This window comes from Streptomyces sp. NPDC050448 (assembly GCF_040655295.1).
Lineage (GTDB): Bacteria > Actinomycetota > Actinomycetes > Streptomycetales > Streptomycetaceae > Streptomyces.
Genome location: NZ_JBFAJR010000042.1, coordinates 1 through 55,736, shown reverse-complemented (window position 1 = coordinate 55,736; position 55,736 = coordinate 1). Strand labels below are relative to the sequence as shown.

52 protein-coding genes and 5 pseudogenes are annotated in these 55,736 nt (G+C 70.8%); 37 read left to right on the top strand and 20 right to left on the bottom strand.

All coding sequences use genetic code 11. The features are described from left to right. Positions 1 to 107: 107 nt before the first annotated feature. From AB0I68_RS33540 to AB0I68_RS33530, 3 genes are all read right to left on the bottom strand, one after another. The gene (locus AB0I68_RS33540) at positions 108 to 908 is read right to left on the bottom strand and encodes a hypothetical protein (protein WP_363181173.1); all 801 of its coding nucleotides are present in this window, start codon (positions 906 to 908) and stop codon (positions 108 to 110) included. Positions 909 to 1,051: 143 nt separating this feature from the next. After that, a complete protein-coding gene (locus AB0I68_RS33535; protein WP_363181157.1) occupies positions 1,052 to 1,384 on the bottom strand; it encodes a hypothetical protein in 333 nt (110 codons plus the stop codon). Between the two features lie 772 nt (positions 1,385 to 2,156). Then, positions 2,157 to 2,711 (bottom strand): hypothetical protein, encoded by a 555-nt coding sequence (locus tag AB0I68_RS33530; RefSeq protein WP_363181156.1) that lies wholly within the window; start codon positions 2,709 to 2,711, stop codon positions 2,157 to 2,159. 1,039 nt (positions 2,712 to 3,750) lie between these two features. Between AB0I68_RS33530 and AB0I68_RS33525 the strand changes: the two genes are divergently transcribed. The 4 genes from AB0I68_RS33525 (at position 3,751) to AB0I68_RS33510 (ending at position 7,102) form a co-directional block, all read left to right on the top strand. Continuing rightward, the gene (locus tag AB0I68_RS33525; RefSeq protein WP_363181155.1) at positions 3,751 to 4,902 is read left to right on the top strand and encodes an oxygenase MpaB family protein; all 1,152 of its coding nucleotides are present in this window, start codon (positions 3,751 to 3,753) and stop codon (positions 4,900 to 4,902) included. Positions 4,903 to 5,146: 244 nt separating this feature from the next. Then, a complete protein-coding gene (locus AB0I68_RS33520) occupies positions 5,147 to 5,647 on the top strand; it encodes a VOC family protein (RefSeq protein WP_363181154.1) in 501 nt (166 codons plus the stop codon). Between the two features lie 220 nt (positions 5,648 to 5,867). Beyond that, entirely contained in the window at positions 5,868 to 6,524 is a 657-nt protein-coding gene (locus AB0I68_RS33515; RefSeq protein ID WP_363181153.1) for a class I SAM-dependent methyltransferase, read from the top strand. A gap of 137 nt (positions 6,525 to 6,661) precedes the next feature. Continuing rightward, on the top strand, positions 6,662 to 7,102 hold the full coding sequence (locus tag AB0I68_RS33510; RefSeq protein ID WP_363181152.1) for a hypothetical protein: 441 nt from the start codon (positions 6,662 to 6,664) through the stop codon (positions 7,100 to 7,102). Between the two features lie 72 nt (positions 7,103 to 7,174). On the opposite strand, the gene AB0I68_RS33505 is transcribed toward AB0I68_RS33510, so the two are convergent. Next, entirely contained in the window at positions 7,175 to 7,687 is a 513-nt protein-coding gene (locus AB0I68_RS33505) for a PadR family transcriptional regulator (RefSeq protein WP_363181151.1), read from the bottom strand. A 90-nt stretch (positions 7,688 to 7,777) separates the two neighbouring features. Between AB0I68_RS33505 and AB0I68_RS33500 the strand changes: the two genes are divergently transcribed. Together AB0I68_RS33500 and AB0I68_RS33495 are read left to right on the top strand one after the other, a co-directional pair. Continuing rightward, positions 7,778 to 8,332 (top strand): hypothetical protein, encoded by a 555-nt coding sequence (locus tag AB0I68_RS33500; RefSeq protein ID WP_363181150.1) that lies wholly within the window; start codon positions 7,778 to 7,780, stop codon positions 8,330 to 8,332. 82 nt (positions 8,333 to 8,414) lie between these two features. Further along, a complete protein-coding gene (locus tag AB0I68_RS33495) occupies positions 8,415 to 8,591 on the top strand; it encodes a hypothetical protein (RefSeq protein ID WP_363181149.1) in 177 nt (58 codons plus the stop codon). A 48-nt stretch (positions 8,592 to 8,639) separates the two neighbouring features. Here AB0I68_RS33495 and AB0I68_RS33490 read toward each other — a convergent pair whose 3' ends face one another. Continuing rightward, positions 8,640 to 9,566 carry a hypothetical protein gene (locus AB0I68_RS33490; protein WP_363181148.1) on the bottom strand — a complete coding sequence of 309 codons (927 nt, stop codon included), beginning with the start codon at positions 9,564 to 9,566 and terminating at the stop codon, positions 8,640 to 8,642. A gap of 407 nt (positions 9,567 to 9,973) precedes the next feature. On the opposite strand from AB0I68_RS33490, the gene AB0I68_RS33485 reads away from it, so the two are divergent. The 7 genes and pseudogenes from AB0I68_RS33485 (at position 9,974) to AB0I68_RS33455 (ending at position 18,867) form a co-directional block, all read left to right on the top strand. Further along, positions 9,974 to 11,230 carry an FAD-dependent oxidoreductase gene (locus tag AB0I68_RS33485; RefSeq protein WP_363181147.1) on the top strand — a complete coding sequence of 419 codons (1,257 nt, stop codon included), beginning with the start codon at positions 9,974 to 9,976 and terminating at the stop codon, positions 11,228 to 11,230. 242 nt (positions 11,231 to 11,472) lie between these two features. Beyond that, entirely contained in the window at positions 11,473 to 12,693 is a 1,221-nt protein-coding gene (locus tag AB0I68_RS33480) for a cytochrome P450 (RefSeq protein WP_363181146.1), read from the top strand. After that, positions 12,693 to 12,881: pseudogene (locus AB0I68_RS33475) on the top strand (serine hydrolase domain-containing protein); the annotation flags it as partial. The gene AB0I68_RS33480 and the pseudogene AB0I68_RS33475, both read left to right, overlap by 1 nt. 141 nt (positions 12,882 to 13,022) lie before the next feature. Beyond that, positions 13,023 to 13,190: a hypothetical protein gene (locus AB0I68_RS33470; RefSeq protein WP_363181174.1), complete on the top strand. Its 168-nt coding sequence runs from the start codon at positions 13,023 to 13,025 to the stop codon at positions 13,188 to 13,190. A 273-nt stretch (positions 13,191 to 13,463) separates the two neighbouring features. Further along, positions 13,464 to 15,350, top strand: coding sequence for an ATP-binding cassette domain-containing protein (locus AB0I68_RS33465; RefSeq protein ID WP_363181144.1), 1,887 nt, complete (start codon positions 13,464 to 13,466; stop codon positions 15,348 to 15,350). A 413-nt stretch (positions 15,351 to 15,763) separates the two neighbouring features. Continuing rightward, entirely contained in the window at positions 15,764 to 17,032 is a 1,269-nt protein-coding gene (locus tag AB0I68_RS33460; protein WP_363181143.1) for a DUF3533 domain-containing protein, read from the top strand. A gap of 854 nt (positions 17,033 to 17,886) precedes the next feature. After that, a complete protein-coding gene (locus AB0I68_RS33455) occupies positions 17,887 to 18,867 on the top strand; it encodes a hypothetical protein (protein WP_363181142.1) in 981 nt (326 codons plus the stop codon). Between the two features lie 148 nt (positions 18,868 to 19,015). On the opposite strand, the gene AB0I68_RS33450 is transcribed toward AB0I68_RS33455, so the two are convergent. Further along, complete coding sequence (locus tag AB0I68_RS33450) at positions 19,016 to 19,831, bottom strand: class I SAM-dependent methyltransferase (RefSeq protein WP_363181141.1); 816 nt, start codon at positions 19,829 to 19,831, stop codon at positions 19,016 to 19,018. 203 nt (positions 19,832 to 20,034) lie between these two features. Then, positions 20,035 to 20,877 (bottom strand): methyltransferase domain-containing protein, encoded by an 843-nt coding sequence (locus AB0I68_RS33445; RefSeq protein WP_363181140.1) that lies wholly within the window; start codon positions 20,875 to 20,877, stop codon positions 20,035 to 20,037. Positions 20,878 to 21,008: 131 nt separating this feature from the next. On the opposite strand from AB0I68_RS33445, the gene AB0I68_RS33440 reads away from it, so the two are divergent. The 3 genes from AB0I68_RS33440 (at position 21,009) to AB0I68_RS33430 (ending at position 24,876) form a co-directional block, all read left to right on the top strand. Beyond that, positions 21,009 to 21,620 carry a TetR family transcriptional regulator gene (locus tag AB0I68_RS33440; RefSeq protein ID WP_363181139.1) on the top strand — a complete coding sequence of 204 codons (612 nt, stop codon included), beginning with the start codon at positions 21,009 to 21,011 and terminating at the stop codon, positions 21,618 to 21,620. Positions 21,621 to 21,736: 116 nt separating this feature from the next. After that, positions 21,737 to 23,557 carry an ABC transporter ATP-binding protein gene (locus tag AB0I68_RS33435; RefSeq protein ID WP_363181138.1) on the top strand — a complete coding sequence of 607 codons (1,821 nt, stop codon included), beginning with the start codon at positions 21,737 to 21,739 and terminating at the stop codon, positions 23,555 to 23,557. A 248-nt stretch (positions 23,558 to 23,805) separates the two neighbouring features. Next, positions 23,806 to 24,876 (top strand): DUF5954 family protein, encoded by a 1,071-nt coding sequence (locus AB0I68_RS33430; RefSeq protein WP_363181137.1) that lies wholly within the window; start codon positions 23,806 to 23,808, stop codon positions 24,874 to 24,876. Positions 24,877 to 25,081: 205 nt separating this feature from the next. On the opposite strand, the gene AB0I68_RS33425 is transcribed toward AB0I68_RS33430, so the two are convergent. The 3 genes from AB0I68_RS33425 to AB0I68_RS33415 all read right to left on the bottom strand — a co-directional run bounded on the left by AB0I68_RS33425 (position 25,082) and on the right by AB0I68_RS33415 (position 28,855). Continuing rightward, positions 25,082 to 25,879 (bottom strand): hypothetical protein, encoded by a 798-nt coding sequence (locus AB0I68_RS33425; protein WP_363181136.1) that lies wholly within the window; start codon positions 25,877 to 25,879, stop codon positions 25,082 to 25,084. A gap of 262 nt (positions 25,880 to 26,141) precedes the next feature. Continuing rightward, complete coding sequence (gene dacB, locus AB0I68_RS33420; protein ID WP_363181135.1) at positions 26,142 to 27,785, bottom strand: D-alanyl-D-alanine carboxypeptidase/D-alanyl-D-alanine-endopeptidase; 1,644 nt, start codon at positions 27,783 to 27,785, stop codon at positions 26,142 to 26,144. 335 nt (positions 27,786 to 28,120) lie between these two features. Further along, positions 28,121 to 28,855 carry an SDR family oxidoreductase gene (locus tag AB0I68_RS33415; RefSeq protein ID WP_363181134.1) on the bottom strand — a complete coding sequence of 245 codons (735 nt, stop codon included), beginning with the start codon at positions 28,853 to 28,855 and terminating at the stop codon, positions 28,121 to 28,123. A 131-nt stretch (positions 28,856 to 28,986) separates the two neighbouring features. Here AB0I68_RS33415 and AB0I68_RS33410 point away from each other — a divergent pair, with 131 nt between their 5' ends. After that, positions 28,987 to 29,577, top strand: a complete 591-nt coding sequence (locus AB0I68_RS33410) for a helix-turn-helix domain-containing protein (RefSeq protein WP_363181133.1) — start codon at positions 28,987 to 28,989, stop codon at positions 29,575 to 29,577. A 500-nt stretch (positions 29,578 to 30,077) separates the two neighbouring features. Beyond that, positions 30,078 to 30,503: a hypothetical protein gene (locus AB0I68_RS33405; protein WP_363181131.1), complete on the top strand. Its 426-nt coding sequence runs from the start codon at positions 30,078 to 30,080 to the stop codon at positions 30,501 to 30,503. A gap of 158 nt (positions 30,504 to 30,661) precedes the next feature. On the opposite strand, the gene AB0I68_RS33400 is transcribed toward AB0I68_RS33405, so the two are convergent. Both AB0I68_RS33400 and AB0I68_RS33395 read right to left on the bottom strand, forming a co-directional pair. Then, positions 30,662 to 31,045 (bottom strand): hypothetical protein, encoded by a 384-nt coding sequence (locus AB0I68_RS33400; protein ID WP_363181130.1) that lies wholly within the window; start codon positions 31,043 to 31,045, stop codon positions 30,662 to 30,664. A gap of 222 nt (positions 31,046 to 31,267) precedes the next feature. Next, on the bottom strand, positions 31,268 to 32,329 hold the full coding sequence (locus AB0I68_RS33395; RefSeq protein WP_363181129.1) for a YncE family protein: 1,062 nt from the start codon (positions 32,327 to 32,329) through the stop codon (positions 31,268 to 31,270). Positions 32,330 to 32,470: 141 nt separating this feature from the next. Here AB0I68_RS33395 and AB0I68_RS33390 point away from each other — a divergent pair, with 141 nt between their 5' ends. From AB0I68_RS33390 to AB0I68_RS33380, 3 genes are all read left to right on the top strand, one after another. After that, positions 32,471 to 33,409, top strand: coding sequence for a LysR family transcriptional regulator (locus tag AB0I68_RS33390; RefSeq protein WP_363181171.1), 939 nt, complete (start codon positions 32,471 to 32,473; stop codon positions 33,407 to 33,409). A 105-nt stretch (positions 33,410 to 33,514) separates the two neighbouring features. Further along, positions 33,515 to 33,871 (top strand): hypothetical protein, encoded by a 357-nt coding sequence (locus AB0I68_RS33385; RefSeq protein WP_363181128.1) that lies wholly within the window; start codon positions 33,515 to 33,517, stop codon positions 33,869 to 33,871. 252 nt (positions 33,872 to 34,123) lie between these two features. Further along, positions 34,124 to 34,297 carry a hypothetical protein gene (locus AB0I68_RS33380; protein WP_363181127.1) on the top strand — a complete coding sequence of 58 codons (174 nt, stop codon included), beginning with the start codon at positions 34,124 to 34,126 and terminating at the stop codon, positions 34,295 to 34,297. Positions 34,298 to 34,396: 99 nt separating this feature from the next. Here AB0I68_RS33380 and AB0I68_RS33375 read toward each other — a convergent pair whose 3' ends face one another. The 3 genes from AB0I68_RS33375 to AB0I68_RS33365 are packed head-to-tail and all read right to left on the bottom strand — an operon-like array spanning position 34,397 to position 36,074. After that, positions 34,397 to 35,377, bottom strand: coding sequence for an NAD(P)-dependent alcohol dehydrogenase (locus tag AB0I68_RS33375; RefSeq protein ID WP_363181126.1), 981 nt, complete (start codon positions 35,375 to 35,377; stop codon positions 34,397 to 34,399). Further along, positions 35,374 to 35,592 (bottom strand): helix-turn-helix transcriptional regulator, encoded by a 219-nt coding sequence (locus AB0I68_RS33370; protein WP_363181170.1) that lies wholly within the window; start codon positions 35,590 to 35,592, stop codon positions 35,374 to 35,376. The genes AB0I68_RS33375 and AB0I68_RS33370 overlap by 4 nt, the downstream gene beginning before the upstream one ends. A 53-nt stretch (positions 35,593 to 35,645) precedes the next feature. Further along, on the bottom strand, positions 35,646 to 36,074 hold the full coding sequence (locus AB0I68_RS33365) for a hypothetical protein (protein ID WP_363181125.1): 429 nt from the start codon (positions 36,072 to 36,074) through the stop codon (positions 35,646 to 35,648). 351 nt (positions 36,075 to 36,425) lie between these two features. Between AB0I68_RS33365 and AB0I68_RS33360 the strand changes: the two genes are divergently transcribed. Both AB0I68_RS33360 and AB0I68_RS33355 read left to right on the top strand, forming a co-directional pair. Beyond that, on the top strand, positions 36,426 to 36,776 hold the full coding sequence (locus tag AB0I68_RS33360; protein ID WP_363181169.1) for a hypothetical protein: 351 nt from the start codon (positions 36,426 to 36,428) through the stop codon (positions 36,774 to 36,776). 119 nt (positions 36,777 to 36,895) lie between these two features. Further along, positions 36,896 to 37,096, top strand: a pseudogene (locus AB0I68_RS33355) (2-polyprenyl-6-methoxyphenol hydroxylase); the annotation flags it as partial. A 111-nt stretch (positions 37,097 to 37,207) separates the two neighbouring features. On the opposite strand, the gene AB0I68_RS33350 reads toward AB0I68_RS33355, so the two are convergent. Next, a complete protein-coding gene (locus AB0I68_RS33350) occupies positions 37,208 to 38,908 on the bottom strand; it encodes a serine/threonine-protein kinase (RefSeq protein ID WP_363181124.1) in 1,701 nt (566 codons plus the stop codon). 182 nt (positions 38,909 to 39,090) lie between these two features. Between AB0I68_RS33350 and AB0I68_RS33345 the strand changes: the two genes are divergently transcribed. Together AB0I68_RS33345 and AB0I68_RS33340 are read left to right on the top strand one after the other, a co-directional pair. Continuing rightward, a complete protein-coding gene (locus tag AB0I68_RS33345; RefSeq protein ID WP_363181123.1) occupies positions 39,091 to 39,459 on the top strand; it encodes an SMI1/KNR4 family protein in 369 nt (122 codons plus the stop codon). A 22-nt stretch (positions 39,460 to 39,481) separates the two neighbouring features. Beyond that, the gene (locus AB0I68_RS33340; RefSeq protein WP_363181122.1) at positions 39,482 to 39,763 is read left to right on the top strand and encodes a hypothetical protein; all 282 of its coding nucleotides are present in this window, start codon (positions 39,482 to 39,484) and stop codon (positions 39,761 to 39,763) included. A 29-nt stretch (positions 39,764 to 39,792) separates the two neighbouring features. Here AB0I68_RS33340 and AB0I68_RS33335 read toward each other — a convergent pair whose 3' ends face one another. Then, positions 39,793 to 40,158 carry a hypothetical protein gene (locus AB0I68_RS33335; RefSeq protein WP_363181121.1) on the bottom strand — a complete coding sequence of 122 codons (366 nt, stop codon included), beginning with the start codon at positions 40,156 to 40,158 and terminating at the stop codon, positions 39,793 to 39,795. Between the two features lie 189 nt (positions 40,159 to 40,347). Here AB0I68_RS33335 and AB0I68_RS33330 point away from each other — a divergent pair, with 189 nt between their 5' ends. From AB0I68_RS33330 to AB0I68_RS33315, 4 genes are all read left to right on the top strand, one after another. After that, entirely contained in the window at positions 40,348 to 41,145 is a 798-nt protein-coding gene (locus tag AB0I68_RS33330) for a YwqG family protein (RefSeq protein ID WP_363181120.1), read from the top strand. A 212-nt stretch (positions 41,146 to 41,357) separates the two neighbouring features. After that, the gene (locus AB0I68_RS33325; RefSeq protein ID WP_363181119.1) at positions 41,358 to 42,302 is read left to right on the top strand and encodes a GDSL-type esterase/lipase family protein; all 945 of its coding nucleotides are present in this window, start codon (positions 41,358 to 41,360) and stop codon (positions 42,300 to 42,302) included. A gap of 195 nt (positions 42,303 to 42,497) precedes the next feature. Next, positions 42,498 to 43,703 carry an MAB_1171c family putative transporter gene (locus AB0I68_RS33320; protein WP_363181118.1) on the top strand — a complete coding sequence of 402 codons (1,206 nt, stop codon included), beginning with the start codon at positions 42,498 to 42,500 and terminating at the stop codon, positions 43,701 to 43,703. Then, on the top strand, positions 43,700 to 45,163 hold the full coding sequence (locus AB0I68_RS33315; protein ID WP_363181117.1) for a pyridine nucleotide-disulfide oxidoreductase: 1,464 nt from the start codon (positions 43,700 to 43,702) through the stop codon (positions 45,161 to 45,163). The genes AB0I68_RS33320 and AB0I68_RS33315 overlap by 4 nt, the downstream gene beginning before the upstream one ends. Positions 45,164 to 45,561: 398 nt before the next feature. On the opposite strand, the gene AB0I68_RS33310 is transcribed toward AB0I68_RS33315, so the two are convergent. After that, positions 45,562 to 45,972: a Fur family transcriptional regulator gene (locus AB0I68_RS33310; RefSeq protein WP_363181116.1), complete on the bottom strand. Its 411-nt coding sequence runs from the start codon at positions 45,970 to 45,972 to the stop codon at positions 45,562 to 45,564. A 458-nt stretch (positions 45,973 to 46,430) separates the two neighbouring features. On the opposite strand from AB0I68_RS33310, the gene katG reads away from it, so the two are divergent. The 3 genes from katG to AB0I68_RS33295 all read left to right on the top strand — a co-directional run bounded on the left by katG (position 46,431) and on the right by AB0I68_RS33295 (position 50,052). Continuing rightward, complete coding sequence (katG, locus tag AB0I68_RS33305; protein ID WP_363181115.1) at positions 46,431 to 48,662, top strand: catalase/peroxidase HPI; 2,232 nt, start codon at positions 46,431 to 46,433, stop codon at positions 48,660 to 48,662. A gap of 99 nt (positions 48,663 to 48,761) precedes the next feature. Beyond that, on the top strand, positions 48,762 to 49,004 hold the full coding sequence (locus tag AB0I68_RS33300; protein WP_363181113.1) for a MerR family transcriptional regulator: 243 nt from the start codon (positions 48,762 to 48,764) through the stop codon (positions 49,002 to 49,004). Positions 49,005 to 49,110: 106 nt separating this feature from the next. Next, positions 49,111 to 50,052 (top strand): DUF5996 family protein, encoded by a 942-nt coding sequence (locus tag AB0I68_RS33295; protein WP_363181112.1) that lies wholly within the window; start codon positions 49,111 to 49,113, stop codon positions 50,050 to 50,052. A 62-nt stretch (positions 50,053 to 50,114) separates the two neighbouring features. Here AB0I68_RS33295 and AB0I68_RS33290 read toward each other — a convergent pair whose 3' ends face one another. Next, the gene (locus AB0I68_RS33290) at positions 50,115 to 50,474 is read right to left on the bottom strand and encodes a UBP-type zinc finger domain-containing protein (RefSeq protein ID WP_363181111.1); all 360 of its coding nucleotides are present in this window, start codon (positions 50,472 to 50,474) and stop codon (positions 50,115 to 50,117) included. 342 nt (positions 50,475 to 50,816) lie between these two features. Between AB0I68_RS33290 and AB0I68_RS33285 the strand changes: the two are divergent. Both AB0I68_RS33285 and AB0I68_RS33280 read left to right on the top strand, forming a co-directional pair. Then, positions 50,817 to 50,942, top strand: a pseudogene (locus AB0I68_RS33285) (hypothetical protein); the annotation flags it as partial. Positions 50,943 to 51,257: 315 nt separating this feature from the next. Further along, positions 51,258 to 51,473 (top strand): annotated as a pseudogene (locus AB0I68_RS33280) (DUF4246 family protein); the annotation flags it as partial. A 179-nt stretch (positions 51,474 to 51,652) separates the two neighbouring features. On the opposite strand, the pseudogene AB0I68_RS33275 reads toward AB0I68_RS33280, so the two are convergent. Then, a pseudogene (locus AB0I68_RS33275) lies at positions 51,653 to 51,897 on the bottom strand (IS5/IS1182 family transposase); the annotation flags it as partial. 365 nt (positions 51,898 to 52,262) lie between these two features. On the opposite strand from AB0I68_RS33275, the gene AB0I68_RS33270 reads away from it, so the two are divergent. The 3 genes from AB0I68_RS33270 (at position 52,263) to AB0I68_RS33260 (ending at position 55,613) form a co-directional block, all read left to right on the top strand. Next, positions 52,263 to 53,852 (top strand): metallophosphoesterase family protein, encoded by a 1,590-nt coding sequence (locus tag AB0I68_RS33270; RefSeq protein ID WP_363181110.1) that lies wholly within the window; start codon positions 52,263 to 52,265, stop codon positions 53,850 to 53,852. A 363-nt stretch (positions 53,853 to 54,215) separates the two neighbouring features. Next, entirely contained in the window at positions 54,216 to 54,575 is a 360-nt protein-coding gene (locus tag AB0I68_RS33265) for a hypothetical protein (protein ID WP_363181109.1), read from the top strand. A gap of 732 nt (positions 54,576 to 55,307) precedes the next feature. Further along, positions 55,308 to 55,613, top strand: a complete 306-nt coding sequence (locus tag AB0I68_RS33260) for a peptidoglycan-binding domain-containing protein (RefSeq protein WP_363181168.1) — start codon at positions 55,308 to 55,310, stop codon at positions 55,611 to 55,613. The last annotated feature ends 123 nt before the right edge of the window (positions 55,614 to 55,736 follow it).

Genomic DNA, 55,736 nt, shown 5'->3' with positions numbered 1-55,736 from the left:
TGCGGTGGCCAGGGAGCCGGTGGAGGCGGCGGGCGGGCGGCTGGGCCTGCGCTCCCTCGCACCGGCCACGGTCACCCTGCCGATTCCCCCGGACCGGCCCGTAGGGCTCAGCCGGTCTGTCCTGCGGGGCGGTCTTCCGCAGGGGTGTCGGCGCGGCTCACGTGCAGGTAGCCGACGAGTGCGGCGATCGGGACCAGCAGTGCGAGGCTGACCGGGCCGGTCCCCCACCCCAGGCCGCCGCGCCCTGTGGGGACGCCCATCCAGTCCGCGAACGAGGCACCGAGCGGGCGGGTGAGGACGTACGCGGCCCAGAAGGCGGCCACGGCGTTCAGGCCGAGGAAGCGGCGGCACAGGACCGGCAGCGCGATCACGGCCGCGAAGAGGAGGCCCGAGGGCAGGTATCCGAGATGGAACGTCCCCGCCGTGAGGTCGCCGGCCGCGGTGCCCAGGGCGAAGGTGGCGAGGACCGTCGCCCAGTAGAAGAACTCCCGGCGGGTGGTACGGATGCTGTGGATGGACAGCGTCCGCTCGGACGCGTACCAGAGGGTCAGGACGGCGGCCAGGGCAAGGCTGAAGGCCACGGCCGACACCGTGTAGGGGACGCCGGCGATGACGTGGACCACGTCTGCGGCCATCGTGCCGAACACGCTGACCATGACGATCGCCGACCAGTACGTCCAGGGCCGGTAGCGCGTGGACCGGAACTGGAGGAGTAGGAGGACCGTCAAGCCTCCGAGCCCGAGGCAGCCGGCCGGAACCGGGCCCAGCGTGCGCGCCAGGAAGTCGGACGCGGTCTCCCCCATGCCGGTGGTGAGGACCTTCACGGTCCAGAACCATGCAGTGACCTCGGGAACCTTCGAATGCCCCGCCCCCGGCCGGGCGCGGTGTGACACCCTCCGGTCTGGCATCTCCACGGTTGCCCTGCTCTGCGCCTCGGTCATCGACGTCCACCCTCCCGGCGCCAACTGACGCACCGTGCCGTTGATGCTGGTGTGCGGGCAGGGGTCGGCAACCGGGTGTCCCGGAGCGGGCCGGCCACCCGAACCAATGTCTACGCGACTGTAGACGATGGGGTCGAGCCCCCTGCTGCCCGGGGCGGGCCTACGGCGTGCTGGGCCGCCGGCTTCTGGAGCAGGCTGTACGCGAGGACGGGCAGGAGTACGTGTGGCCGGTCGGGCAGGACCGTCGTGACGAGTACGGCGCCTGCGCTGCCGTTGTCCATTCCGCAGGCCAGGGTCACGCCGGTACGGGCCCGGGCGTCCGGGCCGAGCAGGTGTCCGGCTATCCGGCCGGACAGGAACGGCAGGGCGCGCACCGAGGCAGCGGCCACCGCCGCGATCGGCAGCAGGGCAGTGGGGTGCGGCCAGGAACTGGCCCACCCCACTGCCGGTGTTGAGGTACGTCAAGGCCAGCGAGGCGAGGAGGGCAGCGGACGGGGCGGCCTGCAACAACGGGACCAGGGCCCCGCCGGGCAGGACGAGTGACACAGCAGCCCGGCCGCACAGGGCACCAGCACTCCCGTGAGGGCGAAACCCTGTCCGGCGGAACGAGCCACTCCGGCTGCCGGACCGAGCATCGTGGGCTGATCGCCCTCACCCCGCGCGGTCCGTACGGTCGTCGGTGTCGGGCGTCCACGACAGCGCCATCGCGAGACCCGGAATGATCAGCAGCGGGGGCGGTGGCGGTGCCCTCCATGATCCGGGGGCTCCCAACTGCCGTGGATCGCCGGGAATTCGCGGAAGGGGTCTCGTTCCTTCACCGGCATGCACATTCAGCAGCTCGTGCGCGTCCTGGCCTTGGAGCGCTCCAACGAGCTTTTCGCCGCCGCCGCGGCGGCCCCGCATACCTCCACGCCTCCGGTCAGCCGGTCAGCCGGTCAGCGTGACGAACAAAGGAGGCCGCCGACCTTGTCGGGCAGGCCGCCAACGGCGTCGTTGAAGGAGTGAACCCGCCGGCCGGCCGTCGCGGGCGCGCATGCTCGGTGCCCGCCACTGGCGCGGCATGGCCGCCCAGCCGTGCGCCTCCTGCTCCACGCCCCGTCCCTGCCCGACCCGGTTGCGCAGCGTCGCGTACGTGACCGCACACTCGGGCAGCACCGCGATCGGGTTCAGCGTGCTGCCCCCGCCGGCCTGGGAAGGCTGGTCGCGTGGCGGCCTCTACCGGTTACGCCGGGGGCCGCCGCGGTGCGGGCGTCGGCGAGCCACGGCTTCGGGAGATGCCTCGGGGGACGAAAAGCCGCCGGCCACAGCCACACGCACCGGGACGGGTGAGGCGGGGGCCGGCGAGGCAGGGGCCGATGCCGCGGAGGCGCGGGGAGCCGTCGACTGCTCGGCACGGCCGAGGACGGCAGTGTGGGCGATGAGCGGCGCGCAGGCCTGGCAGATCTCGGCGAGGGTCCAGACTTGTCCCACAGCGGGATTGTGGATGAGGACGAGCAGCGGGGCACCGATGCAGGAGGCTCTGGCGTCCTCGTGGAATCCGCATTCGGCGGCCCGGCAGGCACACGCCGCGTTGGGGCGGACGGTGGCGAGCCGGGCGTGCGCGCGGGCATGCTCGGCGGCGAACCGCCGCATGGCCGCGGTGTCCTTGGACCGGGGCGGCATGCGGCACGCCTCGGTGCTACAGGTGACGGAGACGGTGTGGTCGCCGTGGCCGGTCAGGCGGACCGTCCAGGTCCGCCCCGGGACACGGGATCCGGGAATCAGGGTCAAGGAGAGCCGTCCGTTCACATATGCGGTGGTGTGTCCGCTGCTCGACAGTCTCACGTGTGGCCAAAATGAATGTCACGCGGCCTCGATCTGACGGAGGCGCGTGGTGGCGGCCGGGTCTCGAGGTGAATGTCGCGTCGAACGAGAAGACACGCGGCCGAACACGGCCTACGGTCTTTTTCGCACGTGACCGGTGGTCTGTCAACGCAGCGTCGCCGTCACGCGTGGAGGCGCGGAGCATCGGCGGTGCCCCATCGCGCCTCGCGCGATCGACAGCGCGCCGAGCTCGCCCGTGCGGAGTCCAGGTGAAAGCAGCCCCCGACCCACCGAACCACGTCCAGGTCGTCAAGGTCGTGGATCAGGATCCTCGCCTCCGCGGCGACCAACAGCACGTCCTCCGTTGCCACAAGGCGCACTGCCTCCGCGCTCTTCCCGGGGTCGAGGCCGACGTTCAGCGGCCGCCGGGAGGGCCCGCACCCCGACCACCTGTAGGTACGAATGCGGCATGCGATGCTCCTTACAGGCATCGGCCGGTCGACGGCAGCCGTCAGGCCCGGGTCGCTGGGGCTCCGGCGATACGACGACCACGCGGTCGGCCTGCCGACGGCATTGCGTCACCACGGCGAGTCCGGCGTCCTCGCTCTCATCGGCCCCTGGGTATCCGGGAAATCACGCTGTTCGGCGAGGTCCGCGCCGCTCCACCGGATGACGCCATGCGGCCGAAGACTCGGCAGAAGACCGGAAACTTCGGACGGGCCATCAGTCCCCTCGGAGGTCGAGCGTCTCTGCGCCATCCGTGATCATCTGGCCAGTCCAGCCCTCACCCGGCGCATCATTTCCACAGGTCAGAGCCATTTGGTCGATGCAGGCCGTTCGGGTGAGAGAGAAACGATCCCCACGGCTCACGGGTTCCGGCGCACCCTGGCAGGCCGCAACGATCCTGACTGCCCGGTCGCAGGTGGCCGGGCCGCCGCCATCGTGCCGGCCGACTCGGTGCGCTGTGGCGGCGAACCGCTATCGAACCTGTGATGGGACTTCAACCGTGGGACTTTCGACAGCCACGATCGCCGCAGAGCTGGAAGCCGCCAGCAAGGTCGGTGACCCGAAGGCCGACCAACTCGTCTCCGACATGATCGACAACAAGGAAATCGACGGCGTCAACGCTCTTTTCCGTACGATCGGCGCGCTCAAGCCCGGCCAGGACCTGTCCGAGCTGCCGCCGCTGCTGGCGGAGTTCCTCAAGGAGGCCGCGGCGCCGCCGGACTGGTCGGAGGCGGACGTCAGGGCTGCGGAGAGCTTCTTCGCCCACCACCACGGCGAAGTGTCCATGCTCCAGGGCACCGTCGGCCTGATCGGCACCTATCTCTCCCCGACGGGGGCGTTCACGCTCCGCTCCACCGGCCGCCTCGGGGGTGTCGAAGGCCCGGGCCGGCGCCTGTCGCAGTCCTCCCGGCTGTTCATCGACATGGGCAACAAGAACGCGATGCGGGACGGCACCCTCGCCGCGAACGTCACCAAGGTCCGGCTCGTCCACGCCTCCGTGCGCCAGCTCCACAAGAAGAGCGGGGAGTGGGACTACGCCAAGTGGGGCGAACCGGTCTCCCAGAAGTACACCACCGGCGCCGCCTGCGTCTTCTCCACCCAGATCCTCCAGGCCATGGACCGCCTGGGCTTCGACGTCTCCAAGGACGACGCGCGCGGCTTCATGTGCGCCTGGCACTACGTCAACCACTACCTCGGCACGGCCGACAAGTGGCTCCTGCCCAAGGACCCCGATGCGGTCGAGCAGATGTGGAACCAGGTACGCGACAACGAATGGAAGAAGACCGACGACGGCGTCTTCATGACCAAGCAGGCCGTCGACTTCTACAAGAAGTTCTACCCGCCGGGCGCCCACGACGCGTTCATCGCGATGGTCCGCCACGCCCTCAGCGACAAGTACGCCGACATGGCCGGCCTGCCCAAGAGCGTCCTGGGTGCGGTGGCCGGTCCCCTGTCCGCCGGCCACGGCCTGGTCAGCGGCGTCGGCGGCGGCCTGCTCGGCGGCGCCGCCGAGAAGACCGTCGGCGTCAATCCGTACAAGGACATCGTCGGAATCGCCTCCAAGGCGTTCAACGAGGTCCAGAAGTTCGCCCTCACCCACGACCAGGACGACCAGCCCCAGATGCACGGGGAACTCCACGACAACCGCTGACCTGACCACTGGCCACAGGCCACAGGAGGCCACGGCCGATCTGCTCGCGCTGCCCGGACGTGTGGCGGCGGACGGGTGAGGAGATCGGCTGGACCGGCCAGTGGTACGCGATCTCCCGAACGCACCGGCTGCGCGGCCGCCGGCCCTCGCACGCAGGACCGGGACCAGTAGTTCGAATTTGAACGTTATGCTGTAGCCCACCCACATCGGGCCAGACCCTTCGAGCCACCGGGAGCGCTGCCGCATGTCCGTCCGCCGCCTGAACCACGCCGTGCTCTGGATCCGCGACGTCGAGCGCTCCGTCGCGTTCTACACCGACGTCTTCGGATTCCAGGTCGACCACCTGGCCTCCGGTCGCGCCGCCTTCCTGAGCGCCCCCGGCAGCCTCAACGACCACGACCTCGGACTGTTCGCGATCGGCGCCGACGCGCCCGGTCCCGAGCAGGGCCGAGTAGGCCTCTACCACCTGGCCTGGGAGGTCGGCACGCTCGGCGAGCTGGCGGAGCTGGGCCGCAAGCTCACCGAGCGCGGTGCGCTGGTCGGCGCGAGCGACCACCTGGTCTCCAAGTCCTTCTATGCCAAGGACCCGGACGGCAACGAGTTCGAGGTGATGTGGCGCGTCCCCCGCGAGGACTGGCCCGCCGAGGGCTCCGACCAGCGCCCGGGTGCGCTCGACCTGCCGGCCGCGATAGCGCGCTGGGGCGCGGATCTCGCGACGGGTTCGGCGGCAGGCTCCGCCAGCTGAGGAACACGGCGGTCAGACCGAGTCGGGCTCGAAGTCCCAGAAGGGGCGATCCCGCCGACGGCGGCCGGGTGAGTACGTGTGGCCGGAGCCGTGCGCGGCGGAGAGCCCGGACCGTGCGTCCCCGTCGGCCTTTGCCGGTCCAGGGACGGGTGTCTCCCCCCGCCGGGCCCCGCGCATCGGCCGCGGTGCTTTGTCAGTGGCGGCTGGCATGATCAGTGCCATGTCTGATGCCGCCCGTGCCATTGCCGAGTACTGGGACGCCGCAGCGGCCGCGTTCGACGACGAGCCGGATCACGGCCTGCGTCAGGAGCACACCCGTGCCGCGTGGGCCCGGCTCCTGGAGTCCTGGATGCCGGCCGGGCCGGCCGATGTTCTCGATGTCGGCTGCGGTACCGGTTCGTTGTCCCTGCTGCTGGCAGCGTCCGGGCACCGGGTCACAGGTGTGGATCTGGCGCCCCGGATGGTGGAGCAGGCCAAGGCCAAGCTCACGGCTGCGGGCTTTGCGGGCCGATTTCTCGTCGGCGACGCCGCCGTTCCACCGACCGGGCAGGAACGGTACGACGTCCTTCTCTCCCGGCACTTGCTGTGGACCCTGCCCGACCCCGAGGCCGCGCTCCGCGCATGGATCGCACGCCTGCGCCCAGGAGGCCGGCTGGTGCTGGTCGAGGGGCGGTGGCGCGAAGCGGGCCAGAACGGCGTGCCGTATGTCACCGGAGCCGATTCCCTGCCCTGGCACGGCGGTATCACCGCCGAGGATCTGGCCGCGGCCGTCCGTCCCCTCGTATCCGGCCTCCACATCGAACCCCTCAGCGGCGACCCCGAGCTGTGGGGCGGCCCCGTCACCGACGAGAGGTACGCGCTGATCGCCCGGACCTGACCGGGGCAGCCCCAGCAGACTGGGCTGAATGATCGATGCGCGGGCGGCCGCCCCACAAGGCGGAGAGCAGGGCCCGCTCGGGGCTGCCGGTCTGATATCCCGTTGCTCCGGCGGACGCGCCCGGCCATCATCGACAGATGTTCGACCTGCTGCCGGGGACGGGGCTCGCCCTGCCGCGACGCGCCGGCGTCCTGCGGTTCGGCATGTCCGAGCGGGAGTCCCAGTGGGCCGTCGCGACACTGGCGGATGTGCGCGAGACCTGGGTATGCCAATCAGGCTGGGCCTTCACGGCCCGCTATGAGGGCGTGGACCTGCTCGCCTACGGCGATTGCACGGACCGCCTCGGCCGCACCGACCACGACAGGCACGGCCTGGCAGCCGTCCACCTCCGCCGGTACGAGTCAAGGCCGACCGGGCCGTCCGCCGTGTCGGTGGTCTTCCGCGACGTCGACCTGTTCGGGTACCCGGCCGCCGAGGTACTGGCCGCTCTGGAACCCGGCCCCCACCCCGGTGTGAGCCTGCCGCCGGCCCCATCCCCGACCGGCTACCTGCCGGAAGTACGGCTCTCGACCAGGTAACGGGCGTTGGGCCACGCGTGCGGATCATGAACGCGTTCGCCGCTCCCGGGTGCCGTCGACGGTCCGTCTCCGCTAGCGGATCTGGCCCGCCGCCCACTCGGCCCATTCGCGGCGCATCTCGTTGAAGCGGATGCCGTACTCCAGGGCGATACGGCCGTGGACGGACAGCGTGTCGTCGCCCCAGTCGACGGAGGCATCGAGGGCGCGCAGTTCCGCAGTTCCCTGCTCGGACAGCTCCTTCAGCTCGATGAGATAGCCGCGCGCCTCCTCGGGCGTCAGTACGCCGAGGAAGAACACCCTCAGCAGGATGTCACTGCGGGTGTTGCGCTGCGGCTTGGTCTCGGTCAGCCAGTGCCGCAGCTCCGTGAGGCCCTCGTCGGTGAGGGAGTACTCCTTGCGGCCGCGCGGGCCCTCGGCCGCGACGCTGATCAGTCCGGCGTCGGCGAGGCGGGACAGCTCCGTGTAGATCTGGCTCTGCGTCGCGGGCCAGACGGTGGCCAGCGCCGTATCGAAGCTCTTGAGCATGTCGTAACCGCTTGCCGGGCGCTCGGACAGCAGGCCGAGGAGTGCATGTCGAAGACTCATACCAGCACCCTACCCTCCACTCTTGACATGTCGAGACACGACATTCTACTTTTGACATGTCAGAACAGAAACGTTGAGGGGGATCTCCCGATGTCGTACGCACGCACCTTCCTTCCCTGGATCGTCTTCGCAGTGCTTCCGTCCGCCCAGTGGCAGTGGGCCGCGCCGGCCGGCCTGGTGGCGGCGATCGCGGTGATCGTCCAGCAGCGCCGGGCGGGGGCCGGATTCGATGCGCTGATCATCGAGACGGGGTCGGCAGTCTTCTTCGCGGCCCTGACTGCGCTCGCCTTCGCCGACCCGGACACCCCGCTGCACGACTACTCGGCGGCCCTGTCTTCGGCCACGCTGGCGCTCGTGGCCGGCGTCTCGCTGTTCATCGGCAAGCCGTTCACCCTCGGGATCGCCAAGCGCACCACGCCCCGCGAGGTCTGGGGTCTGAAGCCTTTCGTGCGGACCAACGTCGTCATCACCGCCGTGTGGACTGCGGCCTTCGCCGTGACGGCCGGCGTGCTCGCCCTCCTCGCCCACGCGGGCAACGGCCATTCGACGCCCGCCACACTCGTCCAGCTCGCCGGGTTCGCCCTCCCGATGGTGTTCACCGTCCGCTACGTCGCCTCCGTGCAGGCGAGGGTCGCCGCCCGGTGAGCTCAGCCCCTGAGCACCCCCTGGTGCGAACCGCCCCCGCCCCCTGGCAAGGCCCGGTGAACAAGGACCGGCTGCACGCCTCGTGGCCGACGGGCCCGTCTTCGCCCTCGCTCTCGACGAACCCACCGCCGGCAAGCACCACATCGACTACGACGAAGAGACGCGACCGGCCCGTGTGCCGCCCTCCCCGGGTGGCCGGCCAGCGCCGGAGCCGCTGCCCGGCCGGGCCGACGACGCGGGGGCGCGGCCGACGGGGTGAGCGGGCACCAGGGGCCGGTCCCCGACGTCAGGCGTCAGGCGTCAGGCGTCAGGTCAGGACGACGACCTTGTGCATGCCCTTGACCGCATGCGGGAGGCCGGCCTTGTCGTCCGGGACGAAGCAGAGCAGCACGTACGTACCCGGCGGCAGGTTCCGGGTCTCCAGCAGCGCGGAGCGGCCGGGGGAAACGATGCCGAGGCCGACGGGCCGCCCGGTGAAGGGCAGCGGACCGGAAGCGGTGCGGTCGAAGACGGCCTGGATCTGGGCGTCCGTGGTGCCGGGCGCGACGGGCTGCACGGCCATCTCGTGCAGCTCGCTCGAGGCGTTGCGCACCAGGATGCTGTCCTGCGCCCGGTCCAGGCCGTGAACGTCGAAGCGGGGGCCGTCCGCGGTGTCCCGTTCGATCACCAGGCTGTCGGCGAAGTCCGTCAGGTTCCCGGACTTCTTGTAGCCGCGCAGCTGCAGCGTGCGAGTGACCGGGTGCGCCGGATCTGCGAGGAAGGCACCGAAGTCCAGCAGGACGATCTCACCCGCGGTGATCGGGGCGGTGAACGTCTCCGAGACCGATGTGGTGACCTGCGCCCCACCGAACAGCTCCGCCTCGTCTCGTACCGCGGCAATGCCCGCGGCGGTGGGGACGGGCTGGTGGCTGACGGCCTTGGCGAGATCGGCCAGCACCTGGTCCACCGTCACGCCGGGGTGCGGCCGGAAGGCCTGCAGAAAGTGCCCTTTCGGGTCGTCGGTGCCGACGCGGAAGGACACCAGGCCCGCCTGCGCGGACTCCGGCGCCTCGATACCGGACGCCGTGATCCGCACGTCGACCGGTCTCGGCGCACGCAGGCCGAGACCGGCCTGCTCCTGGGGGTCGTCATGGTCCGGCGTGCCGGCGACGGCCGGACCACCGAGGGACGCGGCGAGGACGAGGGCGGCTGAGGCCGCCGCTCGCACCCCGTGCTTGAGCAGTGCGGTACGCATGGGTCTCCTGTCGTGGAATGGCCGGCCCCCCGAACCAGGGCGGCGCCTCGGGAGCTCGGGCGGCGTCAGCCACGCACGCTACGGGTTCGATCAAAGACGGGGACGCTCGAACTGACGTATTCGATAAAGGTGTTGGCCGCAATCGCGGCCCCGCCGACGGCGACGACCCCGGTCCCACGGCCCTGCCTTTCGGGCTCGTCCCGCCAAGGGCGCCGGTCCGGGGCCGCCACCCGTGCCGTCTGGCAGTTGCCGCCGCGGCCACACCTGCGGACGGCCCGGCTTGCTCCGCGCGACGCCGCCTTGTCCGTCCGGCCGCACGGGTCGCGGTGACGGCTCCTCAAGGCGCGTCGCCGCCGCTGCCGTCTCCGCCGCCGTGGGTGCGGTATACGTCCTCTGGGGCTTACCCGATGCCGGCGAAGGGAGTGGTTGCCGTGGAGCGAACGGCCTGCTGTGTGGTGGGAGGAGGGCCCGCCGGAATGGTGCTGGCCCTGCTGCTGGCCCGGGCCGGGGTGGAGGTGACCGTGCTGGAGAAGCACGGCGACTTCCTGCGCGACTTCCGCGGCGACACCGTGCACCCGTCCACCCTGTCGCTGCTGGACGCCATCGGCCTCGCCGAACGGTTCGCCCGACTGCCGCAGCGACGGGTGACCTCGGTGCAGCTGCCCATCGGGCCGGAGCGGTCCCTTGTCACGGTCGGGAACATCGGGGCGCTGCACGGAAAGTACAACTACATCGCGATGGTGCCGCAGTGGGACCTGCTCGACCTGCTCGCCGACGAAGCGGGCCGGGAGCCTTCCTTCCGCCTGCGCATGAACACCGAGGCGACGTCCTTCCTGATCGAGCGCGGAAGGGTCAGGGGCGTGCGGTACCGCACGGCAGACGGCGGCACCGGCGAGCTCAGGGCCTCGCTGACCGTGGCCTGCGACGGCCGTGGTTCGCTGGCCAGAGCGCTGCCCGAACTCGGGCTGGAAGGCTTCCCGTGCCCCATGGACGCCTGGTGGTTCCGGCTGCCGCGCCGCGAGGAGGACCCCAGCGGGCTCGTAGGAGGCCTGGGCGAGAGGTTCTTCACCGCGCTCATCGACCGCGGCGACTACTGGCAGTGCGCGACCCTGATTCCCAAGGGGACGGATGCCGGGCGCCGCGCCGAGGGCCTGGAGCGTTTCATGGCCCAGTTCACGGAGGCCGTCCCCTGGCTGGTCGACCGGGCCCACGCCCTCGCCTCCTGGGACGAGGTCAAACTGCTCGACGTACGGCTCGACCGGCTCCGCCGCTGGCACCGCCCGGGGCTGCTGTGCATCGGCGACGCCGCCCATGCCATGTCACCGGTCTTCGGCATCGGCATCAATCTCGCCGTGCAGGACGCGGTGGCCGCGGCCCGCTACCTCGTGGGCCCGTTGCGCGAGGGCACCGTGGGGCTCCGGGACGTACGCCGCGTACAGCACCGCCGCCTGCCCACCACCGTGGCGACCCAGAGCCTCCAACGCCTTGCCCACACCCAGGTCATCGAGCCGCTGCTGTCCGGCCGCGTCGCGTTCGGCAATCCCCAGCGGGCCAAGCGGCTGACCGAGCTCGTGACGGACTCGCGATGGCTGAACCGGTTGCCGGCCTACTTCCTCGCCTACGGGGCCTTGCGCGAAAGGCCCCCGAGGGAATCGCTCCGCTGAACGAGGTGCGCCGCCAGGGGGCGCACGTCGGCAGGCGGTGCGGGCTTCTGGTCGCGCACCCGAGCCCCCGCCCGGTGCGTGGTCCGGCGGGGCGGGAGCACTGGACCCCGCCAGAGCGAATGGTCCGATCGGCCGGAATAGACATGCGTAAACCGGAAGAAACAGCCAAGTTATGGCGTAACGGGAGATTGAGCCCTATACCCTCGCTCTTCACAGCGAGGAAGGCATGAGCAGGAGGCATCATGAGTGAGCGGCCGGTCCTTCTGCCCTATGCCGACCCGGCCTTCGTCGCGGACCCGTTCCCGCTGTACCGGCAACTGCGCGAGGACGGCCCCGTGCGCCGCGCCGTCGTCGCGGGCGGTCTGGAAACCTGGCTCGTCACCCGCTACGAGGACGGCCTCGCGGCCCTGTCAGACTCCCGCCTCAGCAGTGACGTGCGCGACGCCTCGGACACCCGGCTCCTGCGGCAGCTGCCCGAGACGGAGCGCGAGTCGATGCTGAGCAACATGCTGCGCAGTGATCCGCCCGACCACACCCGTCTGCGCCGCCTGGTCTCCAAGGCGTTCACCGCCCGCCGAGTGGCCGACATGCGGCCGCGGATCCAGGCCATCACCGACCGGCTGCTGGACGCGGTCGCCCCGGCCGGCCGCGCCGACCTCGTCGCGGACTTCGCGCTGCCGCTCCCTGTCACGGTGATCAGCGAACTGCTCGGGGTGCCGGTGGACGACCGTCACGACTTCCAGCGCTGGACCGACCGCATGATCAGGCGGGGCACCGAGCCGCCGGATCCCGCCGTGGTGAACGAGGCATGGCAGCACATGCGCGCCTACGTGACCGGGCTCATCCACGCCAAGCGGGCCCGTCCCGGCGACGACCTGCTCAGCGGCCTGATCACCGCCCGAGACGAGGAGCACGAGCTGACCGAGGACGAGCTGGTCGCCATGGTGTTTCTGCTGCTGGCCGCCGGCTACATCACGACGGTCAACCTGATCGGCGGCGGCATCGCCATGCTGCTCGCCCACCCCGGCCAGCTCGACCTGCTGCGCTCCGACCCCGGACTGCTGCCAGGCGCGATCGAGGAGTTCCTCCGTTACGACGGCCCGGTCAGCCCCGGCATCGCCCGGTTCGCGCGCGAAGACGTCGAGATCGCGGGCGTGACCATCCCGCGCGGCGCTACGGTACTGATCGGCTCGGCCATCGCCGACCGCGACCCGGCGCGGTTCCCCGACCCCGACCGCCTGGACATCACCCGGCAGGACAACGCCCACCTTGCGTTCGGGCACGGCATCCACTACTGCCTGGGGGCCCCGCTGGCCCGGCTGGAGGGGCAGATCGCCATCGACAGCGCCCTGCGCCGGCTCCCCGGGCTTGCCCTCGCCGTACCGCCGGACGAGATCCGCTGGCGCCCCGGCGGACTGCGAGGTCCCGAGAGCCTGCCGGTGACGTTTGCTCCCGGCGGCTAGGGGGTGTCCGGATCGGCAGCAACACCAAGGTGTTCACCACGGTGGTCGTGCTCCAGCTGGTCGGTGAGGGGAAGACCGGCCTTGACGCCCCGGTCGACACCTGTCCGCCGGGCCTCGTACGCGGGGAGGGGATCGACGGACGCAACATCACCGTCCGTCAGCTCCTGCAGCACACCGGCGGACTCCCCAACCGCGCTCCTGGCCGGCCGTCTCGGCCCGTCAGGCCTCCAGCTCGACGCGGGTGTGCCGGGCCGCCCCGTGGCCCACCCGTGGCGCAGGCTGTCGTCGTACCCCGTCAGACGACTACGCGGCACTTCCTGATCCATCTGATGCGCACGTTCACGCAGCTCGCGATCACCGCTGCTTCATGGACGTACATCAACACGCCGGCGACGGTCATCACGGCACCGACGGCGATGGCCTGCCGATCCCCGAACACGCGCCCACCAGGCAGCCCGGACCACACCGCGGGCCGCAAGCGATTTCCGATGACCTGACCCCCGCACCGGCCGGTTCCGGCCAACCTCCCCTGCCTACCCGCCCGGGAACCCTGCGGCAGCCGAACACGATCAGCGGCCACGCCAAGGGGGCCGTCACCGCGAGGTCGGCCAGATCCCGCTGCTCCGGCCGTCGGCCTGCGCTGTACTCACTCCCTCCAGATCCCGCGACCACGCATCCGCCCCTGCGCACCCCGCGGATCCGGGCTTCATCACCCTGCACGTGGGAAACCGAACTGGCCAATTCAGCAATCCAGTTGAAGGGGAGTCAGCATGTCCGAGCAGCAAACCGAGAATGAGAAATCCGCCGTACCGCCCACCCCTCCGGAGTTCAAGTACACCTGGGGCCAGCACAACGAGACCATGGAGGCACTGTCGCTCGGGCAGATGGCCCGTCGCGTTCCTTCCGCCCTCCAGCAGACCGCGCGGCTGGCCCTCGCCGTCAACCGCACCGCGTTTCGCGTACTGGTCGCCGCGCAGATCCTCGGCGGGATCTGCACGGCGGCAGCGCTCGCGGCGATCTCCCGGGCGATGGTCCCGCTCCTGACCGGCGACGGCGTACAGGAGCGGATCTCGGCGGCGGCCTGGCCGCTGGTCATCGCCGCCGCCATGACCGCGCTCGGGGCGCTGGCCTCCATCGCCTCCGGCAGCGCGGCCCGCCGCCTCAACCCCGGTATGGCCACCCTCGCCGACCTCGCCATGGTCGACGCCCACATGGACGTCGAGCTCGCCGCCTACGACGCCCCCGACTTCACCGAGCGCTCCGAGGCCGCCGAGACCGGATCCGCCCGCTCCGCCATGCTCCTGCAGGACGCCCTCGGCTTCACCGGCGGCCTCATCGACATGATCGCCGTGGCGTCCGTCCTCGCCGTGGTCCACCCGCTGCTGCTGCCGCTGCTCCTGCTGTCGGTGGTCCCCCGCGGCCTGGGGTCGGTGTACGCCGCTCGCCTCGACTACCGCCTCCACAACCAGACGGTCGCCTCCCGCAACATCAAGCACATGATGCGCTGGCACCTCACCACCCCCAAGCTCGCCGACGAGCTGCGCGGCAACAGCATGCGGCCGTACGCCCACCACTGGTACGCCGCCGTCTGCGAGCGCATCGACTCCAAGATGGTCGGCTCGGCGCCCCGCTACCTCGTCGTCTACCTGATCGCCGCCACCGCATCCGGCGTCTTCGTCGTGGCGACGTACGGGGCGCTCGCCGGGCTCGTCATCGGCGGATACATGGCCATCGCCGCCGCCGGCACGGCGATCGTCGCCATGCGGACCTCCACCGCCGCCCTGTCACAGCTCGTCGTCTACGGGGCAGCCATGTTCCAGCACGCCCTCTACCTGGGCGACTACACCGCCTTCGTCAAGGAGGCCGCCGAGAAGTCCGGCCCTCGCGGCCCGCAGGTGATGGAGAGCGCCCCGGAGAAGATCCGGCTCGAGGAGGCCACCTACACGTACCCCGGCAAGGACACCCCCGCCCTCGGGCCCGTCTCCCTGACCCTGGCCCGCGGTGAGGTCGTCGCCGTCATCGGGGAGAACGGCGCCGGGAAGTCCACGCTGATCCGGCTGCTGACCTCGCTGACGGCCCCGACCTCCGGCACCGTCTCGTGGGACGGCATCCCGACCTCCGACGCCGACCAGCGCACCGCCTGGCGGCACGTCGGTCTCGTCACCCAGTCGTACGGGTACTGGCCCTTCTCCGCCCGGGAGAACATCACCCTCGGCCGGCCCGACCCGCGCGGAGAGGAAGCCGTCTGGGACGCCCTGGACGCCGTCGGCATGCGCACGACCGTCGAGGAGTTCCCCGACGGCCTGGACACCCTGCTGGCCCGCTCGGTCTGGGGCGGCCACGAACCCTCCGGCGGGCAGTGGCAACGCCTGGCCTGCGGGCGCGCGTTCCACAGGAAGCCGGGCCTGCTGGTCATGGACGAGCCGACGAGTGCCATGGATCCGCGCGGGGAGCACATGGTCTTCTCGGGCCTGCGGGACATGAGGGACGACCGGATCACGGTGATCGTCACGCACCGGATGGAGAACTGCCGCCTCGCCGACCGCATCGTCGTCCTGGACAGCGGCCGCATCGTGGAGCAGGGCTCCTTCGACCAGCTCGTGACCCTGGACGGGGGCAGGTTCCGCGAGCTGTACGAACTCTCGCAGGACCGGTGACGTCGTAGGGTGTTGCGGAGCGCCCACCCGGACGGCGGTGCTCCGCAACACCGCGGTCCCGCGCAGGACGCGGACCCCGTGAACCGTGGGAGCGGCGAGCCGCCACACCGCCCGGACTCCCCTCGGCCAGGCTCGCGATGCGCGCACCGCCCGCCGGGCCGGCTCGCACAAGGGGGGGAGCATCAGCCGCGTTTCCCGCCTGGCGACTCACCGAGATCCGGATGGAGACGGAACGGCTTCGAACGCCGCGCCGCCACACCCGTACTGCAACGGGGGGAGGAACGCGAGGCGTGCAACAGCCCACGCGGGTGCGGGCCTCATCCTGACCTCTCGTACGGTCGGCACGAGTTCACCCGTCCGGCCGACCCCACCCGCGATGCGGCCTTCGCACCGCCCGTAACCCACGGAGAACCATGGCCGAGCCCGCCGCCCCTCAGGCCACTGCCGCGACGCTGCTGCGCCGCCCCCAGTTGTGGCTGGTGCCCACGGTCCTCACCGGGCTGCTCGCCCTGCTGCTGTCGCTGCTGTACATGGGTGGCATCGTCAACCCCAACCGGAACCTGCACGACCTGCCCATCGCCCTCGTCAACGACGACACCGGCAAGCCGCCGGCCGGGCAGAAGGAGAACCTGGGCGCACAGATCACGACCGCCATCGCAGCCGACACCGGGGCCGGCAAGGCCCAGTGGCGCACGCTCACCCGTGCCGAGGCCCAGGAACAGCTCGACTCCGGCAAGGTCTACGGCGCCCTGGTCGTCCCGGCCGGCTTCACGGACGCCGTCACGGCCCTCACCACGCCGGGGGCCACCCGACAGCCGGCGCTCACCGTGCTCACCAACCCCGGCAAGGGCAGTCTCGGCTCCTCCCTGGCCAGTCAGATCACGACCAAGGCCGCACACCAGGCGTCCCAGACCATCGGGAAACGGCTCACGGCAGCGGCCGGCACGCAGGCGAGTCCCACCGTGAAGCTGCTGCTCGCCGACCCGGTTGTCGTCAGCACCCAGGTCGGGCACCCGATCGGCACCCACAGCGGCCTCGGCCTGACCGCCTTCTACTACACCCTGCTGCTCGTGCTGGCCGGGTTCATGGGCGGCAACGTCATCAGCAACGGCGTCGACACCGCCCTCGGCTACGCGGACAACGAGATCGGCCCGTGGCACACGCGTCGCCCCACCGTACCGATCAGCCGTACCCAGACGCTGCTGCTGAAGATGGTGATGACCGCGGGCATCACGCTCGTGAGCGCCTCGCTGGTCCTCGTCGCCTGCGTCGCCATCCTCGGCATGGACGCGTCCCGCCTGCCCCTGCTGTGGGTCTACTCCTACTGCGCGGCCCTCGCCGTCGGCCTGGGCGTGCAGGCCATCAACGCCGCGTTCGGCGGGATCGGGCAGTTGGTGTCGATGTTCGTGTTCATCGTCCTCGGCCTGCCCTCGTCGGGCGCCACCGTGCCGCTCCAGGCCGTCCCCGGCTTCTACCGCTTCCTGTCCCACTTCGAGCCCATGCGGCAGCTCAGCGACGGGGTGCGCGCGATCCTCTACTTCGACGCCCGCGGGGATGCGGGTCTCACCCGCTCCTGGATCATGATCGCGATCGGCGTGGTCCTCGCCCTGCTCTTCGGCTTCGCCATGACCACGTACTACGACCGCAAGGGGCTCAAGCGCCTCACCCCGCAGCCCGCCTGACGCCGCGCACCGGTGCGGTTCACTTCCCGACGGTGTTCATCAGGATGATCGCTGCCAGGTTGGCGAAGATCACAAAAAGGACGCCGAACATCATGGCCCAAGCCTTGCGCGATTCGTCCATGTCCATGGGTTCACCTCCCGGCTGACGCGCGTCCCGCGCACGCGGAGCGGCCGTACAGCTGCCGTACAGCGCTCCGGCCCGCCTCTTCCATGATGGACCGGTTGCGCGCGGCGCACACGAGCAGAGGCGGCGGCGTCCGCCACGACTGCGGTGGCGTGTCCTTTCTCGGTGGACGAGGGACCCCGAACCCGGTACCCCGCCCGCAGGGGACTCCGGAATGCGCGCCGGGCAGCGGAGGGGCGCACGCTACGGGTGTGGGTCCACGACGTCGGACCCGCGTGTGTGTTCAGGCGCGCAAGGGCCCTCGGCCGGACATCGCGGGGTCGTGACGCAGGGGGTGGCCGCCCGGCGGTCTTCTACGGTCCTGGGACGGGCCTTCGCCTCCGGGCCACCGCCTCCGCCGCCTGCTTCATCGGCCCGCGGGTGACGGGCATGGGCCACCAGCGGCCCTCACGTGTGCGTGCGGCCGGACACGTACGGCACGGAAGCGGCTGCCACGCCTCTGACGAGGTGGGATACGTTGTGCCTCCATTCAGGGGGCGACCTACGGAGCATGTGCATGACGCAGAACACAGGGTGGGGGCTCACGGGAGCGCACGGGCCGGGAGGCCACGGAGGCGGGTGGGGCGGCATCCCGCCGTGGGGCGGCTGGGCGCCGCCGGCGCCCCAGCCGGGGGTGATCCCGCTGCGGCCGTTGGCCCTCGGGGAGATACTCGGCGGATCATTCTCTACCATGCGCCGCCACTGGAAGCAACTGGCCGGCGTCATGCTGGCCGTTCAGGCCATCGCGCTGCCGGTCATGGCCCTCGCGGTGGGTATCGCCGTAGCCGCGGTGTACCGGCACATCGAGCCGGTCTTCAATCCGCCCTACGGTGAGAAACCGACGGCCGAGCACGTCGTGCCGTTGCTCGTCGCGGGCTGCACACTGTTCGTGCTGCTTCTCGTCACCGGCGTGCTGAGCATGGCGGTACTCACCACGCTCTGTCCGGCGGTCCTCAAGGAGGCGGTCATGGGCCGCCCCACCACCTTCCGCGCGATGTGGCGCGCCGCCATCCGGCGGACGCCCGCCGTGGCCGGCACGATGCTGCTCACCATGCTGATCGTGGGCTCCCCGGTGTTCGCCGTCATGGCGGTGTGGCTGCCGCTGATGCTCTCCTCTGCCTCCGGCGAGACCGCCCCGGCGCTGATCGCCCTCCTGCCGCTGCTCCTGCTGGCCGCCCTCCCCGTGAGCGTGTGGCTCGGCACCCGGCTCAGCCTGGCCCCGGTCGCCGTGGTCCTGGAAGGCGCCGGCCCGATCACCGCGCTGCGCCGATCCGCCAGGCTGGTCCGGGGCGAGTGGTGGCGGATTTTCGGCATCACCATGCTCGCCGCGATGCTCGCGGGGGCGGTCTCGTGGCTGATCCAGATGCCGTTCAACCTCATCGGCATGTTCGCGGTGATTCCCGCCGTGGCGGACCAGCCCGAGGGGAGCGGCCCCACGGCCGGCGTGATCACCGCCTTGGCGATCGGCTTCTTCGCCATGCTCTTCGGCGGCGCCGTCGGCCAGATGTTCCAGATCGGATTCACCCAGCTGGCGAGCGGGGTGCTGTACGTCGACCAGCGGATCCGACGCGAGGGACTCGCCGATGCGATCCTCGCCGAGCTCGCCGCCAACCCGCCCGGCACGGGCCCCGCGCCCACGCCCCCGCAGCCCGAGGCGCCGACCGACACCTAAAGGGGGTGGCCTGAGACTTCGTACGAGGCATTTCGCCTGTATCGGTGGGGTGTTGCGGGCTGGGCCGGGCCGGGGCAGCGGGTGGCGAGCCCTGTGCGCGTGCGCTACAGGTTGGGCCCGGTCCGTGGTGAGGGCCACCACCCGGCGGTCAGGGCGCAGGGTGCGGGAGGCCCGTTCCGATCCCGCGCCGTACGCGGAGCAGGTCCGGCGGCAGCTCGCCCTCGAGGGCGAGGCCCGCGTCCGCAAGCTCCGCGCCGAGCGCCTGCCGGGTCAGCGGCCAGAGCAGGAAGGACTCCTGTGCCCTGCGCAGGACCCGGCCCTTACGGCACACCAGGTAGGCGTAGTCGCAGCGGATCCTGTCGCCCTCGGCGCGGGCGGTGACCTGCCCCCGGTAGGTGTCCATGCCCAGCTGTACCTCGCCGAGGGAGCGCCTGGTCGGCCGGGCCGGGAGCCGGGCCGGCGGGCGGTCCAGGAAGAGCAGGCCGCCCGGCACCAGAAGATCGGCCAGCGTCCGCCACAGCGCGCGCCGCTCCTCGGGAGGCAGACAGGAGGCCATCCGCAGGCAGACCGCCAGATCGGCCTGCCCGCTGAGCGACAGCTCGACGGCGGAACAGGCGTGCACGGTCACCCGGTCCCCGACGAAGCCCCCGGCCGGCGGGTGCAGCCGGGACAGCAGGACGGCCCGCATCGCCGCCGCCGGCTCCACTGCATGGACCGGAACGCACGAAGCGCCGATCAGCACGTCCGTGACCAGCCCGGTTCCCGCCCCGATCTCGACGATCCCCACGCGCGCCGCGGCCGCCGGCCCGGCCAGCGCCAGCGCGTGCCGGTGGTACTCCCGGGCGTGCAACAGATCGTAGAACTCCGCCGATACGGCGTACGCCTGCCCGTGCGCTCCGCCGTCCGGACGGGCCTCCGGTAGTGCCGCGTACGGCGCCCGCCGCGTGTCCACCCGTCTGTCCATCGGGCCATCATCGCCGCACGAGCGCCCTCCCACGACCCAGGATTCGGCCACCGCGGCGAAGAGACGGGAAGCGTGACCCGGATAGAGCTTGCGGATGCCGTCGTGGGTTTCGTGGCGGGCGCGTGCCTGCCGGACGACGGCGAACGGGCGTCGCCGGGAGTCGTCCGGCAGGACGCTCAAGGAGGAGGGCCATGCCGCAATGGCTAAGGGCGGTGGGCAGTGACCAGCCAGGCTGTGCTTCGCATGCGCAGCGCGCCGTCTTCTTCATGGGCGCGCAGTCGGTCGGTGAGCGTCTGGCGAGCGCGGCGTTGGACTTCCGGTGCGACCTGGCTGGTGAGGTGGCGTCCGGGGCCGGAGCCCAGCAGGAAGCCGGCTGCGTCGTCGGCGTCCGTGCCCCACGTGCCATCGGCTTCGACGCGGGTGGCGTTGATGTTCTCGAATCCGGCGCCGGACAGGATCTTGCGGGTGCGGTCCGGGTCGGCGAGGGAGAACATGCCCGGGGTTCCCGGCGCGCCGAAGCCTTCGACGGGCAGGATGCCGCGCAGTGCCGTGATGGCCTGGAGCCACTCGTTGCTTTCGGCTTCTGCGGTGCAGACGAACGCGAGGCGGCCCCCGGAACGCAGGGCGCGTCCGATGTTGGTGAAGGCGACGGCCGGGTCGTCGAAGAACATGACGCCGAACCGGCTGATCGCGACGTCGAATGTGGCCGGTTCGAAGGGATGCACCTGGGCGTCACCCTGTTCGAAGGCGGCGTTGGAGAGGCTCTCGCGTTGTGCGCTCTCCCGGGCGCGGGCCAGCATCGGCGCGGACAGGTCCAGGCCCAGGGCGCAGCCGGTGACGCAGTGGCGTGCGGCCAGGCGGGTGGTGGATCCGGCTCCGCAGCCGATGTCCAGCACGCGGTCGCCCGGTGTGAGCGCCGCGGCGGCGAGGAGGTGCGCGTTGAAGCCTTCGTTCACGGCATCCCATCGTTCCTGGTGCTTCGCCCAGTGGGTGCCCTCGTATCCGTTCCACGCCTCGGCCTGACTGGTGTTGGCGATGTCCTGCATGGAGTCCCCCCGAATGGATGCGTTGCGCCCCGGCCATAGAATGGGCGTATGCCCAAACAGTATGGGCGTACGCCCATACTGGCAACCGTCCGTCCGGCGGTATCGCCGCGATCCCGTACCAGGAGGCCCCGTTGTCACCGCGTGGAGTATCCATTCCCGACGTTCGCGAGCGGCTCTTCGACGCTGCCCAGCGGGTGCTGGCCCGGGAGGGGCCGTCCGCCCTGACCAGCAGGGCGATCACTGCGGAGGCGGGTTGCGCCAAGGGAATGCTCCACAGCCACTTCGACGGGCTGGACGAATTCGTCGCCGAACTCGTCCTGGACCGTTTCGCGCGCACGGCCCGACTGGCCGCAGAGCTGCCGGGGCGGGCGGGCGCGGCCACCGTCGCGGAGAACCTCATCACGGTCACGATGGCCCTCCTGAACTCCCTGGACTCTGCGGTCGCCAGTCTGGCCATGACCCGTCCCGGCGCCTCCCTGAGGATTCGTCAGGCCCTCGAGGCCGGAGCACCGGGGTTCACTGCGATCCAGGACTCGATCACCTCGTACCTCGACGCCGAACAGCGTCTTGGGCGCCTCCGCGGCGGCATGGACCGGCCCTCGGCCGCGCTCGCCCTCGTCGGAACGGCCCACCACCTGCTGATGACCGGTTGGGCCGGCGCAGCGGATCCCCGCGCACAGACGGAACGTCTGGTCGGCCTCCTCCTGGGAACCGATGTCAGCGACGCCGGTCCGGAAGCCTGAGAAGGCGGGCGTAGGCACCGTGCGCGGATGTCACCCACACGGAAAACGCTTGGACGGCGCGGACGCGCTCGCGGGACACTGCGATTTCCGTTCTGACACGACATCACAGGGTTGCGATGGAATCGTCTGCATCACGAGGGGTACCGTTCGGCAAGGGCCCGGTGGTCCTCGCACTTCGTTACTACGGGCGGGAGTTGACGCGGATGCGGTGGCTGACGGTGCCCGCCATGCTGCTGCCGGCCCTGGGCAACATCTGCATCAACTACATCGCCCCGCTGGTCGTCGCGAAGCTCGTCGGCCGCATCGCCGAAGCCGCCACTCCCCTCACCCTCGGCTCGGCGCTCCCGTACGTCCTCGGATTCGCCGGTGTCCTGCTGCTCGCCGAGACGACGTGGCGCGTCGGTCTGCACTGCCTGAACCGCCTCGACGCCCACGGTATCGAGCGCCTGTACGTGATCGGCATGGACGAGCTGTTCGCGAAGGACGCCGCGTTCTTCCACGACAACTTCGCCGGGTCCCTGACGAAGCGGGTCCTGAGCTTCGCCTCCCGCTTCGAGGATTTCGTCGACACGCTGACCTTCTCGGTCGTGGGCCGGTTCGTACCGCTGCTGTTCGGGTCGGTGGTGCTCTGGCGCTACGAACCGCTGCTCGTCGTGGCGCTCCTGTTCATGATCGTGGCGACGGGGGTGTGCGTGCTGCCCCTCGTCCGGCGCCGTCAGGCGCTCGTCGACCAGCGGGAGGAGGCGATCGCCCGGGTGTCGGGGCACGTCTCCGACAGCCTGATGAACATGGACACGGTCCGCGCTTTCGCCGCGGAAGAGCGCGAGGCCGCCGAGCACCGGTCCCGGGTGGCGCGCTCGCGGGGGCTCATGCTGCGGTCGTGGGACTACGGCAACCTGCGCATCGACACCGTCGTCGCGCCGATGTCCGTGGTGACCAACGCGCTGGGCCTGCTGCTCGCGGTCACCGTCGCCGGGAACGGGCACGGTGTGGAGGCGGTCGTGGTCGCCTTCACGTACTACTCCAACGCCACGCGGATCATGTTCGAGTTCAACCAGATCTACCGTCGCCTGGAGAGCTCGATGACGGAGGCGGCGCAGTTCACGGAGCTGCTCATGACGCCGCCGAGCGTGCTCGACCCGCAGTCGCCGGAGCCTGCGCCGGCCCTGGCCGCCGACGTGCGATTCGAGAAGGTGACCTTCGCCCACGCGGGCGCGGAGCCGCTCTTCCGGGGACTGGACCTGGCCGTGCCGAGCGGGGCGAAAATCGGGCTCGTGGGCCGGTCCGGCGGCGGCAAGACCACGCTCACCCGGCTGCTGCTGCGGATGACGGACATCAGCGCGGGCCGGATCCTGATCGGGGGGCAGGACATCAGCAGGCTGCGCCAGCGCGACCTGCGCGGCCTGATGGCCTACGTGCCTCAGGACCCGGCGATGTTCCACCGCACCCTGCGGGAGAACATCGCGTTCGCCCGGCCCGACGCCACGGACGCCGAGATCCGCCGCGCGGCCGAGGCGGCGCACGTCACGGAGTTCGCCGACGCGCTTGCGGACGGCCTCGACACCATGGTCGGCGAGCGCGGCGTCAAGCTCTCCGGCGGACAGCGCCAACGGGTCGCGCTCGCCCGGGCCATCCTGCGCGACGCTCCGATCCTGCTACTCGACGAGGCGACCAGCGCCCTGGACTCCGAGAGCGAGATCCTCGTCCAAGAGGCGCTGTGGCGCCTCATGGAGGGGCGGACCGCCCTCGTGGTGGCGCACCGGCTGAGCACGGTGGCCCACATGGACCGGCTCGTCGTCCTCGACCACGGACGCATCGTCGAACAGGGCACGCACCAGGAGCTGCTCGCCTCCGACGGCACCTACGCGAAGCTGTGGCAGCACCAGTCGGGAGGCTTCCTCGACGACAGCCACGCACGCTCCTCCGACCTGCACTGACCACGATCCCGTGGGCGCGGTGGATCCCGCGGGGCCGACCTCCACCTCGCACATGCGGCACGAGCCCCGGCCTTCGCACATGACGCACAGGGGGCAGCTCAACGGCGCCCGACGGCGCGGGATGCCGTCGTCGACGTGCTCGGCCCAGGCCGGGTCGTCCGGGCCAGGCTGTCTGTGCGGCACCCCCTGAAGGGTGGGGATTCGGTGAATCGGCGGCGGTGCCGAGTGGTGGTCGGCAGGATGGGCGCATGGAGCGTGGGGATGTGGAGCCGGGCGGGTCGCGGCCGGTGGTGGTGCGGGTGCCCGTGGAACCGGTGGAAGCCGCGGTGGAAGCCGACGCGGTCGACGCCGCGGCGCGGGCGGGCGACGTGGTCGTACGCGGCCCCTTGTTCGGGGTGGCGGCGCAGAGTGCCGGGGACGGGCCGCGGTGGCGGGTGGTGATCGCGGTGACGGCCGGCTGCCCGCAGCAGGCACGCGACAGCCTGAACTCGCGGTTGTGGTTCCGGGCGAAGGACGACGCGCACGACAGGGCGGAGCGGCGGACGCTGCTGGCGGCGGTCGCCCGGCTGGAGAGCGAGCGGGTCGACGAGCTCACCGTGGCGGGGACCCGGTACCGGGTCGTGCGCGCCGAGGAGTACGCAGCCGCGGGGCCGGGTGGCATCGAGGAGCCGCGCCCGACCGATCCGGAGCCTCCGGTGCCCGACTGGTCCCGCGGCGCGAAGGGGCCGGAGGTCGACGACGGCCTGGTCCTGGACCCGGACGCGCCCCTCACCCCGTCCCAGGCCCTTGAGCGGCTGGCGCTGCGCGGCCTGTGCTACACCGGAAGCCGGTTCCCCGACGACGTGCGCGCCGACGCCCGGCAGGCGCTGGACAGCCACCCGGAGGTACTGCTCCTGCCGCCGACGTTCACGGTCGTGGAGCAGTCCGCGAGCAGCTGGAAGCCGCTCAGCGGCCCGCACCCCAGCGCACACGCGGCCCGCAAGTCACTCGACTTCGCCCTGACCTGGATGTGGCCGCGCATGCGCGGCCACATCCCCGACGACGCCGACCTCCACACCGACGCCCGCACCATCACCGCGAACGGCCCATCGGCGCCCGAGCTGGCCGCATACGCCGAAGCCGCCGACGCACTCCGGGCCGGACGCGTCAACCGGCTGAAATTCCAGCACAGCGTGTACCAGATCGCCCGCACCCGCCGCCTGCTGCGCTGGAACCCCGACGGACCCGAAGGCCCACGCCCGTCCGACACCAACACCCAAGACCCCACCCACATCCACCCCACCCTCCACGAAGACGGCCACATCCTCCCCGAAGACTGACCAACTCCCGGGCTCAGCCGCAGACGGCCCCCTCGGCGGCAGGAGTTGCGTGGGCGTGCAGGTCAGGAGCCCGGCGGCCATGGCGTGGTCACGTGGGTCTGCGTGGGAAGCCCAGCAGCGCCTGGCCGGCGCCGCGGCACACGGCCGGCAGGAGCCACCACCACGCACCTGTTCAGCGGGGTGACGGGAGATTTCACAGTCGAGGTCAATTACGTGCCGTCAGGGCCTTCGTGAGCACGCTTCCACCCACGATCAGAGCCACGCCCAGCCACCACACGTTGTCGTCGAAGATCAGGACGGCGATCCCGACGGGAACCAGCAGGCCGGCCAGGGGCAGGAACATCCCGGCCAGGTGTGGCGGCTCCGGCCCAGGACGGCCCGCCTCGCGCAAGGCCCGGGCACGTGCGACGTCCGGATACCAGGCGGTGAAACGCACGGCCGCCACGATGGCCAGGATCTGGATGATCCATCCGGTCCAGATGTTGTTCGGATTGTGCAGCACGAGGTCGCCGTACGCACCCGCGACGGCGGCGACCAGGAACGCCAGCCCCCACACCCCGGTGATGAGGTAGTTGGTCCGCAGGAACGTGGGCGTGTGCCAGTACGCGGGATCGACCCGCTCCCGCGCGTATTGCAGGGTGAAGGGCATGCGGAACGCCATGGACCCGAAGGCGATCAGGAAGAGGGCGATATTGGAGACCTCACCGGCGTACGTCTCCAGCCAACGGCGGGTGCCGTCGCTCGCGAGGGCGCCGATGACGGCCAGGACGGTGAAGAAGACCAGGTCGGCGACTTCCAGCAGCTTCCAGGTACTGCCCTTGTTGATGATCCGCCCGGCCGCGACCAGTACGATCGTCGCCACGAGGGCGAGAATGACCGCGATCTCGAACCTGCCGGGACCGACCAGCAGCGAGAAGATGATCCACGGCGCCATGCCGACGACGGGATTCTCGAGGAATCCGGCGACAGCACCGCGAGCCGTGGCGGACGCCTCGGTCTTCACATCTCCAGGGTGCACGCGGGCGGCCAACCGGGCCATTCGGGGGGCGGAGCTTCCTTGACGGCGTGAAGGCGCTGAAGTCCGAGGACAGCGAAAACTGCGCCTGCTGGTGCACCCGATCATCCTTGCCGTACACCGCGATGGCGGCGGCCGACAGCTGCGCGGGACAGCATCGGCGTCGGCGAGCGGTTCGGCGCCGATGCTCTGCTCGTCGTCGAGCATGATGATCTGTCCGGCTAGGGGCCGGCTACCACGCTCAGCCGGGTCAAGGCGACTCCTGGAGGTAGGCGGCGATCAGGGCGAGGTCGTTGGCGATGGCCAGGACACCGGCGGGGTCCGTGGTCGGTGTGGACGCGCCGTTGACGCCCGCGTAGAAGGTGTCGAAGCGGCCGCCGCTCTTGTCGAGGTAGCCGGCGATGGTGATGGCGCCTACGGCGAGCCGGTCGTTGAGGGCGTCCCCTCCGACGGCCGCGCCGGTCTTCGCGAACACCTTCCCCCGCGCCGGACAGCTCCGGCAGTTTTCGGCCAGCAGACCGTCGACTCCGAGGACCGGCAGGGCCTCCCGGAAGCGCCGTGCGTCCGGGGTGCGTTGCCAGTACGCCAGCATCTGCACCAGGGCCTGGGGCGTGGCCCGGTCGGCGGGGTTGCCGCCCCGGCCGTCCATGAGTTCGGCCTGCCGGCGGTCGACGCCCGCCCGGTCCAGGAATCCGGCGAGCACCGGGAAGCCGTCGGCGCACTGGTGGCTGCCGGTGGTGACGGCCATCAGGCAGATGCCGAGGTTGGCGCCCAGGTTGTGGCTGACCTTGAGGATCAGCTTGGCGTACTGGTCGTACGGCGGTGAGGTGTACGCCGCCACCCGCGGGCGACCGTCGTAGTCGACGGGCAGCCGGTCGACCGGGTTGGCACCCGTGGCGGCGGCGGTGACCTCCACCCCGGCCCGGGCGAGCGCCTCGATCAGCGCGGTCCGGCCGAACGCGGCCGGGTCCGTGATGGGGGACGTGCGCAGCAGCGGCTCGGAGTCCGCCGCGATCGTGCCGGAGAGCCGGATCCGGGTGCCGCCGTCGGTGGCCGTCACCGTGACGGCCGTCGGCTTGCCGGCGGCGACGGTCTTCACCGTGGACGTGACCTCGTACGGCGCGACCTTCGGCCGCCAGTCCAGCCGAGCTGTTGCGCCCGGCCGGTCACCGGGCGTGGTCAGCAGGTCGATGAGGTTGTCGTTGACGATCAAGGGTGTCGGGGTCGGGAGGAGGACCGGGTCGGGGGCGAAGAGCCGGCTGTCGACGATCACGTCCCCGTCGATGCGGCTGATGCCGGAGTCGCGGACCTGCCGGGCGAGCTGGTCGATCCCGGCGAGCGGGTTCTCCGGGGTGAGCGTCGCGCCGGGGAAGTCGTTGGCGTAGGTGTGGTCGAGGTCGGTGTAGGCGACCGTGCCGTCGGGACGCGTCCGGCCGCCCAGAGTGAGGTCGCCCTGGGCGACGAGATCGAGGTCGCCGGTCAGTGTGGCCCCGTTCCGCTCCCCGACCGCGTAGACGGGGGTCACGAAGCGGTGGTCCGTGCCGAGGGTCCGCCACGTGCCGGAGACCGCGAAGAGTTTCGCGGTGGACCCGGGGATGAAGAACTGCCCGGGGAACAGACTGTGCAGCACCCGCCCGCCGGCCGGTTCGGTCTGCAGGAGCCCCCACTGGGCGTGGCGGTACTCCGGCTTCCGCATGATCTCCGTGATGCGCGGGTCGAGCCGGCCCGGATCTCCCACGCCGAACGGCCACGGCGACGGTGAGGGTGAGGGTGAGGGTGAGGGTGACGGGGCGGCTCTGGCACCCGTACCCGAGGCGAGTACCACCAGCAGCAGGGCGGCGAAGGCGGCTGCCGTTCGGCGCCGCAGCGCCGTGACGCGGATCGCAATTCCCACAGCGCGCTCCGTTCGTCGCGGCTGTCTTTCCCATGCCCCCGGGCATGGGAACAGGGTGGCACGGCACGATACGGCGCGCATGTCACCCCGGGCGCCGCCGCCCGCCGCCCGGGTGGCGGAGAGAGCCACCGGCCGCCGACCGGGAGGACCGGCGCCGAGCTGCACCAGCCCATGGGATCCGCCGTCGCGGCACGGTCAGGACGCCCCGGAGACGGCCGGGCCCAGCCCTCGCCTTCCGTCACGGCCCGTTGGGCACCCGTCGCCGGCAACGGCGGGGCCTCGGTTCAGGGCGACCCACACCTCACCACCAGCAACTCCCTGACTCAGGTCACCCATTAGTCCTGGGCCGTGGGGCGGACCACGATGTCGCCTACGTCGATGCTGGCCGGCTGATCGATGGCGAAGGCGATGGCGCGGGCGATGGCCTCCGGCGGGATCGCCATCTCGCCCATCCGGTCGAGGACCTGGGCCCGCATCTCCGGCGCCATGGAGTCCGCGAATTCCGTGCGCGTGACCCCCGGCGAGACGACCGTGACGCGCACCCTGTCCCCGGCCTCCTGACGCAGCCCCTCGGAGATGGTCCGTACGGCGTTCTTGGTGCCGGCGTACACCGCCTGGAGCGGCACGATGCGCAGTCCCGCCGTGGAGACGGTGTTGACGAAGTGTCCGAACCCCTGCTCCCGGAAGACGGGCAGCGCCGCGGCGATCCCGTACAGGACGCCCTTGAGGTTGACGTCGATCATCTCCTCCCAGTCCTCGACGCGCAGGTCGTCCAGCGGGGAGATCAGGCCGATCCCGGCGTTGCTGACCAGGACGTCGAGCTTGCCGTAGCGGTCGCGTGCCAGTCTGACCAGACCGGTCAGGTCCTCGCGCCGCTTGACGTCCGTGCGCGCGTAGGCGGCTTGGCCGCCGGCCTTCTCGATGCGGGCAGCGAGCGCCTGGAGGCGTTCCGGCCGGCGCGCCCCGAGCACCACTTTCGCGCCGCGCTCGGCGAGCAGCAGCGCGGTCGCCTCGCCGATCCCGCTGCTGGCGCCCGTGATGGCGATGACCTTGCCTTCGATTCCCTGCACGACTGGTCCTTCCGGAGGCGGGGTGAGGGCGGCGTCTGCCCTAGAGTGGAAATGGAGGCGCCGCCGGTTACCCCGAACCGTAAGTGGACGCGCCTCCACTTGGCAAACGGGGACGAGGAGGCAGGCTGTCGATGGCACGGGAAACGGGACGCCCACTGAGGGCCGACGCGCAGCGCAACCGGGACAAGATCCTGGCTGCCGCGGTGCGCGTGTTCACGGAAGAGGGACTGGATGCCCACTTCGAGCGCATCGCCAAAGAGGCGGGGGTGGGAACCGGAACCCTGTACCGCAATTTCCCGACCCGGGAGACCCTGATCGAGGCGGCCTACCGCAACGAAGTGGCGCGGCTGTGTGATGCGGTCCCCGGCCTGCTGGCGACGCTGCCGCCGCGCGAGGCCCTGCGCGCGTGGATGGGCCGCTTCATCGACTACGCCACCGCCAAACTCGGCATGGCCGACGCCCTGCGGGCCGTCGTCGCCTCGGGGAGCGACCCGTACGGCCACAGCCGCGAGATGATCCAGACCGCGATCACCACCCTCATGGAAGCCGGTACCGCCGCCGGCGCGCTGCGCTCCGACATCCGCCCGACCGACATGTTCGCCATCCTCGCCGGTATCGCCCTCACCTCGGCCGAGCCCGAGCAACGCGACCAGGCCGAGCGCCTTCTCGACCTCACCCTCGACGGGCTGGAGCCCGTACCGTCACAGCTCCCCGAGGGCTGACGGCACGAACCGCGCGGCTGGGCCTCTCCCGAGGGCCGTCGCCCCGCCGAGACGGTCCCCGGCGGCAGCCCGGCGTGTCGGCGAGCGGCCCCGACGCCTCGCGGCGTGCCTCGGCCGTCCGGAACACCTCCGACACTTTGGCGAGGGTGCCGCTCCGGGTGCGTTCCGCGGACCACGGCGGGATCCGGCAGTACACGGTGCAGCCGGATCGATCCCGCGGGCGGCCCACGAGTGCGCAGACCCTCCGCCGCGATCGATTCCCCTGCCGGCTTCGGATGCGTAGCCGCGTGCGTGCCGCTCCGCGCCGTCCGGCCTTTTACCAAGGTTCATTCTCGGCGTCAAGCCACGTATTCGAGTGGCGTGACGCACGTTCCCCCGCAGGGTTTATTTGAAGTACGCCCTCCCCGGGAACCTCCCGGAGAACACCAGGTCAAAGAATTCCTCCGACCTACTCTGCGGGGCGGCTCACACAACATATTCATGCCGAATGGAGAATTCCCATGTTCGAGCGTTTCCCGTCCCGTCGTATCGTTCTGGCCGGAGCTTCCCTGGCGCTGGTCGGTGGCGGCATCGCCCTCCCCGCGACCGCCATGGCCGCACCCACCACCGCCCCGCAGCACGCCGTCACCCTCCTCCCCCAGGACAGCTCCGACGGAATCGGCACCGGCGGCGACGCCAACGCGGAGAACACCACGGTCGGCGGAACCGCCACCGGAGGCGCCGCCAGCACCGGCGTCGGCAGCTGCAAGGGCAAGTGCGTGATCACCACCGGCAACGCCACCGGCGGCAACGCCAGCGCCGACGCCATCAACACCGGCGACGCCACCGCCGTCGGCGGCGACGGCACCGGCACCGGCGGCACCGTCAAGAAGAACGAGATCAAGAAGCAGCTCAAGGAAGAACTCAAGGCAAAGCTCGGCAAGTGACAACCGACGACCCCACACCCCCCGGGAACACCTCCCGGGAAACCACACACATAGCGGACGCCGGAGAGGCCCACAGCCCCTCCGGCGTCCGCATGCCGCGCCACGGCTGACGGCTGCCGATGGCGGCCGGCGGCCCGCGCGGCGCGGAAGGCTCCGCCTCAGCCGGCCGCACCGCGTCGCACGCCGGGGTCCTGCCCGTTCTTGCGGCGCCTGCGGCGTACGGCGACGGCGACGAGCCGGGTCCCGCCCCAGCCCAGCAGCCAGGGCAGTACGGTGATCAGGCCGACCTCGACTCCGAAGAAGAAGAGCACGTCACCGCTCGTCGGATTACCGCCCCCAGGGCGGAACCGCGCGTACCCGGGGATTCCGAGCACCACGGCCGGCACCGCGACCGACAGGGCGTACGCCCACGTACGGGAACGGCCGGCTGCGGCACGCCCGCTCCACACACCGAAGGCCGCCATCACGAACAACCCGTACACGAGCCAGAGCAGCGCCATCCCGTACAGGACGGCCGTCCAGTCGCCGGCGTACCCGCCCATCACGGGCCGCTCACCCGCTTCACCCGGGACGGCACGACCCCCGTCGTCCGGCTCACCTCACTCTGGTCCACGTTCACTTCCCGCTCCCCCTCGCCCGGTGCCCGCGTCCCGACATGCGGTGAACAGCAGCAGAGCCGACGGACCGGCCGGCGTCAACCGACTTGGCCGGGGGGGGAAGTCACCCACGGAGCCGGACGTGGCTCAAGGCGGCTGCCGTCCGGGTCAGGCCGGGCGCGGGATGTAGGCCAGGCCGTGGGCGCCGGGCTCGCCGAGCCTGGCGATGTCCAGCCGGGCCAGACCCCGCAGCGTGTCCAGGTCGACGATCTCGACGGTGGACGAGGCGACACAGGCCACGTAGGCGATCCGGCCGTCGGGCGACGAGGCGATGGTCAGCGGGCAGAGCCCCACCTCGAGCGCGCCCAGCTGCTTGCGGGTGTCGGCGCAGAACACCGTGAGGCGGCCCGGCGCGTGGCGTCCGAGGCGGGACACCGGGTCGGGCTCCATACGTACTTCGCCGACGAGCAGCTTTCCCGTCGATGTCAGGTGCACCGGCAGGACGACGTTCTGCGTGGGCAGGGTGTCGACGACGGATGCCGTCCGGGCATCGATGACCCGGATTCCGGCGGCCGGCCGCTCCTCACGCTCCCGGGCGGTGGCGGAGAAGGAACCGTACGGCGCGGCGACGAAGGCGTGCGCGCCGTCGGCGGAGACGGCGAGCCCCTCGCTGCCCGGCACCTCGACCTTAGCGGTCAGGGTTCCCCGTTCGAGGTCGACGACCGACACGAACGGCGCCTCCTTGTTGGTGGCGTAGCCCGTCCGTCCCGCCGGATCGATGGCGAACCAGTGCGGGCCGGGCGCGTCGGTGTCGATCCTGCCCAGGGGCCGGCGGGTCTCCGTGTCGATCACCACGACACCGCCGGGCCGGTCCGCCGAGCCCTCCACGCTGACGTAGAGCCGGCGGCGCGCCGAATCCAGCGCCAGTCCGTGCGGCCCGTGTTCCGGGGCGAGGTCGACGACCTCGACGATGCGGCGGGTGTCGGGGTCGATGACGGTCAGCTCCGTGCGCCGGCCGCCGTTCTCGTGGTAGTAGCCCGAGCGGTACGTCGTGGTGCACCACAGCAGTCGCTGCGTCGGGTCGAAGCACAACTCGTGCGGCTCGGCGAGGATGTCCGTCGTGCCGATGTGCCGGTCGGTGGCGGCGTCGAAGAACGAGACCGTCGGCCCGCTCTGACTGACCACGGCCAGAACATCGCCTTCTCGGCCGGCGCGGGGGGACTGCTGCACAGGGGGCTCCTCAAGCAAGACGAATGGGATGTCACGCGACTTCGCGTACGTCTCCACTCTCGGCAAGAGAGCGTTCCTCCACCATGCAAAGATTGGCACGATATAGTTGACTCACACGTAAAAATGCAGGTCAGGAGCATGATGGATCTCAATCTCCTACGAGCTCTGGACGCCCTGCTCCAAGAGAACAGCGTGACCCGGGCGGCGGAGCGACTCGGCACGTCACCCGCGGCGGCCAGCCGTACCCTGGCCCGGCTCCGCCGAGCCGTCGGCGACCCCCTGCTGGTCCGCGCGGGCCAGCAGATGGTCCCGACCCCGCGAGCCTTGGAGCTACGGGAGGAAGTGGGCCGGCTGCTGCGCAGCTGCGACAGCGTCCTGCGGCCCGGCGCCGGCTTCGACGCCGTGCACCTCCAGCGCACCTTCACCGTGCAGGCCGCCGACCTGCTCCTGGCGGGGCTGGCCGGGACCCTGACCGAGCGGATCCGATCCGAAGCCCCGCATGTGGACGTGGTCTTCCTGCCGGAGGCGATGGAGGGCGGCCCCGGACTGCGGCAGGGCTGGGTGGACGTGGAACTGGGCGTCCTCGGACACCTGGACCCGGAAATCCGAACCAAGCCGCTCACCCGGGTGGCGCTCGTCGGCATCGCCCGCACCGGCCATCCCCTGTTCGACGGGCGGATCGACGCCCGCCGCTTCGCCGCGGCCGACCACATCGGCATCTCCCGGCTCGGCAAGCGCCTCGGACCCATCGACACCGCCCTCGCGGAACTCGGGCTGCGACGCCGTACCTCAGTCGTCGTACCCAGCCACACGAGCGCGATGATGCTCGCCCGGGACACCGACCTCGTCGCGCTCACCCTGGCCGACTGGCTCCCCGACACCACCACCGCGCTGGGGCTGCGCACTTTCCCCCTCCCCCTCGACCTGGCACCCCTCGACCTGGGAATGGCCTGGCACCCCCGCAACGCCACCGACCCGGGGCACCGCTGGTTCCGCGACCACCTGGCGGCCTCGGTCCTGGCCGCGCACCCGCACCCGAACCCGTCCGCGTCCCGGACGGAGGACGGCAGCCCCGCCTGATGGCCGGCGGTGTCCCGCTCGAAGACCTCGGCTGCACGACGGCCGAAATACAGCAGGTCGCCGAACCGGCTCCCGGACCGGGGCGCGAGCTTCTACGCTGGTCACATGCGCCACACGCTCACCAGCCTCGCCAGCGCCTACGACCTGGAGCACGTCAAGCGTGCCCCGGCCGGCGGCCGCGACTTCATGGCCCGGGCCGCCGCCTACGAAGAACGGGTGGCACAGCGCCCCGACCTGCGCCACTGGTCCCCCGTGGACAACGCCGATCCCGGCGACGACGGTCCCACGCGGGTTCTCGATGCCGACCTCGACGCGTGGACACGCCTCAGTGACGGCCCGAACCGCGGCGCGTGGCGGATGGCGCGGTTCAACCGCCCCGAACAGGAGGAACAGCCCGGCGGCGCGCTGACCTGGCAGGAGCTCACATACCACTACGGGCCCCTCTCGGAGGACAGCCCGTGAGACGACGCGAGGCCCGCCGGCGCTCCTGAGTGTCGCCGAGCCCACGACCGAGACCGGGCCCGGCTGCCTCGGACCGCCCCGGACGTGTCAGGGCCATGGCCGGATGACAGGCGGCCGGCAGCCGTCGCCACGGCCTCCGCCACCGTTGTCGTCTGGACGAGGCCCCTCACCCATCGGGGGTCGGACGTACGCACGACGCGGCTCGGCGGATGCCGCCCAGCTCCGCGCCGGCGTGCCGAGGAACGCGCGGACGTGCCGAAGCCACGCCACGCGGTCGGTCTCGTTCAGGACGTGGGCCGCGCCGGGCAGTTCGATCGGCTCGGCGCCCGGGATGCCCGCCGCCAGACGGTGCGAGCTCTCGGGGTGCACCAGCCGCCGATCCCGTGGTCCTGGAAACCGGCGGAGAAGATGTCGGTGGCGGAGTAGCAGCGGGCGTTGGTGACGAGCACGACCGGACCGAAGTACTGCCGGCCGATGGAGTTGGCGGCGCCCTCGGGGCTGAGCGGGAAGGCACCGGAGTACGCGTCATCGGCGCCAGACGCGGATCGCGATCTTGCCCCGTACGCTCCCCTCCCGCAGGCGGCGTATCGCGTCCGGGACTTCGGCCAGCGGGTACGTACGGTCCACCACCGGGTTGAGCGCGCCGGACTGGATGAACTCCCCGAGGATGCGCAGGTCCTCGGGGCGAGGGGTGGCGGCGAGTCCACGCAGGCGGTGACGGGTGAAAGGCGACAGCAGCAGGGCCCGCAGCTGCCGGTCGTGGCCGCCGATCCAGCGGCCGTCGGTCTCGCCGCCGACGATGACCAGGGTCCCGCGAGGGGTCAGGGCCCGGCGCAGCCGGCGGAGGGGACGGTTGCCGGCGATGTCGAGGACGAGGTCGTAGCGGCGGGCCCCGTCGGTGGGGTCCTCACGGGTGTAGTCCATGACCGCGTCGGCGCCGAGGGAGCGGACCAGGTCCGTCTTGGGGGCGCTGCACACCCCGGTGACGTGTGCGGCGCCGAGCGCCTTGGCCAGTTGTACGGCGTACGTCCCGACCCCGCCCGAGGCCCCGATCACCAGGACCCGCTGGCCGGTCTCCAGCCGGCCGGTGCGCAGGGCCTGGAGGGCCGTGCACGCCGAGGTCGTGACGACCGCCGCCTCTTCGGGTGTCAGCCGGGCCGGCCGCGGAGCCAGCTCGTCCTCCTTGGCGCAGGCGTACTCCGCGAAGGAGCCGGTGCAGGTGCCGTACACCTCGTCACCCGGCCGGAAGCGGCCGACGCCCGCTCCGACGGCCTCGACGCGGCCTGCGACGTCCAGACCCCGGACCCGTTGGCCGGGTGCCCGCAGGCCGAAGCCCGCTGCGCGGATCGCGTAGGGCGTGCCCGTCATGAGGTGCCAGACGCCCTGGTCGAGTCCGGCCGCCTGTACCCGCAGGAGCACTTCGCCCGGTTCGGGCACGGGCTGTTCGATCTCTTCGAGACGCAGGACGTCGGGCGGTCCGTACACGTCCTGGACGATGGCTCTCATCGGATGTCTCCCTCGTTGCCGGTAGTGCCGCTTGTGCCTGTGTCAGGCGCGCCGTTGGTGGGGACCGTGTACTGGAAGACGCTGTCGAGGGGAACCCCGAACACCCGGGCGATCTGGAAGGCCATCTCGAGCGAGGGCGAGTAGCGGCCCTGCTCGATGGCGATGACCGTCTGGCGGCTCACGCCGATGCGGCGGGCGAGCTCGGCCTGGGTCATCTCGTCGTGGGCGAAACGCTGGGCCCGGATGGTGTTGGTGACCCGCGTCGCCTTCACCACGGGTGGAAGCCGAACCGGTACGAGATGACCTTGACCACCGAGCCGAGCACCGAGGACAGGACGAAGGCCAGGTAGATGGCGTTGGCGATCCAGAACGGAGCGGCCTCGGCCATCGCCAGAAGCAGGCCGGCCACGCCGCCGATCACGACGAACGACTGCCCCACGTACTCACCGAAGCGGTGGATCTCGCGGTCACGCTGGTCCTTGACGTTCGCCTCCTTCGGCGAGAAGGCGGCGATCGCGATGTGCGCGGCGATGGACGCGGCGATCGACAGTCCGACCGTCCACAGCAGGGCTCCCGCGTACGGCGCCCGGGTCAGCGCGACTCCTGCGGGGCGCCCCAACACGACCCACAGGTACACCGCGTACGACCCGACCGCGACCACCAGCATGCTCCAGGCACGTTTCTCCTCGACCGCCACTGCCGCTCCCGATGTCAAGAAAACCAGACATTCGGAGTGTCAAGCAGTCACGACATGATGTCAAGTATTCTTTACTCCCATCGAAGGCCCGACGCCCTCTGAGGGCCCTTGCGGCATGCGCATTTCCGGTGGTCTCAGCGGCGTCACGGCTTCGGAATGCCGACGGAGTGCCACCGTGCCACGCTGAGACGGGGAATCGCGCCGGTCCGGCGTGCTCGGCTGACCGGATTGGCGCCGCCAAGCAAGGAGGCCGACATGGCCAGTGACTCCACCCGACCCGGGGCGGCCCACGTCAGTCCGGACCCGTGGCATGCGCCCACCTCCGGAACCACCGTCGTCGCAGCAGCACTGATGATCTTCGGTGGCGCGATGGCGGTCCTCGAGGGAATCGCGGCCATCGCCAAGGACGACCTGTTCCTCGCCACGCGCCACTACGTCTTCGAGTTCAACCTGACGGGCTGGGGCTGGGTCCACCTCATCGTGGGCATCCTCATCGTCTTCGCGGGCTGCGCCGTGCTCAGCGGAGCCCTGTGGGCGCGCTACTTCGGCGTGGTCGTGGCAGGGCTGGGCACGATCGCCAACTTCCTGTGGATCCCGTACTACCCCCTCTGGGCCACGGTCCTGGTCGGCGTCAACCTCTTCATCGTCTGGGCTCTGTGCGCGGGTATGCACAGGGAGGCCGACCACGGCCGCGCAGCCTGACCCGGTCTCGTGCTCGGTGTCACCTACCGCTCTGCCGCCGTCCTCGGCGACGACGGTGCACCGCCCGAGCCGTCCGACGGCGGCACGGACTACGTCCCACCACGAGGCCAGGCCATCGCATGCCGCACCGCTGGCTCACACGGGGCCGTTCCACGCTCGACGCCTTCGGAGAGTGGTTCACCCTGTTGACCCCGGACCCCGCCCCTTGGGAGCAGCAGGCCACCGGCCCATGGCCGCTCCGCATCGAGCCCCTTCCCGAGGAGCACACCGAACTCTGCGGCCTGCGCTCCCACGGAGCGATCCTCATCCGGCCTGACGGCCACATCAGCGCCCGCCGGCGCGACCACCCGCCGAGCGACACCGCCCTCCGCCACGCCGTCACGCCGTCACGACCACCACATCACCGGTCCAGCGGTCGTGCGGCCCGGATCTCAGCAGCGGGTCGACGGGCCGTTCTGGCGGGTGAGGTTGTCGCTGGACATCCAGCCGGAAGCGCTCGAGTCGGCGGCGCGGACGAAGGTCCATTTGTTTCCGTACGCATTGACGACGTAGCAGTGGTACAGGAGTTTCGTGCCGGCCTTGGCCATCGCCACGGAGGGACATGTCTGGTAGGGCCCGGTCACGATGTGGTAGCTGCCGGACATGTAGCCGTAGGTACCCGGGTTCCGCTCCTGATGGCTCCATCCCGTGCAACTCGTCGACACCGGGCTGGGACCAGCCGGCGGAGAGGCCGACGCCTGCGGGGCCGAGCCGCCGCCCTTGCCGCTCGGCGTCGACGTGGGCGTGGGCGACTTGCCGGCCTTGCCTCCGGTTTTCGCCGACCCCTGAGGCCGGGCGTCTGCGGGTACGGAGGGACTGCGGGTGGTCTGGGGCGACGCGGCATGTGCCTGTTGGCCGCTCTTGCCGCCGTCCTTGCCCACCACGGCGTACGCGATGCCGCCCCCGGCGAGTACGACGGCGGCCGCGGCAGCGATGACGACGCGTCCGCGGGACGATCTCCCGGCGCCGGGAGCCTGGGGGGCGGTCGGTGCTCCGGTCTGCCCGAAAGTGCCCGGCCGGCCGGGGGCCCCGTAGCCGGCGTGGGACGGCTGCGGGGACGGCTGCGAGGACGGCTGCGAGGACGGCTGCGGGTACGCCACCGGAGCGGGGCCGTACCCGGGGGGAGGTACCGGGAGGACGGGGGGTACGGCCGAAGCAGTGGCCGTCGCGGGCGGGGCGGCCACGGGGGCGGCCACGGGGGCGGCTTGGTTCACACTCCTGCCCTGGGCCACCGCTTCCAGCATCTCGCGCGCCTGGCCCGCGGAAGGTCGGCTCGCCGGCTCCTTCGCCATGAGCGCCTGCAGTACGGGCGTGAGCGCTCCGGCTCGACGGGGCTCCGGGAGCGGCTCGGAGACGATCGCCGACAGAGTGGACCACGCGGACGTGCGGCGGAACGGTGACGTTCCCTCCACGGCGGCGTACAACGTCATGCCGAGCGACCAGATGTCCGACGCCGGGCCGGGCTCCATACCCTGTGCGCGCTCCGGCGGGAGATAGTCGAGGGAGCCGATGATGTCGCCGCTGCGGGTCAGCTTGGCCATGGCCTCATCGCCCGAGGCATCCAAGGTGGCGATGCCGAAATCGGTGAGCACGACCCGGCCGTTGTGTTCCAGCAGCACGTTGGCCGGCTTGACGTCGCGGTGCAGGACCCCGGCTCGGTGCGCTGCGTCGAGCGCGTCCATCAGCTTGGCTCCGATGGCCGCGGCCTCGCGCGGCTCGAGCGGGCCACGCTTCGCCAGCACGTCGTCGAGCGAGGGCCCGTCGACGAGTTCCATCACGATGACCGGCAGACCCTGCTCCTCGGTCACATCGTGCACGGTGACCACACCGCCGTGCCGGATACGGGCGGCGGCCTGCGCCTCCCGCTGCATCCGGGTGCGCAGATCGGCCAGTTCGACCCCCGAGGCGTCCGTGTAGGCCCGCATGACCTTGACGGCAACCTCTCGGCTGAGGAGTTCGTCCACTGCACGGGCCACCACTCCCATGCCGCCGCGTCCGATGACCGCCGTCACCCGGTACCGCCCGCCGAGCACCTTGCCTACGAGCTCCGAGCCGTTCGCCTCCCCCGCCGTCACCACACGCTCCGTCCCCACCGTCGTCAACTCACCTGCTGAGCAGGCCCAAGCGTAATGGCACGCGCATTCGGACAGTCGGGCGACAGGCCGTGGAGCCCGGGCGGGACGGGAGAAGGGGTCCGGTGCTCGGCCAAGCCCGGTGGCCAGGACCCCGGCCGATCTCCGACAGTGGCCTTGAGCGAGTCGTTGGGGTGCCGGGCATGACCGACGATCGGATACGGGTGGAGCAGACCCTCTCTGCCTGGCACAGGATCGAGGCGTGGCTCGAGGAGTACGCGCCGCGGAGCCGCCGGCGTCTGCCGCCGCCGGCCGCCGAGGAGGACATCCGGGCTGTGGAACGGGAGCTCGACTTCGTGATCCCCGCCGACGTCCGGGCGTTCTACCGGCTCCACAACGGCACTGGCCCCGGCATCGACTTCGCCTGGCCGACCTGGGACGGTCCGTTGCCGATCCCCGAGGCCGCGTGGGATCCCGAGCAGGATCCCAGCGGATGCATCCTGCCGGACGGGGGGAGCGGGCCGCTGGAGAAACTGGCGCTGGATCGACGGACCGGCCGGGTACGAGCGTGACGAAGAGCCGCAGCAGCGGTACTTGGCCTTCATCGCCTCGGACCCGGACGGGTTCTACGGGCTGTTCGCCGACTGCACTCCCGGTGCGGGCCACGGCGGCCTCGGCAGTTACGCCGAGGCCGACGCACCCACGCCGGGGACCTGGCCGTCGTTCGCCGCGTACCTGACCGCCGTGGCGGACGCGTTGCACGCCGGGCGGGGCGTCGGTACCGATACGGACGTCCCGGGCGTCCTGCACCGGTCCTTGCACCGGGACGATCCGCGGTCGCCGTTGGAGGAGGGCTGGGAGCCGTTCCGCGGATAGCCGTCGTGCCGCGGGGACTCGGGCGGTGACTAGGCGCCGTCGTCGTAGGTTCCCGCCTCCACTTCGAGGGCGAGCTCCTGGAGTACCTCGGTCGACGAGATGTCCGTCCGGCCGGCGTCGTGCGCCATGGCGAGACTGGTGAAGGCCAGGCTGAATCCGGCGACCATCGTGTGCAGGGCCGGTCCCAGTGCCTCCGCGACGAGGCGGGCCACCTGCTGTGGGGAGGAGTCGGACGGAACGCTGATCGACGGCAGCATTTCGTTCAGCAGCTGGGTGACGACCCCTGCTTCCGTGTCGGGACTGTCGTCTTCCTCGCCGGCTTCAGCTGCTCGGCGGATCTCCTGGGCCTCGGTGAGGATGCCGATGACTCGCTTGAGGACCTCTGCGCGTTCCATCGTCGGAGCGTAGCTCCAGCCTGATCGGGTCGGGGCGCACGTCCCCGGATCTCCGATGCCTCCCGGCAGGGATCGCGCCGGCTGATGCCGCCGGAGGGAGCGTCGCCGGAGGGGTGGAGGACGGCCCCCGCGCACCACACGCGGTGCCCTGACTCATGGACGGCGAGCCAGCGTTGAGAGGATCGCGGCATGGAATTCGATGATCGCGCCAGCATGCACCGCCTGTGCACCGAACGGCTCGGCGAGCAGGCCGGCCGGCAGTTCGCGGCGATGGCCCGCCGCGGCTTCCGGCTGTCTCGGGCGGCGAACGACGCTCCGGCGGCCGGCCGATCCCGGCTCGGTGGCCCCGCCCTGCTCGAACCGGGCACCCCTTGGCCCGAACTCGGCGGCGTTCCCCTGTCCCTGCACGCCGTACTCGACACCGATGCCCTCGCCGTGTGGCTCGGGGACGAACTGCCGACACGGCCGGGCCTGCTCAACTTCTTCTCCATCGATCCGGACGTGCCGTACGAGGACTACTCCAAGCTCGACACATGGAGCCCCGAGGCGAGCCGTGTGATTCCCGCAGATCCCGCGCGGGCGATCGAGACGGCCGCACCCGAGCCGGCGCGGAGCTTTCCGGCCCGCCCCGTCCACGCCGCCGAGGTGACCATGCTGCCGGACTGCTGGGACGTCCACGACGACGACGTCGAGTTCGACACGGACAAGCACTGGGGCGCGACGTCGCTCATCCTCGCCGAGATGCACGACCTCAACGGGAACACGGCGGGCGGCCACTGCGCTTTCGGCTGGCCGGACACCTCGTACGCGTCGGAGGTGTCCTACCGCGACGCCGACGGCCCCGCAGTCCATCTGCTCCAGCTCGCGGAGGACGCGGAACTGGGATGGGGCTGGGGGGACGCCGGAACGATGTACTTCACCATCCCCGCGAAGGCGTACGCGGCCGGGGACTTCAGCAAGGCCGAGGCGATCGGGCGCTGCTGCTGAGTCCGCGCCGGACCGGAGTCGCTCGCCTGAGGCTCGAGGCCGGCCGGCCGGCGAGCGCCTGGGTGCCGAGAACGGTGAGCAGGGTGAGGCGGTCGGCGTCCTCGGTGCCGGGCTCGGCCCCTCCCCTCGTAGCGGGGAGGGCTCGTTCGGCGGCCCGGGGCGGCCGTTAGGGTGAGTTGATCATTCCTTGAAGAAAGGGCACGCGGCTCACCGTGACCGAATCACGCCCCCACACCTTGTTCTCGTTCGGCACGCTGATGGACGAACGGGTCCAGACCGCTCTCTTCGGCCGAACCGTTCCCACTGAGCCGGCGTCGCTGGCCGGCTACACCACCCGGCCCCTGCCGATCACCGACCCGGCCGTGATCGCCGCCAGCGGCCTGGACGTACACCTGATCCTGGAGCGCAGGCTCGGCGCCACGGTCGAGGGCGCCGTTCTGCACCTCACCGACCAGGACCTCGCCGCAGCCGATGCCTACGAAGTCGACGACTACACCCGCCGACGGGTGGTCCTCACCTCCGGGGAGAACACCTGGGCATACCTGGATGCGAAGCCGCTCCGCTCCGCACAGCGCATCGTGATCGTGGGCGACAGCATCGCCTACGGACGCTGTGATCCGCACGGAGGATGGGCAGCCCACCTGGCGGCTGCCCACATCGCGGGGAACGAGGCTGAACACCGGGTCTTCAACCTGGCCATCCCCGGCAGCACACTGGCCGATGTCAGCGAGCAGACGCCCGCGCTGCTGGGCCCGCGCCGGCCGGACACCCTCCTCGTCGCCGCCGGTATCAACGACTCCGCCCTGCCGCTCACTGCCCCGCAGACGCACGGCGACGGGCCGGTGCACATCGCGGACAGTCTCGGCTCGCTGGCTGCCACGGCCCTCGGCCACAATGCGCGACTCGTTGTCGCGGGACCGGCATGGCTCGACGAAGAACGCACCCGCGACTACGAGGGCCTGCGCTTCACCCGGGCACGGGCACTGGCCCTGCGTGAATCCATACGGGCCTGGTGCGACGAGAACCACGTCGACTACCTCGACATGTGGGAGCCGCTGCGCGAGAAGAGCGAACTGCTCGTCGACGGCCTGCACCCCACCCCCGAAGGGCACGAGGCGCTCTACCGGCATCTCGACACCGTCAGTCGCCGAGCCTGACAACGGGCCGTTCGCGACCCACGAGCAGCCCGGCACCCCGCCCCTTCACGAGGAACGCCCACACATGAACAACCCCCGGGCCGGCCGACGGGTTCGGACCCCCGGCCATCCGGTCGACAAGTCTCCGGCCTCCGCCCGGCAGCAACGGCGACGGCAACAACGACCGCAACGGCAACGGCAACAACAGGGCGCGGCGTGAACGACTCGAACGGACTGGCCTTCTACATACCCGGAGTCCTGCTGCTCGTGGCTGCGGGCCTCAAGTTCCCCGCCCTCTGCCGCAATCCCCGGGACGAACTCCTGCGGTCCGTCTGCATCCTCCTCACGCTGGCGACCGCCGTGTTCGGGTTCACCGCGATCCCCACGCTCATCGCGGTCAACAGGATCACGGGGGTTCCGAACGCCGCTGCACCGGTCGTGTTCTCGCTGCTCACGGCCTTCTCCGGGGCCAACATCGTGCTCATCTTCCGCTGGAGCAGCGGCCCGGAGGACGCGGAGCGGACCCGTCGGCGGTCCCGCCTGTGCAACGTGGTCACCCTCGCGGTGATCGCGGCCATCAACGTGCTCTTCGCGCTCGGCGACGCCCCCGTCGAGCGCCTGCGCGACCTGGACACGTACTACGCGTCCACGCCGTACATCAGGGAGATGATCCTCCTCTACCTCGCGGCCCACACCACGGCAGCCGTCACCATGACGCTTCTGTGCCAGCGATGGGCGCGCGCGGTCCACGGCGCACTCCGCTCGGGACTGGGCCTGATCGCCGTCGGGTACGTACTCAACCTCTTGTACGACATCGCCAAGTTCAGTGCGATCGGGGCCCGCTGGGCGGGCAGCGACGACTGGGACGTCCTCAGCTCCGAGATCGCACCGGCTCTCGCCTCCGTGTCCGCACTCCTGATCGCGACCGGGTTCGTCCTGCCGCTCGTCTCCGAGCACGTCACGGGCCTGTGGCGGATGTGGCGCCGGTACCGCCTGCTTCGCCCCCTTTCCCAGGAACTGAAGGCGGCGACACGGCACAGCATCGACCTGGCCACCGGGCCCTGGACGTCCATCGAGATCAGGTTGACCCAGCGTGAGTCGGACATCCACGACGGGATCCTCACGGTCAGCCCCTACCTGCACGCCGGCATACGGGAAAAGGCACTGCGGGAGGAACTGGAAGCCGGCCGTTCGGCCGACGAGGCTGCGGCCGTGGCCGACGCCGCCGCCCTGGCGAGTGCCGTCGTCCTCTGGGGCCGTGCGCAGAGCGCGCCGGAAGAGCCCGTGCCGAGGGGCCCGAGCCCGGTCCTCACCTCGCCGAACAGTCCTTTGGGCCTGGTCCGGATGTCCCAGGCACTGACCAAGTCGGCCACGGTCCGTTCGTGCCGGCGAACCGCCGTCCCAGAGAGCAGCGCACCATGACATCGCGCCTTTCCGCCTTACCCCGCGTGGTCATTCTCGGCGGCGGCCTGGCCGGTACTCTCGCCGCGGCGGCTCTTGCCCCGCACGTCGGCGAGATACTCGTCCTCGAGCGCGACAGCGCGCTCCCGCAGACACCCCTGCCGCGGGCCGGACTTCCGCAGGCCGCGCACGCCCACACCCTGTGGGCCGGCGGAGCCGATGCCATGGAGCAACTCCTTCCGGGAGTCACGGACGACTGGCTCGCGGCAGGCGCCCACCGCATCCCGATCCCGAACGGGATGGTCTCGTTCTCACCGGCCGGCTGGTACCGCCGCTCATGGGAGCCGACGCACTACCTGATCGGCGCCGGCCGGGACCTGATCGACTGGGCCGTACGCAGGCGGGTCCTGGAGATGCCCAACGTCGGGCTCCGGACACACACGAAAATCACCGGTCTGGCGGGAGACGGCGCACGGGTACGGGGCGTGTACGTCGAGGACGCGCAGGGCGGACGGGACGGACGGAACGGGCAGGACGGGCAGAGGCGCCAGAGCCTGATCGAGGCCGACCTCGTCATCGACGCGACCGGCCGCAGCTCCAAGAACACCCGGTGGCTCCTCGACATCGGCGGCCCCGAGGTGCGGGAAACGGTGGTCGACGCCGGCGTCCGCTACGCCAGCCGCCGGTACCGCGCGCCGGAAGGGACCGAGACCGACTGGCCGGTGGTACACATTCCGGCCGATCCCCGTCAGGCCCGGCCCGGACTCTTCGCCACCATCATCTCCATCGAGGACGGCCAGTGGCACGTCAGCCTCTCGGGCACGCGCGGCGGCGAGCCCTCCTCGAACGAGGAGCTCTTCGAGGACTTCGCCCGCAGGGTCCGGCATCCCCTCGTGGCCGATCTCCTCGCCCGGGCGGAGCCGATCAGCGGCGTGACCGTGTACGCGCGCACCGCCAACCGCTGGCGCCACTTCGAGCGGGCCGGGCTCCCTGAGGGATTCGTCGTCCTCGGTGATGCGGCCACCAGCCTCAACCCCGTCTACGGACACGGCATGTCCGTGGCGGCCCTCGGCGCCCTCGCCCTGCGCGGCCGGGCCGCGCGAACGCCCGTCGCCTCCCCCGGCTTCACCTCACGGGCCCAGCGCGCGATGGCACGGCCGGCGGCTGCGGCGTGGATGCTGGCGGTCGGCCAGGACCGGTTCTACCCCGGCGCGACCGGCAGGAAACCGAACCTCGCGGACCGGCTGAGCGCGCGGTACGTCCACCGCCTCGCCCGCACGGCCACCGGCAACGCCATGATCGTGAAACGGGTCACCGACGTCGTGACGCTGCGCAGGCCGGCCCGTATCCTCGCCGGCCCCGCAGTCCTCCTGGCGGCGGCACTCGGCCCCCGCAAGCCCCTGCTCGACGGCCCTGAACTGACGGCACGGGAGCAAGAAGTCCTGGCCAGACCCCCGGGTACGGCTCGATCAGAGGTGTGACGAACGGGATCCGCTCCCCCGCCGGGTGCCACGTACGCGACGCCGCCCGTAACCGGACCGGGAACGGGGAGGCAGTCAACGTGCGGCGGCGAGGCCCGTGCTGAAACCACTGGTCGCACGCCTACAGGCTGCCTCCCCGGTACCGGCTGAGGTCATCCGTGTACGGTCTCGGCCGCACCCGGGCCGCCGTGCTCGCCACCCTCGACCGGGGTCGTCGCCGCGTCCGCGCGCGGCGTCGCCCTGCACCGCCTGCTGCCAAGCAGGCCGGCCAGCGGCGCCGCCGACGGGCGCGGCCGGCCCCCGGCCCGGCCTGGCCGCGCCCGGCTCAGGACGGGTCCCGCCCTGAGCGCGGAACGCGCTGTCTAGGGGGTGTCCGGCGGATCAGGGCCGGACACCCCCTAGGCGCAGGACGGGCACAGACCGCGGAACGTGACCTCGACCTTGGACACCGTGAACCCGAAGCGTTCCTCCGCCGGGAGGCCGGCCAGCGGATCGCCCGTCGGGTGGACGTCGCGGATGGTGCCGCAACGGGAGCACACCAGGTGGTGGTGCGGGTGGTGCGCGTTGGGGTCGTAGCGTTTTGCACGGCCGTCCGTGGACAGCTCCACGACCTCACCGAGAGTGACCAGCTCGCCCAAGGCGTTGTAGACGGTGGCCCGCGAGATCTCGGGCAGCCGCTCCGCCGCGCGGGCATGCACCTCGTCGGCCGTGAGGTGCATGTGGTCTCCGTCGAGTACCTCGGCAACGACACGCCGCTGGGAGGTCATCCGCCAGCCACGCCCACGCAGTCGTTCCAGCAGGTCACTCATGTCGGTTCACCCATTCAGGTTTGGTGGGATACTCGGAGTTTAGAGACACGTCCGGGTCCCTATTGGATATGGGTTTGGCGCGCTTCTTGACTTGGATTCCGTCCATCGTAGGATCGGTTCGGTTGACAGCCAAGGGACAGGAAGATCCCAGTACCGCAGTGAGACACAGACGTGACGGACCACCTCCGAGGAGCTGCGCAATGTGGGCCTGTGGACCACGGTCACCCGCGTCACGCTGCTCGAGGCCGCGCCGGAAGGTGACCACCTCGGCATCGGGACGGTCGCTTCAGGGTGCGCGATCGCGCCGACCGGTTCCCTCTGCACGTCGCGTGCCGGCCCTCCACGCCCTCGCCGCAGCGAGGCCGCGTCGCCCACTGGACCCACTGGAGCCTGTACCCGGCTTTTCCGCCACCCGTAGTTCCTTAGCACAGTGATCCGCCCGGTTTGGAAGGATTCCCATGTCTGAGAACCATGATGCAATCGTCGTAGACGCGAAGACGGAGGGCGGAGGCGGATGCCCGGTCGCACATGAGCGCGCCGCACACCCGACACAGGGTGGCGGAAACCGCCAGTGGTGGCCCGAGCGGCTCAACCTCAAGATCCTCGCCAAGAACCCCGCCGTGGCCAACCCCCTCGGTGAGGAGTTCGACTACGCCGAGGCGTTCAAGACCCTCGACCTCCCTGCGGTGAAGCGGGACATCGCGGAGACGCTGACCACCTCGCAGGACTGGTGGCCCGCCGACTTCGGCCACTACGGCCCGTTCATGATCCGGATGGCGTGGCACAGCGCCGGCACCTACCGGATCAGCGACGGCCGCGGCGGTGCCGGGGCGGGCCAGCAGCGCTTCGCCCCTCTCAACAGCTGGCCGGACAACGGGAACCTCGACAAGGCCCGTCGCCTGCTGTGGCCGGTGAAGAAGAAGTACGGCCAGAACCTCTCGTGGGCCGACCTCATGATCCTCGCCGGCAACGTCGCCCTGGAGTCCATGGGCTTCGAGACCTTCGGCTTCGGCGGCGGTCGCCCGGACGTCTGGGAGCCCGACGAGGACGTGTACTGGGGTCCCGAGACCACCTGGCTGGGCGACGAGCGCTACACCGGCGACCGTGAGCTGGAGAACCCCCTCGGCGCGGTCCAGATGGGCCTCATCTACGTCAACCCGGAGGGTCCGAACGGCACCCCCGACCCGCTCGCCGCAGCCCGCGACATCCGCGAAACGTTCCGCCGGATGGCGATGAACGACGAGGAGACGGTCGCCCTCATCGCGGGCGGCCACACCTTCGGCAAGACCCACGGCGCGGGCCCCGCGGACAGCGTCGGCGCCGCCCCCGAGGCCGCTCCGATCGAGCAGCAGGGCCTCGGCTGGAAGAACAGCTTCGGCACCGGCAAGGGCGCCGACGCGATCACCAGTGGCCTCGAGGGCATCTGGACGAACACCCCGGTGACCTGGGACAACAGCTTCTTCGAGATCCTTTTCGGATACGAGTGGGAGCTGTTCCAGAGCCCCGCCGGTGCGCACCAGTGGCGGCCGAAGGGCAACGCTGGAGCGGGCACGGTCCCCGACGCCCACGACACGTCGAAGAGCCACGCCCCGACGATGCTGACGACAGACGTCTCGCTCCGCCTCGACCCGGCCTACGAGCCGATCGCGCGGCGCTTCCGCGAGAACCCCGCCGAGTTCGCGGACGCCTTCGCCCGCGCGTGGTTCAAGCTGACCCACCGCGACATGGGCCCGATCGTTCGGTACCTCGGCCCCGAGGTCCCGTCCGAGGCGCTGCTGTGGCAGGACCCCCTGCCCGCCGTGACGCACGCGCTCGTCGACGCCGAGGACATCGCCTCCCTCAAGAGCCGGATCCTCGCCTCGGACCTGTCGGTGTCCCAGCTCGTCTCCACTGCGTGGGCGTCGGCCTCGTCCTTCCGGGGCAGCGACAAGCGCGGCGGTGCCAACGGCGCGCGCATCCGCCTCCAGCCGCAGAGCGGGTGGGAGGTCAACGACCCCGACCAGCTGGCGACGGTCCTGCGTACCCTGGAGGGAATCCGGGAGTCCTTCAACTCGGCCCAGACCGGCGGCAAGCAGATCTCGCTCGCCGACCTGATCGTGCTCGCCGGTGGTGCGGGCGTCGAGCAGGCCGCCAGGAACGCCGGCTTCGACGTGCAGGTTCCCTTCGCGCCGGGCCGCGCGGACGCGTCGCAGGAGCAGACCGACGTGGAGTCGTTCGCGGCGCTCGAGCCGATCGCCGACGGCTTCCGCAACTACGTCGGGAAGGGCAACCGGCTGCCGGCCGAGTACCTGCTGCTCGACCGGGCGAACCTGCTGACGCTGAGCGCCCCCGAGATGACGGTCCTCGTCGGTGGGCTCCGCGTCCTGGGCGCGAACCACCAGCAGTCGTCGCACGGCGTGTTCACCACCGCCCGCGAGTCGCTGACCAACGACTTCTTCACCAACCTGCTCGACCTGGGTATCACGTGGAAGGCGACGTCCGAGGACGCGAACACGTTCGAGGGTCTCGACGCCGCCACCGGCAAGGTCAAGTGGACCGGAACCCGCGCCGACCTCGTGTTCGGTTCGAACTCCGAGCTGCGTGCGCTCGCGGAGGTCTACGCGAGCGATGACGCGAAGGAGAAGTTCGTGAAGGACTTCGTCTCCGCGTGGGACAAGGTGATGAACCTCGACCGGTTCGACCTCGTCTGATCGTGACGTCCGGGGCGGTCGGCCTTCACCGGCCGACCGCCCCGGACGTCGGAGATCGTTCGCGCCGCCCGCGAAGGCCCGGCCTCGCGGCTGCTCGGGGTGCGAGCCTCGACCTTGCGCCACTGGGATGCGGAGGGGCTCGTGACCCCCGACCGGCTCTCCGGACGGGGTACCCGGCGCTACTCACCGGCGCAGGTCCGCGATGCCGGAATCGTCCACCAGCTGCGCAGCGCCGGGTACCGCATCGACCCGCTCCGCACACTGATCCCAGCCTGCGGAGCGGGCACCGATGGGCGGAGCCGATGGGCCGCCGGACGTCAGGCGGGGCGGGTGGATGGCTGACGCTTCCCTCGCCGTGCGCCGGTCGCGCCCGGAGCGGAGGCCGGGTGGGGTGAAGATGTCGGTGTCCGGGCCGCGAGGCGTAGCGCAACGAGCTGAGGGATGCTCAGTGGACCTGTTCCCCGCAATTCCGTTGTCGGAGTGGCGAGACTCCAAGGAGACACTGCACCGGTTCGCCCAGATCGTCGGCAAGATCCGGCTGGCGAGCAGCGTGCGGCGCAACCACTGGTGGAACGTCCCGTTCCATGTCACTGGGCGGGGTGTGACGACCCGTCCTATGGGCGGGACCGACGGCAATCCGATCTTCACGATCGACTTCGATTTCGTCGACCACCTGCTGATGGTGTGCACGCTCGACGGCTCGACCACCTCCTTCCCGCTCCTCGGCCTGTCCGTGGCGTCGTTCCACCGTGAGGTGCTCGCCGCCCTCGACAGGGTCGGCGTGGCAGTGACCATCGCGCACCCCCGCCCGTACGGCCTGCCCGACGCGCAGCGGCCGTTCGCCGAAGACACGGAGCACGCTTCCTACGATCCGTTCTGGGTCAACCGCCACTGGCAGGTACTCAGCCAGGTCAACCTGGTGCTCGAGGAGTTCTCTTCCGGTTTCTCCGGGAAGATCAGCCCGGTACACCTCTTCTGGCATTCCTTCGACGTCGCAGTCACCCGGTTCTCCGACCGCTTCGTCGAGCTGGGGGCGGGTGTCGACCCGGTGACCCGTGAGGCCTATTCGCGCGAGGTCATCAGCTCCGGCTTCTGGTTCGGCGACGACGCCTTCCCCGGGCCGGCCTTCTACTCGTACGCCGCGCCGGAGCCCGACGGCCTGACCGGGCACCCGCTGCGTCCCGCAGCCGCGCGCTGGGTCGAGCGGGGCATCAGCCGCCTGGCCACGCTGGACTACGACGAGGTCCGGGACAGCGCGAACCCCCGGGAGGCCGTCCTCGACTTCTACGAATCCGTGTACCGGTCCGCCGCCGGCCTGGACGGCTGGAACATCGAGCGCCGGGCCTGCCCCGGCGGCATCACCGATCCGCTGGCCCGTAAGGAGGCGTGAGAAGGCGGCCGCGCCACGGCCGCAACCGGGGGCACGCGCGGTACCAAGGCGGTGCGGGCGAATCAGTGGAGATGCTCCTGCCAGTCCTCGGGAACGCGGCCCTCCGGGCCCGGGACGGGTTGTTCCCGAGGGTGCGACTCCGGTGCGCGCAGCCGTGGCCCCTCGTAGTAGTTGCCGGTCTCGACGTTCCAGAACCAGTCCTCGCCGGGCTCAAAGCTGGTGAGGAAGGGGTGTCCGGCTTCCCGCGCGTGCCGGCCGGCGTGCTGGGAGGGAGAGGAGTCGCAGCAGCCGATGCGGCCGCACTGTGCGCAACGGCGCAGGTGAAGCCACCAGCCGGGGCCATCACCCGCCAGGCACTGGGCGCAGCCCTCCCCACTCGGGCCGACGTCCGGGTCGATACCGGGGATCCGTTCGTTCGACATGTCCGCTCTCCTTTGCAGCTCAGGGCCACCGGTTGCGGGCCGGCGGTGGGCGTCCCGGCAAGTCCGCGAACGCAACCGCCACCCATCCGATATGCAACATCTTTCGCATTTCTAAATGTATGGGGTAATACAGGATTGGGTGGACGCTCGGGAAGGTCCGCCGGCGGATCCGAGCAGCAAAGGTGTTTCGGGTGGCCCAAAGCGAGTCGACCGCGCCTCTGAACGGACCAGAGGCTGCGATGCTGGACGCCCTGTTCAGCCAGTCCCCCGTGGGATTGCACCTACTGGACACCGACCTGCGCGTCGTACGCGTCAATACCGCCACGCCCGCCCGACGAGGCCGTGGATCTCGTGCGTGGCGTGCTGGACAGCGGTGTGGCCGTGGTGGGACACCTCGTACGGGCTCGCCGCACGGCCGATCCCGACAAGGAGCACGTCTACGAGGTGTCCGTCTTCCGCCTCGAGGCGCCGTCCGGGGAGGTGCTCGGCCTCGCGGTGGCCGCGGTCGAGGTCACCGAGCGGGAGCAGGGGCGCGCCCGCGCGGAGGTGCTGCGTATCGCCGGCGGGCAGATCGGGCGAACGCTCGACGTGCTGACCACCTGCGAGGAACTCGTGGACGTCCTGGTACCGCGCGTGGCCGATGTCGCGGTGGTGGAAGTGGTGGATGCCGTGCTGCGGGGCGACGACCCCCCGCTCGCTCCCCTTCCGCGCGACGTCCGCTGCGCCGCGCCGCGTTCCGCAGTGCCGGCGGCAGTGGCGCCGACGAGCCGCAGGCGCACCCGCTATCGCAAAATTCTCGCGTTCTTCCTGGTTGACCCGTCGGAAAGGATTGTCTCGACATCCGATGTGTCACCGCAACAACCATGGTCCGACACCTCGACCATGACGCTCGAACAGGCGAGGAACTACCCCGAACAACTCATGCAGGAACGTAAGTTCTTCGTCGACGAACACAACGAGCAGCTCTACGAACGAGAATTCTCCCTCTGCGAGCACTGAAACCTGAGACTTGGGCCCGCCGGAGCAATCGCCAGGTTTTCAGCTAAGGTTGGCCCGCAAATGATCTCTGAGTCGCCTTCGGCGTGCTCTGTCGTTGTGTGGCCGCGCGCTCGCCTATCCGGCGAGGGCGATTGTGCAGCCGGGCGATGCCGAGCAGGGCGGTGGTGGACACCCTCGCCCCGGTCCGCCGCCGACGTGGACACCCCGAACAGCGGATCGAGCTCGCGCATCGTCATGTTCGCCCGCCAGTACGACGCCACCGGTGGCGCCCGGTCCTCCAACGGAAGGCTCCACGGCCGGCCCTTGCGGGTCGCCTCCGCGCCCTCGCGCCGAAGCACCGTCACCAGCTTCCCGAAGGACGCGGGCTCAGCCCCGTGAACGGGGCTCTCCAGGAGGGCTCAGACGCCGTGCCTACGGCAGCCACGACCGTGATCATTCCACTGAGTCGGCAGTTCCGCCAGCATCGCCGCTCTGCAGCGTTCCACCTGGTACCTCCCGGAGCATGGCGATGTGGGTCCTGACCATCTGGTCCGAACCCGCGCGCCCGCCCTGTGGATCCCCCGTCGGCGAGAACGCTGACGGTCGCGCCTCCCCCACTTCGACTCGAAGAAACGCCGCCGAGAACCTGAGTACGCCTCCCTGCAGGGCCACCGCCGCCCCGGCATCGGTCCGGCACGAACCGGGGTGGCACGAAGATGGGCAATTCCGGGGACTCTCATGGGGGTTTGGCCCCCGTCCGTTCACCTCTAGGTGAACTCCGCGTCGTCTTGGACGATGAGGTTTGCGGCCATGGACCTTCCCGATTTCGGTATCCCCCAGAAGCTCGCCTCCCGCATGAGCATGGCTGAGCAGCACGACTACCTGCGTGCGAAGTTCACCCGGCGCGGCGCGCTGCGCGCGGGTGCGGTGACCGCGGCCGTCGCCGGTGCCGGTGCCGGTGCCGGCCTGAGCGTGGGCGCGGCCTCGCCCGCGTACGCGGCTCCGGCCGCGCTGACCTCCACCGAGCGGCGCGGTGTCGACGGTGCGCTGGCCGCACCGTTCGCACGGCACTTGCAGTACGGCGCCGATCCGAAGACGCAGATGCGGGTGTCCTGGCAGGTGCCCTTCGCGGTGAAGAAGCCGTACCTGCGCGTGGGCACCAGCCCCTGGGCACTGAGCGTGAAGATCGATGCCGAGGTCCGGCACCTGAGCACCCCGGTCCTGAACGGCGGCAAGATCGCCGCGGCCGAGCAGTTCTACCTGCACGTGGGCCTGGACCGGCTGAGACCCGGTCAGACCTACTACTACGGGGTCGGGCACGACGGCTTCGACCCTGCCGACCACCGCAACCTGGGTACGCTCGGCACCTTCACCACCGCCCCCTCGCGCGCCGAGAACTTCACCTTCACCGCCTTCGGCGACCAAGGCGTGAGCTACCACGCGCTCGGCAATGACGCGGTGCTGCTGGCCCAGAACCCGGCCTTCCACCTGCACGCGGGCGACATCTGCTACGCCGACTCCTCCGGCTCGGGCACCGCCGGCGACACCTACGACGCGCGGGCCTGGGACCAGTTCCTGGCCCAGACGGAGACGGTGGCCAAGAGCGTGCCGTGGATGGTGACGACCGGCAACCACGACATGGAGGCCTGGTACTCGCCCCAGGGCTACGGCGGCCAGAACGCTCGCTGGTCCCTGCCCGACAACGGCCCGGACCCGGTCAACCAGCCCGGTGTGTACTCGTTCGTACACGGCAACGTCGGGGTCGTCGCACTCGACGCGAACGACGTCTCGTACGAGATCCCCGCCAACTTCGGGATCAGCGGCGGAAAGCAGACCGCGTGGCTGGACCGGCGCCTGGGCGAACTGCGCCACCACCACGACGTGGACTTCATCGTGGTGTTCTTCCACCACTGCGCGTTCTCCACCACCAGCGCGCACGCCTCGGAGGGCGGGGTGCGCGACGTGTGGGTCCCGCTGTTCGAGAAGCACCAGGTGGACCTGGTCATCAACGGCCACAACCACGTGTACGAACGGACCGACGCGATCAAGGGCAACAAGGTCGGCCGGAAGGTCCCCATCGGCGAGCGCACCGACCCCACGCAGGACGGCATCGTGTACGTCACGGCCGGCGCGGCGGGGCGCTCGCTGTACAGCTTCCCGGTGCCGGACTCGTACGAGGGCCACGTCGCGGACCGCGACAGCGTCGAGTCCTACCGGTGGGTCAAGGGCGGTTCGAAGGCGACCGAGACGGTCGAGTGGTCGCGGGTGCGGTACACCAACTACTCCTTCCTCGCGGTCGAGGTCGAGACGGGCCGCTCCCCGAAGCTGAAGGTCAGCGCACTGGCCGAGACGGGCCAGCGGATCGACCACTTCACGATCCAGAGGGGACGCGGCCGCTAGGTGTATTGATCACGAGCGCTGTTGACACTGGCTGGGTCTTGATACGTCATCTCCTGTAGGCCGCCAGGGCGGAACAGGAAGCGAGGACCTCCTGGCGCGTGATCCAGCCGTCCATGCCGACCTCACGAATCCGGCCCGGGCGCCCGATTGAATTGATGCCCTGCGCGCGTCCGGGGCGGAGCAAGCCGGCGATATGTCGAGAGCGCGCGCAGAAAACGCAGGACATCATCCCGACCGCTTCGCGCCCCATGGAAGGGCTTCCAGGTAGAACGGGTTTCCGCCACTGGCCCGGCAGAGCTCTGGCTCGGCCGGCCGGCACACGTACTCGGCGCCACGGGCGACCTGCGGCAGGCCAGGGAAACCATGCACGAGGTGCTGCGGCTCCTGCCTGCCGAGCTCACCCAGATCCGGGCACAGACAGCGCGGGCCTGTGCGACGGTGGAGCAGATTCTGGGGCGCTACGCCGAGGCCAGGGCGATGCTGCACAGCGAGTGGAAACGCGCCGAAGGCGTTGACGCCCACTCTGCGGCCGTCCTGCTCGTCGCGCTCGTTGCCGGTGAAAGTGTCGAGCGCGAGCACGGACAGGACCGGGTGGCCGAGGCGATCGCCGCCGCGCGGGAAGTCGGGGACCCGATGCTGCTGGCGACGGCGTTGTCGACCGCAACGCTACGTCACTTCGATCTCGTGAACGTTCTGCCCAGCGACAACATCCACGAATCTTGAGCCAAACCGTCGATAACGGGTTGAAGATGGCGGTCCAGCCGGTCTGATGGAAGTAACGAAGATCCACCGTCCCATCATCTCGCACGGCAATGACCATGAATCGGTGGCTACTTGCTCTGCACGTTCACCCGTACCCAACTCTGGACATACGCGAGTACGCCGACACCTGACGACGCATGCGTGAGCATCCACGTCTTCCTCCAGCGTGAGCATCCAGGCCACCGAACAAGCCGAACTTGCGCACGCAGACTCTCCAGGACAGCTGAGACGGGCGAAGCGCGTAGCGATTCGACGTGTGTCTGCCTGCGCCACAGGCCATCCTGATCAACCTGCGGTGGGGGTAGCGCGCCTGGCAAGGGACTCCGAGATGCCCGGATGCCTGGCATGGCTCACCGCCCGGGGGCCTGCTCATCAGAGGCGGGGCGCGGTCACGATCAGCCCCCGGATCGCTGTGCGCTCCTCACGTTTTGGCTTCAAACGGCCGTCCTGGGCTGGGAGGCGACGGGTCGTCACGCGCCTGGCTCGGATCGCGTCCGATGACGTTCTGGGGCTGGGCTCAGGCGAGGTGACGGCAATCCAGTGGATCATCAGACGGTAGGGTCTGCGCCAGTAACAGGTGTTGTCGAGCCGTCATGGCCAAATCTGTTGCTGACTCAAAGATGGGTGTACTAAATGAAGATCGGTTCGAGGGCCGCGCGGGTTGCCGCGGTTCTGGCTCTTTCGTTGACTACGGTGATCGGCCTCAGCGCGACCGCGCAGGCGGACCACATGGCTCCCACCCTGCGGTACGGATCCTCCGGTCACGGGGTCGAGTGCGTTCAGACATTGCTCAACCGGGCCGGACTCGGGCACAGCATCAAGGTCGACGGCCAGTTCGGGCCGGCCACCAAGAGCCTGGTGGAGGACTTCCAGCGGGCGCACGGTCGGCTGGACATCGACGGCGTCGTCGGCAGGGAGACCGGTGGCGCCCTGTGGATGTTGACCTACAACCCGCCGCGCTGGTACACCGACTGCTGGGACTACATACCGACCCCGTAGCCGTCTTCCCGGGCCCCGCCACTCCCGTGATGCCGTTGGTTAATCCGGGGTCCGGGTCACTTCGCCCCGTCGAGTTGTTGCTCGGCGGGGCGAAGTGCTGCCAGGTGGGAGGTCCGGGTGCGG

What these genes read in the sequence shown, in the direction of transcription:
- AB0I68_RS33540 (WP_363181173.1), bottom strand. Translation starts at nt 908, where the DNA reads ATGCCAGACCGGAGGGTGTCACACCGCGCCCGGCCGGGGGCGGGGCAT.
- AB0I68_RS33520 (WP_363181154.1), top strand. Translation starts at nt 5,147, where the DNA reads ATGTCCGTCCGCCGCCTGAACCACGCCGTGCTCTGGATCCGCGACGTC.
- AB0I68_RS33515 (WP_363181153.1), top strand. Translation starts at nt 5,868, where the DNA reads ATGTCTGATGCCGCCCGTGCCATTGCCGAGTACTGGGACGCCGCAGCG.
- AB0I68_RS33510 (WP_363181152.1), top strand. Translation starts at nt 6,662, where the DNA reads ATGTTCGACCTGCTGCCGGGGACGGGGCTCGCCCTGCCGCGACGCGCC.
- AB0I68_RS33505 (WP_363181151.1), bottom strand. Translation starts at nt 7,687, where the DNA reads ATGAGTCTTCGACATGCACTCCTCGGCCTGCTGTCCGAGCGCCCGGCA.
- AB0I68_RS33500 (WP_363181150.1), top strand. Translation starts at nt 7,778, where the DNA reads ATGTCGTACGCACGCACCTTCCTTCCCTGGATCGTCTTCGCAGTGCTT.
- AB0I68_RS33490 (WP_363181148.1), bottom strand. Translation starts at nt 9,566, where the DNA reads ATGCGTACCGCACTGCTCAAGCACGGGGTGCGAGCGGCGGCCTCAGCC.
- AB0I68_RS33485 (WP_363181147.1), top strand. Translation starts at nt 9,974, where the DNA reads ATGCCGGCGAAGGGAGTGGTTGCCGTGGAGCGAACGGCCTGCTGTGTG.
- AB0I68_RS33480 (WP_363181146.1), top strand. Translation starts at nt 11,473, where the DNA reads ATGAGTGAGCGGCCGGTCCTTCTGCCCTATGCCGACCCGGCCTTCGTC.
- AB0I68_RS33470 (WP_363181174.1), top strand. Translation starts at nt 13,023, where the DNA reads ATGCGCACGTTCACGCAGCTCGCGATCACCGCTGCTTCATGGACGTAC.
- AB0I68_RS33465 (WP_363181144.1), top strand. Translation starts at nt 13,464, where the DNA reads ATGTCCGAGCAGCAAACCGAGAATGAGAAATCCGCCGTACCGCCCACC.
- AB0I68_RS33460 (WP_363181143.1), top strand. Translation starts at nt 15,764, where the DNA reads ATGGCCGAGCCCGCCGCCCCTCAGGCCACTGCCGCGACGCTGCTGCGC.
- AB0I68_RS33455 (WP_363181142.1), top strand. Translation starts at nt 17,887, where the DNA reads ATGCGCCGCCACTGGAAGCAACTGGCCGGCGTCATGCTGGCCGTTCAG.
- AB0I68_RS33450 (WP_363181141.1), bottom strand. Translation starts at nt 19,831, where the DNA reads ATGGACAGACGGGTGGACACGCGGCGGGCGCCGTACGCGGCACTACCG.
- AB0I68_RS33445 (WP_363181140.1), bottom strand. Translation starts at nt 20,877, where the DNA reads ATGCAGGACATCGCCAACACCAGTCAGGCCGAGGCGTGGAACGGATAC.
- AB0I68_RS33435 (WP_363181138.1), top strand. Translation starts at nt 21,737, where the DNA reads ATGGAATCGTCTGCATCACGAGGGGTACCGTTCGGCAAGGGCCCGGTG.
- AB0I68_RS33430 (WP_363181137.1), top strand. Translation starts at nt 23,806, where the DNA reads ATGGAGCGTGGGGATGTGGAGCCGGGCGGGTCGCGGCCGGTGGTGGTG.
- AB0I68_RS33410 (WP_363181133.1), top strand. Translation starts at nt 28,987, where the DNA reads ATGGCACGGGAAACGGGACGCCCACTGAGGGCCGACGCGCAGCGCAAC.
- AB0I68_RS33405 (WP_363181131.1), top strand. Translation starts at nt 30,078, where the DNA reads ATGTTCGAGCGTTTCCCGTCCCGTCGTATCGTTCTGGCCGGAGCTTCC.
- AB0I68_RS33400 (WP_363181130.1), bottom strand. Translation starts at nt 31,045, where the DNA reads ATGGGCGGGTACGCCGGCGACTGGACGGCCGTCCTGTACGGGATGGCG.
- AB0I68_RS33390 (WP_363181171.1), top strand. Translation starts at nt 32,471, where the DNA reads ATGGATCTCAATCTCCTACGAGCTCTGGACGCCCTGCTCCAAGAGAAC.
- AB0I68_RS33385 (WP_363181128.1), top strand. Translation starts at nt 33,515, where the DNA reads ATGCGCCACACGCTCACCAGCCTCGCCAGCGCCTACGACCTGGAGCAC.
- AB0I68_RS33375 (WP_363181126.1), bottom strand. Translation starts at nt 35,377, where the DNA reads ATGAGAGCCATCGTCCAGGACGTGTACGGACCGCCCGACGTCCTGCGT.
- AB0I68_RS33370 (WP_363181170.1), bottom strand. Translation starts at nt 35,592, where the DNA reads ATGACCCAGGCCGAGCTCGCCCGCCGCATCGGCGTGAGCCGCCAGACG.
- AB0I68_RS33360 (WP_363181169.1), top strand. Translation starts at nt 36,426, where the DNA reads ATGATCTTCGGTGGCGCGATGGCGGTCCTCGAGGGAATCGCGGCCATC.
- AB0I68_RS33345 (WP_363181123.1), top strand. Translation starts at nt 39,091, where the DNA reads ATGACCGACGATCGGATACGGGTGGAGCAGACCCTCTCTGCCTGGCAC.
- AB0I68_RS33335 (WP_363181121.1), bottom strand. Translation starts at nt 40,158, where the DNA reads ATGGAACGCGCAGAGGTCCTCAAGCGAGTCATCGGCATCCTCACCGAG.
- AB0I68_RS33330 (WP_363181120.1), top strand. Translation starts at nt 40,348, where the DNA reads ATGGAATTCGATGATCGCGCCAGCATGCACCGCCTGTGCACCGAACGG.
- AB0I68_RS33315 (WP_363181117.1), top strand. Translation starts at nt 43,700, where the DNA reads ATGACATCGCGCCTTTCCGCCTTACCCCGCGTGGTCATTCTCGGCGGC.
- AB0I68_RS33310 (WP_363181116.1), bottom strand. Translation starts at nt 45,972, where the DNA reads ATGAGTGACCTGCTGGAACGACTGCGTGGGCGTGGCTGGCGGATGACC.
- katG (WP_363181115.1), top strand. Translation starts at nt 46,431, where the DNA reads ATGTCTGAGAACCATGATGCAATCGTCGTAGACGCGAAGACGGAGGGC.
- AB0I68_RS33290 (WP_363181111.1), bottom strand. Translation starts at nt 50,474, where the DNA reads ATGTCGAACGAACGGATCCCCGGTATCGACCCGGACGTCGGCCCGAGT.
- AB0I68_RS33270 (WP_363181110.1), top strand. Translation starts at nt 52,263, where the DNA reads ATGGACCTTCCCGATTTCGGTATCCCCCAGAAGCTCGCCTCCCGCATG.
- AB0I68_RS33265 (WP_363181109.1), top strand. Translation starts at nt 54,216, where the DNA reads ATGCACGAGGTGCTGCGGCTCCTGCCTGCCGAGCTCACCCAGATCCGG.